Origin of the sequence: Coprococcus sp. OM06-34AC (assembly GCF_003462545.1) — a bacterium.
Lineage (GTDB): Bacteria > Bacillota > Clostridia > Lachnospirales > Lachnospiraceae > Coprococcus > Coprococcus aceti.
This window is the reverse complement of sequence record NZ_QTZF01000002.1, coordinates 519,045-576,715: the sequence shown is the minus strand read 5'-3', so window position 1 is coordinate 576,715 and position 57,671 is coordinate 519,045. Positions and strand designations below refer to the sequence as shown.

41 protein-coding genes and 3 tRNA genes (2 of these 44 cut by a window edge) are annotated in these 57,671 nt (G+C 44.1%); 43 read left to right on the top strand and 1 reads right to left on the bottom strand.

The window, feature by feature from the left end:
- The 27 genes from DXB91_RS05740 to DXB91_RS05610 form a co-directional block, all read left to right on the top strand.
- Nucleotides 1–107: the 3' end of a fumarate hydratase gene (locus tag DXB91_RS05740; RefSeq protein ID WP_055145945.1), read on the top strand. Its footprint begins 736 nt before the window's first position; 107 of the gene's 843 nt are visible here — the last part of the coding sequence; its start codon lies beyond the left edge, outside the window; its stop codon occupies nt 105–107.
- An 18-nt stretch (nt 108–125) separates the two neighbouring features.
- On the top strand, nt 126–722 hold the full coding sequence (locus DXB91_RS05735) for a Fe-S-containing hydro-lyase (protein ID WP_118017032.1): 597 nt from the start codon (nt 126–128) through the stop codon (nt 720–722).
- A 192-nt stretch (nt 723–914) separates the two neighbouring features.
- The gene (locus DXB91_RS05730) at nt 915–2,183 is read left to right on the top strand and encodes a fibronectin type III domain-containing protein (protein ID WP_118017031.1); all 1,269 of its coding nucleotides are present in this window, start codon (nt 915–917) and stop codon (nt 2,181–2,183) included.
- 174 nt (nt 2,184–2,357) lie between these two features.
- A tRNA-Ser gene (locus tag DXB91_RS05725) sits at nt 2,358–2,445 on the top strand.
- Nucleotides 2,446–2,476: 31 nt separating this feature from the next.
- Nucleotides 2,477–2,548, top strand: a tRNA-Asn gene (locus tag DXB91_RS05720).
- 17 nt (nt 2,549–2,565) lie between these two features.
- Nucleotides 2,566–2,636 (top strand) — tRNA-Cys (locus DXB91_RS05715).
- 116 nt (nt 2,637–2,752) lie between these two features.
- A complete protein-coding gene (locus DXB91_RS05710; protein ID WP_243003527.1) occupies nt 2,753–4,222 on the top strand; it encodes an FHA domain-containing protein in 1,470 nt (489 codons plus the stop codon).
- Between the two features lie 140 nt (nt 4,223–4,362).
- A complete protein-coding gene (locus DXB91_RS05705; protein ID WP_055272027.1) occupies nt 4,363–6,054 on the top strand; it encodes a tetratricopeptide repeat protein in 1,692 nt (563 codons plus the stop codon).
- A gap of 18 nt (nt 6,055–6,072) precedes the next feature.
- Nucleotides 6,073–6,396 carry a hypothetical protein gene (locus DXB91_RS05700; protein WP_070098442.1) on the top strand — a complete coding sequence of 108 codons (324 nt, stop codon included), beginning with the start codon at nt 6,073–6,075 and terminating at the stop codon, nt 6,394–6,396.
- Nucleotides 6,377–7,768 carry a hypothetical protein gene (locus DXB91_RS05695; protein ID WP_243003526.1) on the top strand — a complete coding sequence of 464 codons (1,392 nt, stop codon included), beginning with the start codon at nt 6,377–6,379 and terminating at the stop codon, nt 7,766–7,768. The genes DXB91_RS05700 and DXB91_RS05695 overlap by 20 nt, the downstream gene beginning before the upstream one ends.
- A gap of 14 nt (nt 7,769–7,782) precedes the next feature.
- On the top strand, nt 7,783–8,979 hold the full coding sequence (locus DXB91_RS05690; RefSeq protein ID WP_015534440.1) for an FtsW/RodA/SpoVE family cell cycle protein: 1,197 nt from the start codon (nt 7,783–7,785) through the stop codon (nt 8,977–8,979).
- A gap of 30 nt (nt 8,980–9,009) precedes the next feature.
- Nucleotides 9,010–10,431 carry a L,D-transpeptidase family protein gene (locus DXB91_RS05685; protein WP_118017030.1) on the top strand — a complete coding sequence of 474 codons (1,422 nt, stop codon included), beginning with the start codon at nt 9,010–9,012 and terminating at the stop codon, nt 10,429–10,431.
- A gap of 30 nt (nt 10,432–10,461) precedes the next feature.
- Nucleotides 10,462–11,337, top strand: coding sequence for a hypothetical protein (locus DXB91_RS05680; protein WP_015534442.1), 876 nt, complete (start codon nt 10,462–10,464; stop codon nt 11,335–11,337).
- A 247-nt stretch (nt 11,338–11,584) separates the two neighbouring features.
- Nucleotides 11,585–12,244 (top strand): helix-turn-helix domain-containing protein, encoded by a 660-nt coding sequence (locus tag DXB91_RS05675; protein ID WP_118017029.1) that lies wholly within the window; start codon nt 11,585–11,587, stop codon nt 12,242–12,244.
- A 67-nt stretch (nt 12,245–12,311) separates the two neighbouring features.
- Nucleotides 12,312–14,012 (top strand): sensor histidine kinase, encoded by a 1,701-nt coding sequence (locus DXB91_RS05670; protein WP_118017028.1) that lies wholly within the window; start codon nt 12,312–12,314, stop codon nt 14,010–14,012.
- On the top strand, nt 14,005–14,694 hold the full coding sequence (locus tag DXB91_RS05665; protein ID WP_022217373.1) for a response regulator transcription factor: 690 nt from the start codon (nt 14,005–14,007) through the stop codon (nt 14,692–14,694). The genes DXB91_RS05670 and DXB91_RS05665 overlap by 8 nt, the downstream gene beginning before the upstream one ends.
- A gap of 211 nt (nt 14,695–14,905) precedes the next feature.
- Complete coding sequence (locus DXB91_RS05660; RefSeq protein WP_022217372.1) at nt 14,906–15,607, top strand: RluA family pseudouridine synthase; 702 nt, start codon at nt 14,906–14,908, stop codon at nt 15,605–15,607.
- 143 nt (nt 15,608–15,750) lie between these two features.
- Entirely contained in the window at nt 15,751–17,184 is a 1,434-nt protein-coding gene (gene proS / locus DXB91_RS05655; protein ID WP_022217371.1) for a proline--tRNA ligase, read from the top strand.
- Nucleotides 17,185–17,275: 91 nt separating this feature from the next.
- A complete protein-coding gene (locus tag DXB91_RS05650; RefSeq protein WP_117549950.1) occupies nt 17,276–18,607 on the top strand; it encodes a CCA tRNA nucleotidyltransferase in 1,332 nt (443 codons plus the stop codon).
- A 177-nt stretch (nt 18,608–18,784) separates the two neighbouring features.
- On the top strand, nt 18,785–19,777 hold the full coding sequence (locus DXB91_RS05645; protein WP_242992643.1) for a hypothetical protein: 993 nt from the start codon (nt 18,785–18,787) through the stop codon (nt 19,775–19,777).
- A 153-nt stretch (nt 19,778–19,930) separates the two neighbouring features.
- Nucleotides 19,931–21,682, top strand: coding sequence for a phospho-sugar mutase (locus DXB91_RS05640; protein WP_117549954.1), 1,752 nt, complete (start codon nt 19,931–19,933; stop codon nt 21,680–21,682).
- A 154-nt stretch (nt 21,683–21,836) separates the two neighbouring features.
- On the top strand, nt 21,837–23,537 hold the full coding sequence (locus DXB91_RS05635; protein WP_118017027.1) for a hypothetical protein: 1,701 nt from the start codon (nt 21,837–21,839) through the stop codon (nt 23,535–23,537).
- A complete protein-coding gene (locus DXB91_RS05630) occupies nt 23,534–24,484 on the top strand; it encodes a glycosyltransferase family 2 protein (RefSeq protein ID WP_118017026.1) in 951 nt (316 codons plus the stop codon). Before DXB91_RS05635 ends, DXB91_RS05630 begins: the two co-directional genes overlap by 4 nt.
- A gap of 193 nt (nt 24,485–24,677) precedes the next feature.
- A complete protein-coding gene (locus tag DXB91_RS05625) occupies nt 24,678–26,084 on the top strand; it encodes a hypothetical protein (RefSeq protein WP_118017025.1) in 1,407 nt (468 codons plus the stop codon).
- Nucleotides 26,072–26,287 carry a hypothetical protein gene (locus DXB91_RS05620; protein WP_015534452.1) on the top strand — a complete coding sequence of 72 codons (216 nt, stop codon included), beginning with the start codon at nt 26,072–26,074 and terminating at the stop codon, nt 26,285–26,287. The genes DXB91_RS05625 and DXB91_RS05620 overlap by 13 nt, the downstream gene beginning before the upstream one ends.
- 122 nt (nt 26,288–26,409) lie before the next feature.
- Nucleotides 26,410–27,561, top strand: a complete 1,152-nt coding sequence (locus DXB91_RS05615; RefSeq protein WP_055145904.1) for a YIP1 family protein — start codon at nt 26,410–26,412, stop codon at nt 27,559–27,561.
- 141 nt (nt 27,562–27,702) lie between these two features.
- Nucleotides 27,703–28,626 carry an AraC family transcriptional regulator gene (locus DXB91_RS05610; RefSeq protein ID WP_118017024.1) on the top strand — a complete coding sequence of 308 codons (924 nt, stop codon included), beginning with the start codon at nt 27,703–27,705 and terminating at the stop codon, nt 28,624–28,626.
- Nucleotides 28,627–28,721: 95 nt separating this feature from the next.
- Here the strand turns inward: DXB91_RS05610 and DXB91_RS05605 are convergent, their stop codons facing one another.
- A complete protein-coding gene (locus tag DXB91_RS05605) occupies nt 28,722–29,489 on the bottom strand; it encodes a YesL family protein (protein WP_022217363.1) in 768 nt (255 codons plus the stop codon).
- 271 nt (nt 29,490–29,760) lie between these two features.
- On the opposite strand from DXB91_RS05605, the gene DXB91_RS05600 reads away from it, so the two are divergent.
- The 16 genes from DXB91_RS05600 to DXB91_RS05525 form a co-directional block, all read left to right on the top strand.
- Entirely contained in the window at nt 29,761–31,062 is a 1,302-nt protein-coding gene (locus DXB91_RS05600) for an ABC transporter substrate-binding protein (RefSeq protein ID WP_243003525.1), read from the top strand.
- 117 nt (nt 31,063–31,179) lie between these two features.
- Entirely contained in the window at nt 31,180–32,166 is a 987-nt protein-coding gene (locus tag DXB91_RS05595; protein ID WP_015534456.1) for a carbohydrate ABC transporter permease, read from the top strand.
- Nucleotides 32,167–32,181: 15 nt separating this feature from the next.
- Entirely contained in the window at nt 32,182–33,024 is an 843-nt protein-coding gene (locus DXB91_RS05590) for a carbohydrate ABC transporter permease (protein WP_004852646.1), read from the top strand.
- A 248-nt stretch (nt 33,025–33,272) separates the two neighbouring features.
- On the top strand, nt 33,273–33,977 hold the full coding sequence (locus DXB91_RS05585) for a hypothetical protein (protein WP_118017023.1): 705 nt from the start codon (nt 33,273–33,275) through the stop codon (nt 33,975–33,977).
- Between the two features lie 73 nt (nt 33,978–34,050).
- A complete protein-coding gene (locus DXB91_RS05580) occupies nt 34,051–36,243 on the top strand; it encodes an alpha-galactosidase (RefSeq protein WP_118017022.1) in 2,193 nt (730 codons plus the stop codon).
- Nucleotides 36,244–36,396: 153 nt separating this feature from the next.
- A complete protein-coding gene (locus DXB91_RS05575; RefSeq protein WP_118017021.1) occupies nt 36,397–41,697 on the top strand; it encodes a hypothetical protein in 5,301 nt (1,766 codons plus the stop codon).
- A 251-nt stretch (nt 41,698–41,948) separates the two neighbouring features.
- The gene (locus DXB91_RS14270; protein WP_199414256.1) at nt 41,949–43,028 is read left to right on the top strand and encodes a hypothetical protein; all 1,080 of its coding nucleotides are present in this window, start codon (nt 41,949–41,951) and stop codon (nt 43,026–43,028) included.
- A gap of 646 nt (nt 43,029–43,674) precedes the next feature.
- Nucleotides 43,675–46,845, top strand: coding sequence for an isoleucine--tRNA ligase (ileS, locus tag DXB91_RS05565; RefSeq protein ID WP_022058402.1), 3,171 nt, complete (start codon nt 43,675–43,677; stop codon nt 46,843–46,845).
- A 299-nt stretch (nt 46,846–47,144) separates the two neighbouring features.
- Nucleotides 47,145–48,350 (top strand): metallophosphoesterase, encoded by a 1,206-nt coding sequence (locus tag DXB91_RS05560; protein WP_118017020.1) that lies wholly within the window; start codon nt 47,145–47,147, stop codon nt 48,348–48,350.
- A gap of 195 nt (nt 48,351–48,545) precedes the next feature.
- Nucleotides 48,546–50,264 (top strand): alanine/glycine:cation symporter family protein, encoded by a 1,719-nt coding sequence (locus tag DXB91_RS05555; protein ID WP_118017019.1) that lies wholly within the window; start codon nt 48,546–48,548, stop codon nt 50,262–50,264.
- A 204-nt stretch (nt 50,265–50,468) separates the two neighbouring features.
- A complete protein-coding gene (dnaK, locus tag DXB91_RS05550) occupies nt 50,469–52,229 on the top strand; it encodes a molecular chaperone DnaK (protein WP_118017097.1) in 1,761 nt (586 codons plus the stop codon).
- Between the two features lie 25 nt (nt 52,230–52,254).
- A complete protein-coding gene (locus DXB91_RS05545; RefSeq protein WP_015534466.1) occupies nt 52,255–52,650 on the top strand; it encodes a hypothetical protein in 396 nt (131 codons plus the stop codon).
- A 54-nt stretch (nt 52,651–52,704) separates the two neighbouring features.
- Nucleotides 52,705–53,604, top strand: a complete 900-nt coding sequence (locus DXB91_RS05540; protein WP_118017018.1) for a DUF5685 family protein — start codon at nt 52,705–52,707, stop codon at nt 53,602–53,604.
- Nucleotides 53,605–53,607: 3 nt separating this feature from the next.
- Entirely contained in the window at nt 53,608–54,417 is an 810-nt protein-coding gene (locus DXB91_RS14545; protein ID WP_015534468.1) for a J domain-containing protein, read from the top strand.
- Between the two features lie 301 nt (nt 54,418–54,718).
- Nucleotides 54,719–57,160: a glycogen/starch/alpha-glucan phosphorylase gene (locus tag DXB91_RS05530; protein WP_055146369.1), complete on the top strand. Its 2,442-nt coding sequence runs from the start codon at nt 54,719–54,721 to the stop codon at nt 57,158–57,160.
- Nucleotides 57,161–57,314: 154 nt separating this feature from the next.
- Nucleotides 57,315–57,671: the start of a glycoside hydrolase family 5 protein gene (locus DXB91_RS05525; protein ID WP_055145864.1), read on the top strand. 720 nt of this gene lie beyond the right edge of the window; the window shows 357 of its 1,077 coding nt (coding positions 1–357); it begins with the start codon at nt 57,315–57,317; its stop codon lies off the right edge, out of view.

Below are 57,671 nucleotides of genomic sequence, written 5' to 3'. Positions count from 1 at the left end.
CGGCACTGGCTGTGAACATAGAGACATATGCCACTCACATAGCCGGAATGCCATTGGCAGTTAATATGTGCTGTCATGTGAACAGACACGTTACGAGAGTATTATAGGAGGAGGTTAGGTTCATCATGGATAGACATATAAAGGCACCATTTGACAGAGAAGAGGTAAAGACCCTCAAGGCAGGGGATTATGTATATATAGATGGAATAGTGTACAGTGCCAGGGATGCCGCACACAAGAGAATGTATGATGCCATCATGGAATCAGGATGCGTGGACGCCAGTGGAACTGAGTTATACGAGAAGGGCATAGTTCCTATAGACCTTAACGGCAATGTGATATATTATCTCGGACCGACACCGGCAAAGCCTGGACAGGTCATAGGATCGGCGGGACCGACAACCAGCAGCAGAATGGACAAATACACTCCACTCATTCTCAGCAAGGGTCTGTGTGGAATGATAGGAAAGGGAAAGAGAAGCCCGGAGGTTATACAGGCAATAATCGACAACAAGGCTGTGTATCTGGCAGCCGTTGGCGGTGCAGGAGCGCTTCTCTCCAAATGTATCAAGAAATCCGAGGTGATCGCATACGATGATCTCGGAACAGAGGCTATAAGGAAGATGACAGTGGAGAATTTCCCAGCTATTGTGGTTATAGATTCAGAGGGACACAACCTGTATGAAACAGCGGTAAAGGATTATCTTGAGCAGAATAAATAATACAGGAATAAAATAAAAAGTATACAGAATCTCAACAATGAATTAGCAAAAATGCACAAAATAATTGTTGAATATTACAGTCACAATAATGTTGACTAAAATATATTAAACTTGTAAACTTTTAATATGAGTTAGTCTCATATTAAATTAATTGTTGTATTAACAAGGGAAAGAAGAAAAAGGAGAGATTTAATGAAAAGAGAAAAAGTTTTCAACAGATCGTTATTGATCCTTGCAATCATGTCAATCATGCTCTTTGCGATGACAATAACAGCATCGGCTGCAAGTGCAGTTACAGGACTTGAACAGTCAGGTGATAGTAACACAAGTGTAGAAGTAAAATGGAATGCTAATAATTCTATAGGTGAAAGATACAGATTGGCCTATGATACATCAAGAACAGGTAGTTTCAGTAATACTACATACACTACAAGTGATACAAAATTAAGAATTTATGGACTTCAGACTGGTTGTACATACTATGTAAAGGTTCAGACAATGGTGGGTAATAAAGTTGCTGCAGAGACGAGTCCAATTCAGGTAGTTACAAGCCCTAATTATGTTGATTACAAGTCGATAAAGCAGACTTCAGGTACAAAGAACAAGATTGGTTTATCATGGAATAGTGTATCAGGAGTATCAGGATATTTAGTTGCTAAATATGATGGAACTAAATTAAACGAAAAAGCATCATTTACTGTTAAGACTAATAAAGCAACTATATCAGCTCAGGCTGGAAATCATTATAATGGATATAGGATAATTACATATAAAATATCAGAGTCAGGTTATGTTGCATTATCTGATTATTATGCATCAACAGGTACACTCTATGCTGCGGCTGTAAATCCACAGTATCTTGCAGATGCAAAGGCGGGAACACTTGTATGGAAGCCTGCTACGAAAGGAAATGTAATAACAATCGGATGGAAGCCAAATCCAAACTATGATCGTCCATCAGGATATCAGGTTCAGATTTATTCTATCGATGGTAAGAAGAGATTATATACAACAAAGGTTACAACAAAGAGAGAGATAACAATCAACAATGCCAAGCTTCGTAAGGCAATCAACAACAGAGGATTTAAGGTTAGAATTCGTTCATACCAGGAGGCTAATGGCGGTGTAAAGTGCTGGAGTGACTGGTCAGCATTTAAGACAATAGTACCTCAGGCATGTATCAAGACCGGTAAGGCAGTAAGCAATTCAGCCGCAAAGGTTTACTGGAAGAAGGTAGCAAATGCCAAGTACTATGTTGTATACTACAGAAAGAATACAAGATCATCAAAGTGGACAAAGAAGAAAGTAAGCGCTAAGACTACATCATATGTAATAAGAGGTCTTAAGAAGTACCAGACATTCGAGGTATATACAATTCCTGTTGTCAAGGTAGGCGGTAAGACATACAGAGGTTCTCAGTGTGAGCGTTACGCAGCATACATAAGAACAGTATACTATTAAAATATGGTTATATAGTAAGAGAGGGCGGATACAAAAAAGTATCCGCCTTTTTGTCGTTTTTTGGCTTATTATTTTCTTGTAAAAACTCCTTGACATTCACTGCCAGGTTTGGTATTATAAACAAGCGTCAAAAATTAAATACTCTTTGGTAGGAGATTTTTATTTAGGCATTTTGCAGAAGTACTCAAGTGGCTGAAGAGGCGCCCCTGCTAAGGGTGTAGGCCGTTTGCGCGGCGCGAGGGTTCAAATCCCTCCTTCTGCGTTTCCTTTTTGGGAGATGCTTATGACGTTATTCCTCGATAGCTCAATGGTAGAGCACTCGGCTGTTAACCGAGGGGTTGTAGGTTCGAGCCCTACTCGGGGAGCTTTAATTAAATAATATGGTGCGATAGCCAAGTGGTAAGGCCCCGGTCTGCAACACCGTCATCGCCGGTTCAAATCCGGCTCGCACCTCTCAAGCGGAAGATATATGTAATATATATCTTCCTTTTTTTGTAACCTTGAATATGCTTTTTTTGTCTGTTATACTGTAGAGGTATATTGGCTATTGAAATAGTAGGAGGTGGGGTATGACTCAAATTTTAAAAGATTCAATAAAAATTGAATACAAACTTGATCAGGTTACTCCTATTAGCAAATATGAAATGAATGCCTATAATGTGCCTTTTGCAGGCAACACAAGCATGTGCAGGGAAGTGTTTGTTAAGGGGGAAAGAAAACTTGAATTCTCAATAGATGGGGATATGAGTCTTAGTCAGATAATGCAGAAACCGGTTTTCAGGGATGAACTGGTGGAATACATATTCAGCATAAGCAAGCAGCTTGTGTCAGTCATACAGAATGGACTAGCACCCGAGAAGGTAGTGTGGGATACGAATTATATGTATGTGAGATTTAGTGACTTCTCCATACAGCTTCTGTATCTTCCATTTGAAAGCAAATTTGACAAGAAGGACATTGGGGAGTTCGTGAAGAGCATCTTGTCAGGATTTGTCTATGCACACACACCAGCCATAGAATGTGCTAACCAGATAGTTGATTATTTCAACGATCACAGGGAGTTTGATGCATTTCATTTCAATGAATTCGTGTCAGATCTCAGAGCATCAAGTCAGCTCCTTATAATACAGGGTGAAAAGGGCAAGAGTAAGGTACTCACTTCAAATGACAATAATAAAGAGTTTGCAATCCACAAAGCCGAGGAGGCAGCCAGAAAGGCTGAAGAGGCAAGAATGCAGGCCGAGAATGAGGTAAAGAGACAGATAGAGGAAGCAAAGTATCAGGCGGAAGTTGCCAGACAGGCAGAGGAGACCCGTATGAAGGCCGAGGCGGCAAGGGTCGAAGCCGAGATATGGAGACAGAAGGTCACTGCTGAGGCAAAGGATTATGAGCAGACAGCGGTACTCACAGCTCAGGATATGTACTCATATCAGGGCAATTCCGATGACAGTGAGAGGCTTAAGGCTGAAGAAATGTTCAGGAATGCCGAGGAGGAGCGAATCAGGGCAGAGAAGGTTTCATCGCAGTATGCAGATGAGATAAGACGTGCCAGAGAGCAGGAGATGCATGCTGAGGAGGCTAGAATGCAGGCAGAATTTGCAGCCCGCAAGAATGCTGAGGAGGCTAAGAGACAGGCAGACCTTGCAAAGCTCAAGGCGGAGGAAGCCAAGAGACTCAGCGAGCAGCCGGATGAGGAGCCACCTACAACACTGTTCAGCAACAGAACACTTGTCACAGGCAGCAAGCCGACCCTCACCAGAAAGACTACGGGTGAGAGCGTTCAGATTAATAAACAGGTATTCTGTATTGGCAAGGCTGATCAGGGTGTTGACTATAAGGTAACAGGAAACAAGTCTATAAGTAGAAGACATGCCTATATCACCAGTATCAATGGAACACATTATCTGAGAGATAACAACTCAACAAACCATACATTCCTGAACGGAACTCAGGTGTACAGCAATGTTGATGTGGCTATCCCTGATAACAGTGTGATAAGGCTTTCAAATGAGGAGTTCATATTCAGGATAAATTCTTAAATATGAAGTTCGATAAATGTAATAAATCAGGTTGATCCGTAAGGGATGTGTCAAGTTTTCTATGAAAACTTGACATGTAGCTCCAGCCATTTGCCGAAGGCAAATTTTGCATGGCTGGAGTTCAAGATGGAGGAAGAGATATGTATTGTGATAATTGTGGTTGTGAATTGGGGGAGAACGTAAGAAAGTGTCCTGTCTGTGGAAAAGAATTTCCTTTGATAGAGCCGGAAGTTGACGACAGCACAACTGTGCTTACAAGTGAGCCGGACGTCGATGAGGACGATGACAGCACAACTGTCCTGACAGGCGGAACACAGGGCATGCCTCAGATGATGCAGCAGCCACAGGGTAATCCTGTGCCACCGCAGCAGCCTCAGATGGGAATGCCACAACCTCAGATAATGCCACAGGAAGGCGCCGATATAATGATAAAGAAAAAGGGCGAGAAGAAGGGTATGAGCAAGGGTGCAAAGGCCGCACTCATAGCTATACCAGTGGCTATCGTCATCGCTATAGGCGTCTTTGCATTTATATTTGTTCCAAAGTTTAGAAAGTATAACGAGGCCAACGACCTCATGGACCAGGGAAAGGTTGAAGAGGCCGTGACACTGTATAAGGATCTTGGAAAATTCAAGGATTCCTATACAAAGGCAAACGGAGACGCTTATTATGAGTATGCCGAGGGTCTTGAAAAAGAAGGCAAGAACCTTGAGGCGGCTGAATATTATAAGAAGTCAGGCAACAGCAGAAAGGCTGCAGAGAACTACAGCAAGTCATCTGACGGTGACGAGGAGAGTTTCAGCAGCGATGACGCATTTGATAAGGCTTATCAGTGTTATTACAATGCGGGAATGGATCAGATGAATGCGGCATCCTACGATGCAGCCATAGATGCGTTCAACAATGCAGGCTCATACAAGGATGCATCGGACAAGGTTATCGAGTGTACATATAAGAAAGCGGAGGCACTTATAACAGCCAAGAAGTACGATGACGCCATCAGTATTCTGTCAACCATAGAGGAGTACAGCGATTCCCAGACTCTTCTTGCAAAGTGCTATTACAACAAGGCATCAGAGCTGCTCGACAGCGGCAAATATGACGATGCGTATGATATGTACATGAAGTCAGAATTTGATGACTACAAGAACAAGGCCAGTGAGTGTACATACAAGAAGGCAGAGCAGTATTACAAGAACAAGGATTACGAGAATGCTATCAAGAGCTATGATAAGGTGGACAAGGATTACAAGGACTGTGTAGCTGAGAAAGACAAGTGTTATCAGGCACTTGGAGCCCAGGCATACAAGGACAAGGAATACAAGAAGTCAGTTGATTACTATGAGAAGGTAGTCAAGACTGATGTGTCCAAGAAGATAGCAAACGGAAAGCTTGCATTTGCAAATGCAAATAAGAACGCAGCCAATGAGACTACAATGACGTATCTCGGAGAACTCAGATACGACGGCAACGAGAAGGCTCAGAAGCTGTATTCAGAGCTTGTGAAGTGGAATATAGAATCATTTGTAAACAGCAGTGAAAAAGATCTTGATAAGGGATCTAACAGCATCAAGACAAAGGATGGATCAGATATATATATTCATACGTCATTTGGATTTGACGGTGATGACTCTATGAAGATATCGGGATACGTTGTGTATGCGGATGGAAACAAGTCTGACGTCATAACATTCTCAGATCCTGTGGTTGACGGCTGGTCAACATGGGTCAAGATATCAGGTGACAGCGCACCTAAGGGTGTAACATATCTGTATCTTCAGAACGAGACGACCAAGAAGATCATAGAGGTATATCCGTTCACAATAAAGTAAAGAGACAGGGTGATATATGTGATAAACAGACCTGAATTGCTGGCTCTGGAATTCTACAAGTTGCGGCCTTTTAAGGGCAGTGACAAGGGTATCCGTTACATGATACAGAAGGATGTTGTGGAGATTGAGCCGGAGGGTGAAAAAGATCAGACAGAGGAAGATGCACCGAAGGAGACAAAGACTGTACTCACGGCATTTATATGGCCGGAGCCATTCTGTTTTGAGGTCACACCGGATGAACAGAAGGGATCGAAGCAGTTTGATTTTTCCGAGGAAGGATTGTGTGAGGCCATAGCCTGGTTGAATGAAAATCATGATGCATATGCACAAAAAAAACAATAATAAACTACTTAAAAGAATAATTGGAATAACAGCGACTGTCATCATTCTGGTGGCAGCAGTTGTTGCAATTATTTTTTTTCATCTTATGAGAAAACCTCAGATAAAGCTTGTGGAGGCCATGGTAAATACCATCAATTCTTCCAGAGAGTCGGAGATGAATCAGCAGTATGGCACATTTGACATGGGTATGAACATGATAAATGGCAGTCAGAGCTTTTCATTTGAGGATAATTCTGATCACAGCGTTGACATATCGCTGAAGAGAAGTGCTTCGAATCACAATTTTCTTGCGGAGGCAGGAGTTGATGACAAGACATTCAAGCTCTATGCAAATAAGAGGACTTCTCTCATATATATAGATGATATGGCAATCAGAATACAGTACGCTGACAATCTCATCACGAACATGAGCAATTCTCAGGTGGTATCACTGCTTGGGATAGACAGCGACACAGTGTACTCATTTGGCACTGCCTATGAGAACTGTATGAGGATGGCTGCAAATAATTATGCGGACATCAACGGTGACGATATCCAGACAGATATTATCCAGAAGACACTTAAGTATTTCTTCAATATGGAGGGTACGAGTGAGGGAAAACAGACTGTGGTTACTGGGGATAGTACACAGGACTGCAAGGTGTACTCGGTCATCTTCAATGTGGATGATTTCTATAGTTATCTGGATGAATGTTTTGGCACACATGATATAGATCTTCAGGAAGTGTATGACATGTTTGGCAAATACATACCGGAGATAGATACCATTGACAATACGGCAGAATTGGTACATGATATAAAGCAATTTGTGGATGAAATGTTAGACGGCAGGGATATCACGCTCTATTTTGCTGTGAACAGTAAAAATGAGCTGGTCAAGCTGTATGCGGATCATGTGTCCGACAGGAATATGAGCATGTCGCTGACATTTTACGGAGACAAATATACAGCACAGTCGTATGAGTTCACTGTTACTGACAATTCTGACAACCATCTTGTGATAAAAAAGAGGGATGTGAGCAGTGACGGAGAGACAGGAGTGGTGTTTGATGTGGATATATCGGCAGCCGATCTCATGGATTCCATGAAGCCTGTCAGTATAAGTGCATCGCTGGAGCTTAGATTGTCTGGAAGTGATGCAATTCTTGGTATACAGGTTGGAGATGCCGTGTTCAGAAAAAATGCGGAGATCACCGGATATGATAAGGGTAACAGCATTGATCTTGCGTGGAGCGGGGACAGTGATGGAAGCATGCATATCGGCTGTGATTCAGGAGCGATAGAGAAACCGGAATACAGGGACAGCCTGGATATATTTGACACAGATGTGATAAGTGCGTATAAATTTATAAAAGAGATAATGAACAGATAGATGGAGATTTGTATATGAGTGATACATCAGTTGTGGATAACTCCACGGGCAAAGAAAAAAGCAGATATACATCGGGAACCATATATAAGATGATAATTGCTATAACGTTCCTTCTGGCATTTGGACTGATAATGATATTCAGCGCATCCAGTTACGGCACGGCTGCCAGCAATTTCAGAAGCCAGTTGGTGTTTATCGTTTTCGGAGCATTGGCAATATGGGGATTGGCGTTTTTCCCATACGGTCTGTATAAGAAGCTTACATGGCCTGCATATTTTCTGTCATTGATACTGACATTTTTGCTTCTCACGCCATTGGGAGTAAATGTAAATGGTGCGACGAGATGGATCCAGATCCCTCACATACCATTCAGAATCCAGATCGCTGATATAGTGAAGACTCTCATGATCATATTCATAGCTTCATTTATAAGCAGCAAATGGAGAGAGATGCATAAGTGGCAGACTGTCATAATACTGTGGGTGCTTGTGGGACTCCAGGCGGGACTTTTGCTCGTCATATCCACAAACCTGAGTTCGTGTCTGGTCGTTCTTGGAATATGTTACTGTTCAACATTTATAGCCAGCAAGAACTGGAAACTGCATTTGGGAATATTGCTGATAGCTGTGGTGGTGGCGGTGGTCTATGTGAAGGTAGCCACGAGCTACCTGCCTACGGAGGAAGAACTTCTGTCAAATGACAACTTCCGTGCAAAGCGAATCCTGGGATGGCTGTACACAGAAAAATATGAGAAGAGTGCAGGATATCAGGTCATACAGTCGCTGTATGCCATAGGAAGCGGATCTTTCTTCGGCAAGGGACTTGGAAATGGAACACAGAAGCTTTCGGCTATACCGGAGGCCCAGAATGATATGATCTTCGCGATAATCTGCGAGGAACTTGGTGTGGCAGGAGCAATCATGTTATTTCTTCTGTATGGCTATCTGTTATACCAGATGTATGTTATAGTTAAAGAGTCATCGAACGTATTTGGAAGCATGATGGTCATAGGTGTAATGGTACATCTTGTATGCCAGATAGTGATCAACGTAAGCGTTGCGACAAATGTAATTCCGAATACAGGTGTCACTCTTCCTTTCATAAGCTCGGGAGGTTCCGCACTTCTCATGACCATGGTCGAGTGTGGTATGTGTATAGGAATCAGAAGGCAGCAGACGAGAAGAGTGTATCAGAAGCATTTGAATGAATAAAATCCATGTGAGGAATAAGAGAGGTAGTATATGGTAAAGTTTAGAAAAATTGCGTTTTTGACAATGGCAGCAGTATTGTTGTCAACTTGTGCGACAGGAATCTCAAATCTGTCAGAAAGCAGGGTCGGCGGACAGTACACGGTGTACGCTGCGGAGGCTCAGGCTGATGCCGGAGAGAGTGTTGCGACATTGACGGATGCAACTGCCACTGTGAAGAATAAGAAGGGCTGGTATACCAAGAACGGTAAGACATATTATTACGATGAGAACGGCAAGGCGTTAAAGAGCAAGTTCCTTACATACAAGGGCGACAAATATTATTTTAACAGATATGGCCGCATGGTGAGAGGACTTAACAAGATCCAGAATAATTACTATTACTTCAGAACAAACGGCAAGGCACTGATGAATACATGGAAGAAAATAAAGGGTAAGAAGTATTACTTTGGTTCTGATGGAAAAGCCTATAAGGGTGCACATAAGGTAAAGAATAGCAAGTATTACTATAATTTCTCAAGTAATGGTTATCTTGCGGAGGGTGTCAGAAAGATAAATGGCGTGACATACAGATTTGGTTCCAATGGAAAGCCATATACAGGATGGTATACTACAAAGCTTGGAAACAGACAGTATTACAGCGCTTCAGGTGTTGCATACAAAGGACCTAAGAAGGTAAATGGCAAGTTGTATCTGTTCGACAAGAATGGTGCACTGGTGAAGGGCAGAGGCTGGAAATATTACAACGGCAAGCGTTACTTCGTAAGCGTTAAGGGAACATTACTCACCGGATACAGATATGTGGATGGAGCATACTATTACTTCAGTAAGAGCGGTGCCATGTACAGAAGCAAGTGGGCATATGCGAATGGATATAAGTTCTATTTCAACAGAGGTGGCAAGAGACTCACAGATGTTGATAAGATCCTCGGAAAACAGGATTCCTATGAGATAAAGGTCAACAAGACCACAAATGTTGTGACTGTATATGCAAAGGATGGCAACAAGGGATATATCATTCCGGTAAAGGCATTTGTATGTTCAGGCGGTGACACAACACCTCTTGGAACATTCTGTACCCCGGCAAAGGGAAGATGGTGGACACTGATGGGGCCATGCTATGGACAGTGGGATACACTTATAACAGGTGATATACTTTTCCACTCTGTGTATTACGGAGAGGAGGATCCTACCACATTATCAGTCAGCGCTTATAACATGCTGGGAACGACATGCTCACACGGATGTATAAGACTTAAGGCAGGAGATGCAAAGTGGATATATGACAACTGCGATCTTGGAACAAAGGTAACTATATTCGAGAGCGATAAGAGCGGTCCGTTCCCTAAGCCTACATCAGTTCAGCTTGATTACAGCCATACATGGGATCCTACAGATCCAACCATGGCATACAAGTGTAGAGAGAACGGATGTCATAAGGGAATAGCGTGGTAATATCGTGTTCAATGTGGAGAGAATAGATATATGAAAAAAGCGTCGTGGATGGACATGGGCAGAAAATATATATTATTTATGATTGCGGTCATCTGTTTTGCAGGTATCTGCATGGGATGCGGGAAGGTGGATGACGGTCAGGAGGAGAGTACCGGTATCCAGATAAAGAGCGGTGATGTTGAATCCGCGGAGGATATGACTCAGATAGGAGTGTATCTCGATGTGGATAAGAACAGTTCCGAGATAACGGATGTGAAGTACAAGATATCCGGTGACATAGGTATCGTGAGTTTCAGGTACAGCGGAGTGAAGGTTGAACTCAGAGGCTCCTGCAAATACGAGATGTACGATCTGGCGGGCGTTGAGAACACCAGCAATGGTGACATGATAACCGGCAACATCCAGGGATACAGTGCTACTTATTACACTCTGACTCCCGGACGTATAGCTTTCTGGAGCGATGGAACAATTAACTATTCGCTATATATATACGTCACAGCCAGTGATGAGGTACTCAATGAAGTGCTGTCACATATAGTATTTGAGAACAGATATACGGACAGGGCTGATGTCCAGCAGCAGATAGAGACGGACAGCAGAGCATTTGCTGAGAAGATCGTGAAGGTGTTCAATGATGAAGATCTTGAGACCATGAAGGATATGGTTTTATATCCTCAGGAGACAAGTGGTGGACAGTCCATAGCAAATGAAAATGAGCTGTTGAATGTTGATAAGAAGGCGCTGTTCACTGACATTCTTATGAAGGCTCTGAACGATGAGAATGCACTGGATAATCTGAGAAAAACCAACGACGGCTCCGAATATGTAATTGGAACAAACTATAAAAATGTACATTTCAGACTGAACGACGACGGACAGTTTGTCATCACAAAAATAAATAACTGATATTTACCCCCCTGCACATAAGGGCAACTGATATGTGTAGGGGATTTTTGTGCTTAAAATACTGAAAATGTTCTATTTGCCACGAATAAGTTCAGAATGTGATAAGTATGGTGGAATAAACAGATATAGTGAGAAAATTTAGAGGACGATTCGCGTTGAGACTGTGTATTAAAGTCCTTAGAATTGTATCAGGACAGGAAATAACTTAAGACAGGACCTGATCTGAGACAAGGAGGAGATATACACGATGACAGAGAGAGTTTACAGTATAAGTGAGGCAGCAGCCAAGGTTGAGGTTGAGTCACATGTGCTTAGGTATTGGGAGGAAGAGCTTGAGATCGATATCAAGAGAAATGACATGGGTCACAGGTGCTACAGTGAGAAGGATGTAAAGATACTTCAGAGGGTTAAGACTTTGAAGGATAAGGGGATACAGCTCAAGGCGATAAAGGATATGGTTCACAGAATGTATGAACTTCTTGACGAGGGAGAGAGCACAGAGGAAAAAAATGCGGATGATGCGGTGACGGAGCTTATCGCAGAGAGTGAAAATACAGAGAAGAAGACCATAGAAACCATAAGGGTGAGCAGCGATGTGGGGGATGATTCAAGAATAGTTGATTTCAAGATGGCACAATTCCAGAATATCATGGACAAGATAATCAGCAACTCCATAAAGGACAACCTTAAGGTGATAACACAGTCAGTGTCCGCTGCGGTGTCCGATGACGTGGTAAAACAGATGGATGTGCTGATGAAGGAGAAGGAGGATCAGGAGGAAGCGAGATACAGAAAGCTTGACGCCACCATAAGAGAACTTCAGAAGACCAGACAGGAGGTTGCGGCAACGGAGATAAAGATGAAGAAAAAGGGCATTTTTAGAAGAAAACAGAGAGAGAGTTTATAAAAACTTCACACACTAACAATGGGGATTAATGCTATAATTAGCGCTAGTAAGATGGGAGTTAACACGAATGAAGATTACTAAGAAAGTTAAGATAGCGATAATTTTTATATGGATAGCAGCGATATTGTCCATGGTTATAGGTACGGCTATCATAGGGCGATATTTTATCACTGGAACTTATGGCCGAAATCACTCACTGCAGCTTTTATATTCGGAGGACGATCCGGTCAATGATGTGTACAAATCTCTGTCCACATTGCGTGAGGAAGTTATAAGCAAGGTGAAGAAGAATCCTTCATACTATACAACCCAGGATAATGCAGATGCACTGGATGAAAAGAGCTCGGTATTAAATACTCATATAGCAGTGAAGAAGGATGGAGAGTACATATATAGTTCCGTTGATCCTTTTTCTGAGAGCCTGAAGGAGCAGTTAAAGAGAAATGATAACAGTTCGAATATCAATGCGATAGATGGTGATTCGATTGATACCGGAAATAACAGTGATATAAAGGTTCAGGAATATCTCATAACCCAGCCGTCATTCTATCTGTGCAACCAGGTATCATATGTGCTGGATGGAAGTCAGGTAGATATTTACATGCTCACATACTATGGTAATTATATGGCGAAGTTCAGGGGAACCATCATGGGTTATTCCATACTGATGGTTCTAATGATGATGCTCCTGAGCGGTGTCGTGGCATTCCTTGTATACCAGCAGTTTGTGAATCCTCTTGTCAAGCTCAAGGAGGCAGCAGAGCGTATGGGCTCAGGCAACCTTGACGAGAAGATAGACTTTGGCGATAACAGAGTCGATGAGGTTGGTGAGCTCTGTGAGTCATTTGAGGATATGAGACAGAAACTGTCAGACTTTACCAAGGCGAAGATGAGATATGAGGAAGAGAACAGGCAGCTCATAAGCAATATATCACACGATCTCCGTACTCCTATCACGACCATCAAGGGTTATGTGGAGGGAATCATGGATGGAGTTGCAGATACCCCTGAGAAGCAGGAGAGATATCTGAAGATGATATACAGCAAGGCAAATGAGATGGACAGCCTCATCAATGAGCTTTCACTGTATACGAATATCAACAACAACGCCATACCATATGAGTTCCACAGGGTATCGGTGAAGGATTATTTTGATGACTGTATGGAGGAGGTATATACGACGCTCCTTTCCAAGAACATGACGCTCACATACAAGAACTATTGTGATGACGATGTGAAGGTCATAGTTGATCCTGACCAGCTCAAGAGGGTCATCAACAACATAATTACAAATGCTATCAAGTATACCGATAAGGAATATGGACAGATAGATATCAACATATATGACAATGACGCGGAGGTTAAGGTATCCATAAGCGACAATGGCCGTGGAATAGATTCAGAGAGTCTGCCTCATATATTTGACAGAATGTACAGAGCTGACAGCGCAAGACAGTCAAGAGGCGGAAGTGGTCTTGGACTTGCTATATGCAAGAAGATCGTTGAGGAGCACGGCGGCAACATATATGCCACAAGCCAGCTTGGTGTTGGAACAACGATAGTATTTACCCTGAAGAAGTATATTCCAAAGGTTGAGGAGATCGGGGGTGATACTTCTGACGCCAGCGGTGAACAGCAGGCAAATGTAAAAAAGGATACACAGAAAAAAGATGATCAGAGAAAAGACAATCAGAAAAAGGATGGTCAGAGAAAAGGATCATTGCAGATCATAAATTCACTAAAGAAAAGGAGAGATACAGATGAGTAAGATATTGATCATAGAAGATGAGCTTAGTATTGCAGAGCTTGAGAGAGATTATCTGGAGCTCAATGATTTCGAGGTAGAGATAGAGACAAATGGACTTAAGGGTCTTGAGAAGGCATTGGATGAGGAATATAGTCTTATCCTTCTGGATCTCATGCTCCCTGAGGTGGATGGATTTGAGATATGCCGACAGATAAGGGAGAAGAAGGATATTCCGATCATCATGGTAACAGCCAAGAAGAATGATATAGACAAGATCAGAGGTCTTGGTCTGGGAGTTGACGACTATGTCACAAAGCCATTCAGTCCAAGTGAGCTGGTGGCAAGAGTCAAGGCGCACATATCCAGATACGAGAGACTTGTTGGTTCAACGGCACTCAAGAATGACGTCATCGAGATCAGAGGTCTTAAGATAGACAAGACGGACAGAAGAGTGTATGTTGATAACGAGGAGAAGGTATTTACGAATAAGGAGTTCGATATACTGTGCTTCCTTGCCAGCAACCCAAACAAGGTATTTTCCAAGGATGAGCTGTTCAGCAAGATATGGAATATGGACAGCATAGGAGATATAGCCACGGTTACTGTTCATATCAAGAAGATCAGAGAGAAGATTGAATTTGACACATCGAATCCACAGTACATAGAGACTGTGTGGGGCGTGGGCTATAGATTTAGGATGTGATAAGAAAGCCCCAGACGGCGAACATGCAGCGTTCATGCTTGCATGAAACGCTGCATGTTCATCGGATGGGCAGATATTCATGAGCATGTATGCCGATAGGCAGGAATGCGAATGAATGTGCGATTACGAGAGCCACGAAGTGGCGAAGTAATCGTAAGGCTTTCTTATCACAATTATAATAAGCCCCAGATGGCGAATGAGGAGAAAACAAATGAAATTAAACATTTTACATGAGGATAATGATATAATCGTGGCTGTAAAGCCATGTGGTGTGCCAACTCAGCCAGACAAGACCAATTCAGAGAGCATGGTGAGTATGCTCAAGCTCAGGATATACGAGAAGGAGAACAGAAAAGAGGAGCCATATCTTGTGCCTATACACAGACTGGACAGGCCTGTAGGCGGAGTTATGGTATTTGCCAAGACTCCTGAGGCGGCTGCAAATCTCTCAAAGCAGAGCGAGGATGGTTCTATGATGAAGTATTATCAGGCGATCCTCACTGGTGAGCTTCCAAATGACCAGGGAGTTTTGAAGGATTATCTTCTTCACGATACTAAGGACAATGTGACAAAGGTCGTGGACAAGGACACACCTGGAGCAAAGTATTCCGAGTTGGAATATGAGGTGCTGGATGTCATGGATACGGACGAGGGAGTTCTGTCATATATACTTGTTGAACTCATAACTGGAAGACATCATCAGATCAGGGCTCAGTTTGCGAAGAGAAAGTGCGGAATATGGGGTGACACGAAGTACAACCCTAAGTTCCAGAAGACGAAGAAGAAATATAAAGAAATAGGACTTCACGCGTCCAGATTGGAATTTGACCATCCGACAACAGGGGAACACATGGTGTTCAAGCATGAGCCGGAGGGCGGAGCATTTGCCATTCTGGATCTGGATGAGTTTTAGTTAAAATGGTATTTACAGGGCGGATGTTGGCATGTTTCGTGTTGACATACGTCCTGAAATTTTGTAGATTAAAGAGTGTATGCATTAGGTAGTTCAGCTATGCAGCAGATATAGAATGTTTTAGAATTAAGGAGATAAATAAGATGGCAAACGATAAGAAGATGGTTGAAGCTATTACTTCCATGGATGAAGATTTTGCACAGTGGTATACTGACGTTGTCCTCAAGGCAGGACTTATCGCATATACCAACGTGAAGGGATGTATGGCTATCAAGCCCGCAGGATATGCAATCTGGGAGCTTATACAGAAGCAGCTTGATGAGAGATTCAAGGCTACAGGTGTGGAGAATGTGTACATGCCTATGCTTATTCCAGAGAGCCTTCTTGAGAAGGAGAAGGATCACGTTGAGGGATTTGCACCTGAGGTAGCATGGGTTACTTATGGCGGACTCAATCCACTCACAGAGCGTATGTGTGTAAGACCTACATCAGAGACTCTGTTCTGTGATTTCTACAAGAATGATATCCAGTCATATCGTGATCTGCCAAGGGTATATAATCAGTGGTGTTCAGTTATGCGTTGGGAGAAGGAGACAAGACCATTCCTTCGTTCAAGAGAGTTCCTGTGGCAGGAGGGACACACTGCACATGCAACAGCCGAGGAGGCTGAGGCAAGAACAATACAGATGCTGAATCTGTATGCAGACTTCTGTGAGGATGTACTGGCTATGCCTGTTATCCGTGGACAGAAGACAGAGAAGGAGAAGTTCGCAGGAGCAGAGGCAACATACACAATAGAGGCACTTATGCACGATGGCAAGGCGCTCCAGTCAGGAACAAGCCATAACTTCGGAGACGGATTTGCCAAGGCATTTGGAATACAGTTTACAGACAAGGACAACAAGCTCAAGTATGTTCATCAGACATCATGGGGTATGACAACAAGACTTATCGGAGCCATCATCATGGTTCACGGAGACAATTCAGGTCTTGTACTTCCTCCAAAGGTTGCTCCAACTCAGGTCATGATCATTCCTATCATGCAGAAGAAAGCAGGAGTGCTTGAGAAGGCAGCAGAGCTCCGTGAGAAGCTTGGAGCATTCAGAGTAAAGGTCGATGACAGCGACAAGAGCCCAGGCTGGAAGTTCTCAGAGCAGGAGATGAGAGGTATTCCTATCAGAGTTGAGATCGGACCAAAGGATATCGAGGCCAATCAGGCAGTTCTGGTACGCCGTGACACAAGAGAGAAGATCACAGTATCACTTGATGAGATAGATACAAAGGTTGGAGAGCTTCTTGAGACTATCCAGAAGGATATGTTCGAGAGAGCAAAGGCTCACAGAGATTCACATACACATGCAGCTCTTAACTGGGATGAGTTCAAGAATATCATCGACAACGAGCAGGGCTTTGTAAAGGCTATGTGGTGCGGCGAGACAGCTTGTGAGGAGGCTATCAAGGATGAGACAGGAGCATCCACAAGATGTATGCCATTTGCACAGGAGCATCTTTCAGATGTATGTGTACACTGCGGCAAGCCGGCCAAGAAGATGGTATACTTCGGAAGAGCATACTAAAATATAGATAATAATCATGTATAATAACTTCTTCAGCATTTTGCTGGAGAAGTTATTATTTTACAGATATAAAGATGCGGAGAGAAGATATATGAGAATAGACATTCCAGAGGGAGCAAATAAAGTTATAGAGGGTCTTGAGGCAGCAGGCTATGAGGCCTATATAGTCGGCGGCTGCGTGAGAGACAGCATACTCGGAAGAGAGCCGGGGGACTGGGATATCACCACATCTGCCAGACCTGAGCAGGTCAAGGAGATATTCAGGCGAACCGTAGATACAGGAATAGAGCATGGAACCGTAACAGTCATGATGGGCAAGGAAGGCTATGAGGTCACGACGTACAGGATAGATGGAGAGTACAGTGATCACAGGAGACCGGATCAGGTGGAGTTCACAGCCAGCCTTGAGGAGGATCTGAAGAGAAGAGACTTCACCATAAATGCCATGGCGTACAGCCACAGCAAGGGCATAATAGATATGTTTGGCGGTGTGCAGGATCTGAATGACAAGGTTATAAGGGCTGTCGGTGTGGCAAGGGACAGATTCGATGAGGATGCACTTAGGATACTCAGAGCCATAAGATTTGCGGGACAGCTTGGATTTGACATAGAGAGGGATACCCGAAAGGCCATGATCATCCAGGCACAGTACCTCAAGGATATAAGTGCGGAGAGGATCAGGGTGGAGCTCACAAAGCTCCTTGTATCAGATCACCCGGACAAGCTGCTCGAGGCCTATGTTACAGGGATCACTGCATATATCCTTCCTGAATTTGACAAGATGATGGAGCAGCCACAGAACAACCAGTATCACAGATACAATGTGGGTGTACACTCCATTGAGGCGGTTAAGAATATAAGAGCTGATGTAACCATGAGATGGGCGGCACTTCTCCACGATATAGGCAAGCCATCCACACACACTGTGGACGAGAATGGAACAGATCACTTTTACGACCACCAGATCGCGGGAGTTCCACTGGCGGAGGCGGTTCTCAGAAGACTGAAGTTTGACAACAATACCATCAAGGACGTGTGCAAGCTGGTGAGATGGCATGACTTTGGCATGGGCTGCGTTCCGAAGAAGAATACCATCAGGAAGCTTCTCGGAGAGGTTGGAAAGGATTTCTTCCCATATATAATCGAGATCAAGAAAGCCGATATGGCTGCCCAGAGCGATTACAAGCTGGAGGAGAGACAGAGCCAGCTTGCGGAGCTTGAGAAGAAATATGAAGAGATCGTGGCAGATGCTGACTGCGTCAGGATCAAGGACCTCAAGGTAAATGGCGGAGACCTCATAAAGATGGGAATAAAGCCGGGACCTCAGATGGGCGAGATACTTCAGAAACTGCTGGATATGGTTATAGAAGACCCGGAGAAGAACGACAGGGAATATCTTATTGAACAGGTCAAAATGATGTAAGGAGTATGTATTTCCCATATCATATAAAAAAGAATTATTGGATGATGCGATAACAGTCGTAAAAAAATCCGGTAAAATATAATAACTTAAGAATGAATCTTAACAGCCCCTCATACAATAATTTAGCAGGTTATTATTGCTATAAAGTGAGCGACAGTTGTAGGAGGGGGTTTTTATTTGGCTGAAAAAATGGGTGAAGTGTATGAAGCATACGATATGGAAGTACAGGGAACGGGCAGAGGAAGAGGTGCTGTGATCCTGATGACGGACAAGGGGGTCAGACAGGTGTCATCCCTGAATGGAACTGACGAGAGGCTTCAGCAGGAGAAGGAATTCAAGGATAAGATATATGAAAAGGGCTTCTGTAATATAGACCGGGTCGTGGCCAACAGAGAAGACGAGCTGGTGACCTGCGACAGGTATGGAAATCCATTTGTGTGCAGGGAATATTTCCAAGGGCGGGAGTGTAATGCATCAAGCATAAGGGATCTTGAGAAAGCAGTTATAAATCTGGCGTGGTTTCACAGAGCCGGAAGGGAACTGTACATGGAGGAGAATACGTCATACACAAAAAAAACTCCGGGAAATCTGGATAGAAAGGTAAATGAGCTTCGCAGGATAAGAAATTTTGTCAGCAGGAGAACCCTGAAGAATGACTTTGAGATGATGTACATAAAGACATTTGATTATTTTTACAGCCAGGCAGAGAAGTGCCTGTCGCTGTTTCAGGATAATTTCACATACAACGACAAATGGCTAGGCTATTGTCACGGCTCGTATAATTATCACAGCGTGATGTTCTGTGATGGATACATAGCAACCATAAATTTTGACCGGTTCCATGTGGGATACCAGCTCATGGATCTGTACCAGTTTCTCCGCAAAGCCATGGAGAAGAACAGGTATGATATCACCATGGCGAAGGACATTCTGAGTGCGTACAGTCAGATCAATTATCTTGAACATGAGGATTATGAATTCATATATCTTATGTACAGTTTCCCGGAGAAGTTCTGGAAGATAAGTAACCGGTATATGAACACCAGAAAGAGCTACATATCCCCGGTTTTGATGGAAAAACTCCAAAAAGTTATCGAAGATGACCAAGAAAAGCTCAAAATTTTGAGTGAAATTAACGATACCTATGGACTTCACAAGCTGACAAATTAAGAGTATAATGTTGGGGCGTGGATAATAATTGAGTTAGACACGTGATACTGAATTGTGATGTATTTTACAGATGGTTTTTTCGTGTGTGTGTTTTCCATTTGTAGGATGCTCTATGGGTAACATAAAGCAATAGATTTCACAGGAGGCAAAATGATGAGCGATTATAATTACAAGGACGTGTATGAGCAGTGGGTGAACAATCCTTTGTTTGGTCAGGAAACCAAGGATGAGCTCTTAGCGATCAAGGACGACGAGAAAGAGATAGAAGAAAGATTCTATTGTGATCTTGTATTTGGAACAGCCGGACTTCGAGGCATCATCGGAGCTGGTACTAACAGAATGAACATATATGTAGTGCGCAAGGCTACACAGGGACTTGCAAACTACATCATCAAGGCGGGCAAGCAGGACAAAGGTGTGGCAATAGCTTATGATTCAAGAAGAATGTCACCTGAGTTCTCTATGGAGGCAGCTCTCTGCCTGGCAGCAAATGGTATAAAGGCTTACAGATTCGAGTCACTTAGACCGACACCTGAGCTCTCATTTGCAGTGAGATATCTGGACTGTGTAGCTGGTATCAATGTAACAGCATCACACAACCCACCAGAGTACAATGGATATAAGGTATACTGGGAGGATGGCGCACAGATCACACCACCTCATGACCAGGGAATCATGGCCGAGGTAAAGGCCATCACAGATTTCGCAGATACAAAGACCATGGACATGGTAGAGGCAAAGAAGAAGGGGCTTCTTGTAACTATCGGTTCAGAGGTTGATGACGCATACATGGGCGAGCTCAAGAAGCTCATCCTCAATCAGGATGCAATTGACAAGTATGGCAAGGATATCAAGATCGTGTACACACCACTTCACGGAACAGGCAACATCCCTGTAAGAAGGATTCTCAAGGAGATCGGATTTGAGAATGTGTACGTGGTTCCTGAGCAGGAGCTTCCGGATGGAGATTTCCCAACAGTTGAGTATCCAAACCCAGAGGCAAAGGAAGCATTTGCACTGGCACTCAAGCTGGCAAAGGAGGTCGATGCAGATCTTGTTCTGGCAACAGACCCTGATGCCGACAGACTCGGATGCTACGCCAAGGATTCCAAGACAGGTGAGTACAAGGTATTCACAGGAAACATGTCAGGAAGCTTACTCTGCGAGTATGAGGTAAGCCAGATGAAGGAGAAGAATGGCAGCCTTCCGGCAGACGGAGCAATCATCAAGACTATCGTTACTACCAACATGGTAGATGCTATAGCAAAGTATTATGGAACAGATCTCATCGAGTGTTTCACAGGTTTCAAGAACATTGGCCGTGAGATCCTCAGATTTGAGCAGACAGGCAAGGGAACATACCTCTTCGGATTCGAGGAGAGCTACGGATGCCTGATCGGAACCCACGCAAGAGACAAGGATGCCGTTGTTGCAACTATGGCTCTCTGCGAGGCAGCAGCTTACTACAAGGGTCAGGGCAAGACTCTTTGGGATGCAATGATGGATATGTACGAGAAGTACGGATATTATGTAGATGACATCAAGACCGTAACACTCAAGGGTGTTGAGGGATCTAAGAAGATCGGACACATCATGAATATCCTCCGTGCAAATGTACCTGAGGATGTTGCAGGCTACAAGACAAAGGTAGTTCGTGACTATCGTCTTGAGTATATAAGAAACATCGAGACAGGTGAGGTTAAGCCTACCGGTTTCCCTAATGCAAATGTACTCTACTATGAGCTTGAGAACGATGCATGGCTTGCGGTAAGACCTTCAGGAACTGAGCCAAAGATCAAGTTCTACTACGGAGTAAAGGGTTCATCATACGATGAGGCACAGAAGGAGTCAGCAGCATTTGGTGACAAGGTCATGGATCTTATCTATGATATACTTGAAAAGTAATAAAGAAAAATAATCATAAACAAACGGATTGTTACAGTGACGTATAATATACGGTCACAATGTAGCAGTCCGTTTTTTATTTTAAAATAAATTAAGTATACAAAGGAGGTAAACTGCTCTTATTATATGGGCAAAGACAGTGGGAGAATAGATTATGACAGAGAGTGTAAAGAAAAATAAAGAAATCAGGACAAATCGGTATTTCTGGATCGCATGCATAGTGCTGGTGTTACTGCAGTATGGACTGTGCATCCACTACGGGCTTAAGAGACAGTATCTGTTTTGCGATGAGGTGTACAGCTATGGCCTTGCAAACTCCACGGACAAGACTTTTCTCCATCCGGGAGAGGACAACACGCCACTTGATGAGTGGGTGACGGGGTCATATTTTGAGAACTATATGAATTATAACGATGATTCATTCAACTACAGTGCGGCATACAGAAATCAGGAAAATGATGTCCACCCGCCGGTATATTATATGCTGCTGCATACGGTGTGCTACTTTTTCAAAGGAGCGGGATACAGTGCAGTTCCGGGAATAGTGCTCAACCTCATACTCCTGATATTTGTGGATATTCTTCTGTTGTATGTGGCGGCATATCTGCTTGGAAACAGATGGTATGGACTGATGGCGACAGCTCTGTGGGGCGTATCATCGGTGGGCATAAGCAACTGTATGCTCATACGGATGTATCTTCTTCAGACATTGAATGTATTGCTGCTGACGGCGGTTCATGTATATATACTGAGACATAAAAAGAAGATGACCGTGCCGTATTTTATATTGCTGGCACTGGCGGTCATGTTCGGCGGACTCACACACTATTATTTCTACTTCTATGTTGCCGGACTTGGATTGTGTGTATGTATATACCTGCTGTATATGCGAAAGGTAAAGCAGATGTTTGCGTATGGCTTTAGTCTTGTTGCTGGACTTGGTGCGGCAATAGCGGTATTTCCCGCGACGATAAAGCACATATTTGGTTACAGGGGAAGCTATGCTACCGATAATCTGATAGGACTTTCCGGTCACAAATTCTTATATTATATCAGTTATATAAACAGGTCGTATTTTGCAGGACTGCTTCCGCTGATTGTGCTTGTGGCACTGGTGCTCATCGTGGCAAGGATAGTGCTTTCATTTGTGGATATAAGGATATCCTTGGTCAGGAAAAATGATGGATTATCCTACAGAGTATGTACACACAGGAGAGATATAGATGCGGACAGAACAGGAAGGATAGAGTCACGCTCACTGTTATTGGCGGGGGTTATCGTGGCCGACGCCGTTCTTGCATTTGTGGGAATACAGGGGTCCGAGCTTGTAAATGCAAGATATATCTACTCGGCACTTCCTATAGTGGCTGTGTTTATGATATGGTGTATGATGAAGCTGGTTCCAGTAATAACCAGGAAGAGATGTGCAGTTGTAACCGCTGTCATATGCCTGGCATTATGTGCAGGCAGTATAGCTGTAAAGGGTGTAGACTGGCAGTACAGGGGCTACAGCGACTGGAGCACAGCCTTGGAGGAGATGAAGGGACAGGACTGTATCATACTGTGTCACGGAGATGGCAAATGGAACAACGTGTACGCGGGAATGAACGTATTTTCCAGTATGGGAAGATGCAGGTATGTGTATGAGGATGATATAGACAGCATCGCAGACCTGGTGGAGGACTGTGGCGATGAGATATATGTGGCGGTCATCAATGATCCAAAATTTGAAAAGAAAAAGATACACAAGATGACTGAGAAAATAGCAGAGATAACAAAGTATACAAAGAAATCTATAGAATACAGATTTTCAGGAATACGAATTTATAAATTTAAAGCAGGTGAAACAAAATGAAAAAAGTTAGCTTGATAATTCCATGCTATAACGAAGAGCAGGCTCTTCCGATATTTGCAGGGGAGCTGGACAAGGTGAGACAGGAACTCAGGCAGTATGATTTTGAGGTTCTTATGGTTAATGATGGTTCGTCGGATAAGACTCTTGAGACCATGAAAAAGATCTCAGAGGAATACGATTATTTCAAGTATTTGTCATTTTCCAGAAACTTTGGTAAGGAGGCTGCAATGTATGCGGGCTTCTGCAATGCAGATGGGGATTACGTGGCGGTGATGGATGCCGACATGCAGGATCCGCCAAGTCTGCTCCCGGAGATGCTCGGTATACTTGAGCAGGGAGAATATGACAGTGTGGCGACCAGAAGAGTCACCAGAAAGGGCGAGCCGCCGATAAGATCATGGTTTGCGCGGATGTTCTACAAGATCATCAATAAGATATCCGACTCCGATGTCGTGGATGGCGCCAGGGATTTCAGGCTTATGAAGGCAGAGATGAAGGATGCCATCGTGTCGATGTGCGAGTACAACAGATTCTCCAAGGGAATATTTGGCTGGATCGGGTTCAGGACAAAGTGGCTGGAATACGAGAATGTGGAGAGAGTTGCGGGCGAGACGAAGTGGAACTTCTGGAAGCTTTTCAAATACGCACTGGACGGAATAATCAACTTCTCCGAGGCGCCGATGAGTATAGCTTCAGGATTTGGAATATTTTGTACATTTGTCTCATTTGTCATGATGCTGTTCTTCTTCATAAGAAAGCTGGTGTGGGGAGACCCTGTTGCGGGATGGCCGTCACTTGTGTGCATCATACTGTTTATATCAGGACTCCAGTTCCTGTGCATAGGAATAATGGGTAAATATATCGCCAAGACATATATGGAGACAAAGAGCAGGCCGCATTATATAATATCTGATACCAATAAAGACGACGTGAATAAGATAAATTGATAACATTATGAAGCTGTATTGTGATGGAATGGTTATGATACAGCTTTATTTGGATGATAAGACGTTTTATGTAATATTTACATCCGTTACAGGTACATATAGTTGTAATTTGACTACTTGATAGCTTATAATTTAGATGATACTGTTTTAGTCAAATGGGGCTTATGTTTGGTAGACATGGGGGTAACATGCAATGAATCTTACAGTAAAATGTCCATCCTGCGGCGGTGTTGTGGTACTGAATCCTAAGACGAGGCAGCTGCAGTGTACGCAGTGTGATTCGGTGATCAGCAGAGGCATAGGAGAAGAAAACTCTGCCATGACCAGGAATGAGGATGGAGAGCTTGTAGATAAGAGAAGCTATAAGGCAATTCAGAAGATTGCCAGAATAAAAAGATACATAACTGATGCCACGGATACGATATACACATTGGATGAGATCAATATTGGAAAGGATGATGAATCACCAAGGTATATGGATATGAATCTATATGAATGTACATCCTGTGGTGCAAGACTTATGGTGAAATCCACGGAAACTTCCAGTTTCTGTGCGTATTGTGGGCAGCCGATGATATTGGTTGACAGAGTTAAGGATGAACTGGAGCCGGACCTTATTATTCCATTTGGAATTTCTCAGAAGAGAGCAGAACAGCTTATACGTGACAGGTTCTGTAAGGGGTGGTTTGTTCCGGATGAGATAAAGAAATTTGAGATTGATAAGATACGAGGAATATATATACCATATTGGCTGGCATCTTATCATGTTAGAAAAAAGCTCAAGTATGTATTTCAGGAGAATGAAAAAGGCGAGCGCGTTAGTAATTATGAAAAATGCTTTGGTTCTATAGCAGCAGTTGCACAGAAAACTGCAGACAAAACAGTCACACACAATTGTATGAGAGATTGTGAGTGTACAGTTCCAAGGGTACCTGGTGATGCAACAAGAAGATTGAATGATCACATTTCGGCAAGACTGGAGCCTTATGATTTAGAGAAGGCTTTGACGTTTTCTCCAGAATATCTGTCCGGATTTTACACGGACAGGTACGATGTACCAGCTGCCGAGATCGCAGCCGTTGCAAAGAGAAAGAGCAATGATGCGGTGAAGGAAGAGATGATGAGCGATGTTCCGAAAAACGCCCGGATTACTGAGGAAAAAACGGATATAAAGATGACAGATATCGAGTATGCATTGCTGCCAGCGTGGTTCATGACTTTTCGTTATCAGGGAATACTCTATACCGTGGCGGTGAATGGGCAGACCGGCAAGGTCGTGGGAAATGTCCCATCCAACAGATTTAAGGTTGGGGCATCCATAGCAATACTTATGACAGTGATGGTTGTGCTGTGTACATATGTATCTGTATTTGTTGGGGGACTTATGACGGATCTGTATAGGATAAGTGCAGATGTGGGTGATTCAAGTGGAGCTTTTATGGTATTTTCCGCGTATGTGGCCGGAGTTATATATAGTTTGGTGAGTTTCTGGCGTGCGATCAACAAGCTTCACAGATCTAGAATAGATATTCACAGATTCAGAAGCTATGGCACTATAGAATACGTTAAGGAAAGGCAGGATAAGACATGGGTTCGATAGTATTTTTGTATGTTGCAATAGGTATCGTGTGCGGGATATGCTTAACGGTATCCATAGTGATTTCTGCTCTTGTAAGATCCAACAATATTGGACAGAATGAGGAGAAGAAAGCGGAATACGTTGATTATACTACATTTGTGTATCATGCAAAGTATGACAGCCACAGCCCGATTAACTATTTCGATGGATATTATAAGGATTGAGTCAGATCCTTCGATATCGCACAGAAGTTTATAGAGCAATGATATGATGACAAAACCAGGGGGATTTGGTATCATATTTTTGATATATTTTCACATAGGGAAAGGAATTGGAGGTAACAGGAATGAACGAGAATCAGGATCAGCAGTTTGGTCAGCCACAGGGAGAACAGCAGGTGGCAGATCAGGCACAGACAAATCAGCAGGCGGCGGAGAACAGCCAGCCACAGGCAGATCAGCAGGCAGCGGCTTACAGCCAGCCGCAGATGAGTCAGCAGGGAGTGTACAATCAGCAAGGCTATGGCCAGCAGATGAACCAGCAGGGTGCATACAATCAACAGGGTTACGGCCAGCAGATGAACCAGCAGGGTGCATACAACCAGCAGGGCTACGGTCAGCAGATGAACCAGCAGATGTATAATCAGCAGGGTTATGGCCAGCAGATGAACCAGGGAGCATACAATCAGCAGGGCTACGGTCAGCAGATGAACCAGCAGATGTATGGTCAGCAGGGCTACGGCCAGCCACAGATGAACCAGCAGATGTACGGCCAGCAGGGCTATGCACAGCCACAGCCGAAGAAGCCATCAGCAGCGGGCAATATGATAAATGATCTTCTCAAGAATGTGATAGGTCTTTTCAAGAGCCCTGCAGATACAGCGGGTGAGATGGTTCAGAGTGACAACATGGTTCCTGGCGGAATACTTGCAGGAGTAAATGCCATCCTCTCACTTATATTTGTAACTGTCGGATTCCTCATAATGGGATTTGACTTTGGCGATTCAATAGCAAAGGGCTTCTACATGTTCTTCTTCACTATAATCGCAGCAGTCATCATGACAGCAGCGGTATTTATCGCCGGAGGAATTATATTCAAGGGTGGAATCACATTTGGAAAAGCACTTAACGCCGTTGGTGTATTTGCACTTTATGAGGCAATAGCAATGGTTGCAGGAATCATATTTGAGATCATCTCAGCACTCTTCCACAAGGTTGATTTCCTCAGCGGAATCATCGGAGGCTTTGGATACATACTCTTCCTCGGAATAAGCCTTTGCGGAATCGTGATCGCAGCTCATGCGTTATTCGATAACCTTGAGACAAATGACAACTCAAAGATATTTGCAGTTATCGCTGCTATAGTTATCTCAGTATTCCTCATCACTGTTATAGATAACATCGCAGAAAAGATATTCAGTGACAGCGCAACATGTGCAGAGCAGGTACTCAGCTACTTCAAGAACGCTGCAACAGTATTTGGTTACCGTCACTGGTAAGACATAATTTATAGATATTTTACAGGAAGCAGACAGATCTGAAAATTGACAGGTTTGTCTGCTTTTGTTAAAATATAAAGGTGTTTTGGTGTTAACTTATATAAAAGGGTGGCAAAGATATAGTAAAGGAAAGGACGGGTTATGGTAAGAAAGGTTGGTTTAACTGACAGTGTTGGTTTTGCTTGTCTGGAAGATCTACAGTTGTCGAACTCCTATATGTGGGGTACCGCAATCAGTCTGGACTATTGTGGCAGAGAGGATTGTATAAAAGGCTGGAAGTTTGGTCCATACGTCAGAGAATCATATGTTATCCATATGGTAAAGAAGGGCAAGGGTACATTTACAATTGCGGGGAAGACTTATGAACTGGGACCTGGACAGGCGTTTATCATCAGACCTGGTGAGGAAACTACTTACAGGGCTGACGATGATGATCCATGGAGCTACATGTGGGTTGGATTTCATGGCTACAGAGCTGAAGATTTTATTGAGGCGATGGGGTATGTAAAGGGCTCACCTATCATCAAGATAGAGCAGATGGATATGTGTGCAGAATGTATCAACAAGATGCTCGAATATTCCCAGATCACACGTATAAACGAGGTGAAGAGAATGAGTGCACTGATGCTTCTCTTCGCAACCATTATGGAGGATAATGCCTCCGATGCGCAGGAATCTGATAACATTGAGTATCCAAGTAAGATATATGTAAAGGCTGCTGTCGACTTCATAACAGAGAAGTACATGAACAAGATCAAGATAGATGATATTGCTGATTTCATAGGAATAAGCAGAAGTCATCTGACAGGAAGCTTCAAGAAGGAGATGGGTGTATCACCACAGGAATATCTGATTAATTTCCGATTGGAGAAAGCTGCAAGTCTGCTTAGATCTTCAAAGGAGCAGATCAATATAATCGCATATCAGTGTGGTTATGAGGATTCTCTTTCTTTCTCCAAAGCATTCAAGCAGAAGTTTGGAATGAGTCCTAAGTCATTCAGGAATCTTGAGGTTGAGCTTGAGACGAATGATGCCAAGTTTGGACATGAGGCTTCGAAGCTGTAAGATATAATTGAATCAAAAAATTTGAATTAAGCAAAAGGCGGGTGTGCGATTTGTCGCACATCCGCCTTTGCTGTATTTACGATATACGGTAAAAACTACTGTCTGCCATGATATGAATTGTCAACGATAAGCTTCTTGGTAACCTTTGTGGATTCAGGATTATCCTCATCTGATTCAGATGTCTGGTCATCGCTGTGCATCCATGAAGCAGGATCATCGTCCGTGTACTTCTTTGTAACCTCATCCAGATATGGGGTGAATGCCTTCAAAAACATGAATGATGATACATATGCTATAAGGCCAAAGCCACAGACTATGAACACGAATATACCTACCATAAATACCTGAGTGCTGGATAGCAGAACATATGCAGGCAGAGTGTAGAGAACCATGATCACTATTGTAAATATGAAGTTCTTGGCTGCCAGGTAAATGGACTGCAAGAGAAGGTTCTTCAATGTGTTCTTAAAGGCACTTATGACAGGGAACAGGTAAATTGCGATGAAGCAAGTCAATATCATAAGCACGACACTGGTGTAGTACATGAGCTTGTTCTCCTGTGGACCACCCTTGCCAAAAAGGTTGAAATCCAGAGTGAATATAAATGATATAAGAAGGAATAGCAGCCATGAAATCGTTGACTGTTTGAAATTATCCTTGAAGCCTTTGAAGAATAATTTCACTACACCTCCATTTTCGCCTGTCCTCTGCTTCTTTAACAGAGTGAAATACATTGCGCTCATGGAAGCTCCCATGGTGACTATGGGAATACTACACAATATAAATAGAATGTTCACTATTATAATATCGCCGAGCGTTCCAAAAAATCTGGAAAACCAGCCGTCACTGCTGAAAATGTTCATAAAATTCCTCCTGATGTAAAAGTGATAATATCGTTTGTTTAACTATAGCACAAAAAGGTATGTCAATATATAGCGAATTTTACAAATTACCATATGCATTCTACATTTTACCATAAAATAGCACAAAAACAACCGTTATAAAGCCTAGTTTTTATACATTTTTGCTAAAAAACCATGATATTTTGACATTTTACCATGTAAAAAACTTCACCAAAATTTTATAATTCAACCATAGAAAGCACACAGAACGTTTTTTAAGGAGGAAGGTTTTATGAGAAGAACAATGAAGAAAGCAGTAGCAGTAGGACTTGCAGCAGCAACAGCATTTTCACTGTGCGCATGTGGTGGCGGTGATGGAAGCAAGGGTAGCAGCAAGGATGCACTTGAGGTAGTTATCTGGGATAACAATCAGCAGAAGGGTCTGCAGCAGATATGTGATCTCTTCACAGAAGAGACAGGAATCAAGGTTGATGTACAGGTTAAGGAGTGGGATTCATACTGGACACTTCTTGAGGCCGGTGCATCAGGTGGAGATATGCCGGATGTATTCTGGATGCACTCCAACAACTCACAGATGTACATGAAGAACAACAAGCTCTTAAAGCTCGATGACTACATCGATAAGAGTGATAAGGTTGATATGAGCAACTACATGTCAGAGATCACAGAGCTCTACACATATGATGGCTCATATTACGCAGTACCAAAGGATTACGATACAATAGCTCTCTGGTATAACAAGAAGATGTTCGATGATGCAGGACTTGAGTATCCAAATGAGAACTGGACATGGGATGACCTCTATGATGCAGCTAAGAAGCTTACTAATGGCGATCAGTACGGTTTCTGTATGAACACATCAAACGATCAGGATACTTACTACAACATGGTTTACTCAATGGGCGGTTACATCGTAAATGATGATCACACAAAGTCAGGATACGATGATGCCAACACTATCAAGGCTATGGATTATGTAGGAAAGCTCCTCAAGGATTGCTGTCCACCGGCAACAACAATGTCAGAGACAGGTACAGACGTTATGTTCCAGTCAGGTACAGTAGCAATGATCACACAGGGTTCATGGATGACAGCAGGATTCCTTGACAACGAGTATCTCGTTGAGAACTGTGACGTAGCAATTCTTCCATACGACAAGACAACAGGTATGAGAACTTCTATCTGTAACGGACTTGGATGGGCTGCATCAGCAGACACAAAGAGACCGGATGACTGCTGGAAGCTTATCGAGTGGCTCGGTTCAAAGGAGATGCAGGAGAAGCAGGCAGAGCTCGGCGTGACAATGTCAGCTTACAACAACACATCAGACAAGTGGGTTAACTGCACAGACAAGTTCAACCTCAACGCTTACCTTGATATCACAAAGGAGTCAACAGTTTCAGGCGTAACAAATGAGCTTATACTCAGACCTTACACATACAATTCAACAGTTTGGTCACAGGCTGCACAGACCTTCTTCGCAGATGCATGGGCAGACCCATCAAAGATGGAGCAGTCATGTAAGGACTTCGCAACACAGATGAACGAGTATATCGCAGAGGAAGACAAGTAATCCTACAGAGCATTTATAAGATAACATAACAGTGGGTAGGATGGAGGTCCTACCCACTGCTTACCAGAAACAGGCGGGGTGTTAATTACAATATAAATGAATAAGAGGAGGGATTTTATGTCAGATAACAACAAGAAAGTTGAAGAAAAAGCGGCTGAGATAATTCAGGCTACAGAGACACAGACAGTTAAGCCGGCAGCAGCAGAAGATAAAGAGTTCAAGAAAAAGAAGTCAACAACATGGGAAAGAAACCAGCGCAAATGGGGCTGGGCATTCATCCTCCCAACAATGATAGGAATCATCGTACTTAACTTATGGCCTATAGTACAGACGATATATCAGTCATTCTGTAAGGTTGGATCATTCGGAGATTCATCATTTGCAGGATTTGCAAATTACAAGAAGATGTTTGCTGACCCTGAGGTATGGCAGTCACTTCTCAATACATTCAAGTATGCGATCATTGAGGTTCCATTCTCAATCGCCATCGCACTTATACTTGCGGTATTCCTGAATCGCAAGATGCACGGAAGAACAATATACAGAGCAATATTCTTCCTGCCAATGGTAGTTGCACCTGCAGCTGTAGCCATGGTATGGAGATGGTTATACAATTCACAGTTCGGTCTGTTAAACCACATCCTCGGTACAAAGATCGAGTGGATATCCAATCCAAAGATCGCATGGATCTCAGTTGCAATCATCGGTGTATGGTCGATCATTGGTTACAACATGGTTCTGTTCCTTGCAGGACTTCAGGAGATACCTAAGGATTACTACGAGGCAGCGGATATTGACGGAGCATCAGGAGTAAGAGCATTCTTCAAGATTACTCTTCCACTTCTCTCCCCTACAGTATTCTTCGTACTCGTAACAAGAGTAATCGGAGCACTTCAGGTATTCGACCTTGTATACATGGTAATGGATATTTCCAATCCGGCCCTCAAGAAGACAGAGTCCATCGTATATCTGTTCTACCAGTATTCGTTCCAGAATGGTAACAAGGGTTATGGATCGGCAATAGTAGTTCTTCTTCTCGCAGTCATCATGGTACTCACAGTATTCCAGATGATAGGTCAGAAGAAGTGGGTTCATTATAACTAGGAAGGGGGAATCGATATGACAAGAGGAGTACAGTTTAAGAGAAGAATGCAGAGATTATTGATTCACCTCATTCTGATCATATTCTCAATTATTATGATAGTGCCATTTGTATGGATGACACTCACAGCATTTAAGACAGTAACAGAGGCAACTTCGGTAAGTCCATTCGTAATATTCCCATCACAGTGGCGTACAGACGCGTTCACTACTGTTTGGAATAACATGAACTTCCTTGTTCTCTACAAGAACACATTACTGCTCATATTCTTCAGAGTTGTATGTGCATGTCTCACAGCAACACTTGCAGGATATGCATTTGCAAGACTTAAGTTCAAGGGCAGAGACTTTATGTTCTCTCTGATACTTTTCCAGATGATGATTCCTTCACAGATATTCATCATCCCACAGTTCCTGATGATCAGTAAGATGGGCATGACAAATACAATGTTCGCTCTGGTATTCCCGGGAATTGTAACAGCGTTCGGTACTTTCCTGCTCAAGCAGGCTTACATGGGACTTCCTGGAGATCTCGAGGAGGCAGCGAGACTTGACGGATGTAACATTCCAAAGACATTCGTGTTCGTCATGGCTCCGCTTGCAAGATCATCGATGGTTGCCCTCGGTATATTCACAGCAGTGTTCGCATTCAAGGATCTGATGTGGCCACTGGTTGTAAACAGCAGTGCAAACAAGATGCCGCTCTCAGCAGCTCTTGCAACAATGCAGGGACAGTATCAGTCCAATTATCCACAGCTGATGGCTGCATCTCTTATATCATGTATACCAATGATCGTTATATACCTGATATTCCAGAAGCAGTTCGTAGAAGGTATTGCAACATCAGGTGGAAAGCTCTAAAGAAAGTTAAAGAAGATATTATATATGCTCACAGGGTGACGTCACTTAATGACGCCACCCTTGTGAAATATATCGTAAATACGAAGTATTTACGATGCTGCAGACGCCGCGCGAAGCGCCTCTCATGCGTCTGTTCCAAAATATATCGTAAATACGAAGTATTTACGATGCCGTGGACGCCGCGCGGAGCGCCTCTAATGCGTCCACTCCAAAGTATATCGTAAGTGCGAAACAAAAGGAGGACGTCTATGAAAAAGCCGATAATCACGGAAGAAGAAAAACAGAAGATCAAAGAGATGGACTCCACACGCAAAAAAATAGGATATATCTGGGATTATTACAAGCTTTGGATAATCGGTGCTGTCGTTCTCGTGGGACTTGTAGTGTATTTTGCTGTTGTGTTTGCAACGAGGGAGGACAAGCCGATACTGGATGTCGTCCTTGTGAACAACTACGATGATGTTTCAGAGGACTGCAGGCTGACACAGGGATTTGTGTCGTATGTAGGGGAAGAAAATCTCCCGGGAAGGGTTACATTTGACAACAATGCATTTTTTAATCTGGCAAATAACTCAGATTATAAGAACAGTTACTATATGAAGGTGCTGGCATACCTTGAGGCGGACACTGCTCAGGCAGTCTTGTGCCAGTATGACAATCTCATAGGTCTGGCGAAGAGCGGCAGACTTGCAGACCTGTCGGATGATAAGGTCGGCGATATATATGATAAGTATAAGGATAGGATAATTTATTATGAGGATGAAGAGGGGAAGAAGATACCTGTCGGAATAGATGTATCTGAAGGATACAAGGCGGCAGGACTTACTGAGTACACAGATGGCAAGGCATATATTGGATTGTCAGCATATGCGGCGGATTATGGATATGTGGAGAAATTTGTGGACTACATGGTGGAACTTGGAATACAATCCGGCGGAGCCGGTTGTAGATAAATTATGAGGAAAGACCAGTCAAATGAAATTTGGCTGTAGAGAAACTGGAGATCACGAAAAGGAGGACTTGGGCATGGCAATATTGATAAATGAAGAGAAAAAGCTTTTCACATTGAACACCAAAAATACTACATATCAGATGAAGGTGATTGACTATGGGTATCTGGCTCATCTGTATTATGGCAAGAAAATGGACGGGGATATGTCATATGTCATAACTCATTACGATAGAGGATTCTCAGGCAATCCTTATGAAGCACAGGAGCACAGAGAATTCTCTCTGGACAACATTCCACTGGAATATAGCTGCTACGGCAACGGAGATTTCAGGACTCCGGCATTCAACATAAAGGACATAGAGGGAATACATGGATGTGATCTCAGATATGTTTCATATGAGGTGATGGACAGTAAGTATAGTCTCAAGGGACTTCCTGCTGCTTACACAAATGACGGCGAGAAGGGTGAGACCCTTAAGATTGTTCTTCAGGATCCTCAGGTGGGAGTGGAGGTTGATCTTCTGTATGGAATTATAGAGGATAAGGATCTGATCACAAGATCAGCTATAGTCAGAAATATAAGCGATGCGGATATATTTGTGGCAAAGGCATCAAGTGTGAGCCTGGATTTTGTGACAGGTGATTATGATCTCATCCACTTCCACGGAAGACATGCTATGGAGCGCATGTATGAGAGAGAAGCTATAAATCATGGTGTGAAGAAGATCGGAAGCACAAGGGGTACATCAAGCCATCAGCACAGCCCATTTGTGGTTATAGCAGGCAAGGATGCAAATGAAGATGCGGGCGACTGCTACGGAATCTCATTTCTCTATAGCGGAAGCTTCAACTGTGAGGTTGAGAAGGATCAGACAGATCAGGTGAGACTCAATATGGGTGTTCAGGATGAGATGTTTGAGTATGTGCTCTATCCTGAGAGCGAGTTTGTGGCACCTGAGGTAGTTATGGTTTATTCACCTGATGGATTTGCTGACATGTCACATAAGATGCATGACGTTGTGAGATACAATATCTGTCGCGGCGAGTACAAGACAAAGAGGAGACCTATTCTCATCAACAGTTGGGAGGCAGTATACTTCGATTTCAATGGCGATGATATTGTAAACATAGCAAAACAGGCTTCAGAGCTTGGCGTTGAGATGCTGGTTCTGGATGACGGCTGGTTCGGTGTGAGAAATGATGACAAGTCAGGTCTCGGCGACTGGTTTGTAAATGAGGATAAGATGGGCGGCCCTATGGCTGATGTTGTCAAGAGGGTTAAGGATCTCGGCATGAAGTTCGGTATCTGGATCGAGCCTGAGATGGTATCCGAGAAGAGTAACCTGTTCAAGGAGCATCCGGATTATGCATTTGTGATCCCTGGAAGAAAGCCTGTCATGGGAAGAAGCCAGCTCAATCTGGACTTCTCAAGAAAAGAGGTTGTAAACTGCATATTTGATCAGATGACTGCGGTGCTGGACAAGATTGATGTTGATTATATAAAGATGGATATGAACAGAAGTATCCTCAATGTATACTCCATGACAGAGGGAATCCAGAACAATGGAACTATCCTCTACAAGTATGTTCTCGGTGTATATGATTTCATGGAGAGACTTCAGGCGAGATATCCAAAGATGTTTATTGAGGGCTGCAGCGGCGGAGGCGGAAGATTTGACGCCGGAATGATGTATTACACACCACAGATCTGGTGCAGTGATGATACGGATGCGATCTGCAGACTAGACATACAGTATGGAACTTCATTTGGCTACCCTATATCGGTGGTTGGCTCACACGTATCAGCGGTTCCGAATCACCAGACAGGAAGAACAACTCCTTTCAACACCAGAGCGGTCGTTGCCATGGCGGGAAGCTTTGGCTACGAGCTTGATCTGAACAAGGTCAGTGATGAGGAGAAGGAGGAGGTTAAGGTTCAGGTAGAGAACTACAAGAAATACTGGGATCTCCTTCACAATGGACTTTACTACAGACTGACAGATGCGGACAAGAGCAAGGGTGTGGCTGCATGGTCATTTGTGGCAAGGGATAAGTCAGAGACACTTGTAAATATCGTGACGGTGGAGAGCTTCTGCAATTCACCTGTACCATTTGTCAGAGTCAAGGGACTTGATGTGGATGACACATATGTTGACGAGGAGACCGGCGCAGAGTACAGCGGACAGGGACTTGAACAGATAGGACTTCCTGTACCACTCAAGTTCGGCGAGTACAATGCTTACCAGATCCATCTGGTTAGAAAGTAAAATTGCATAAGTGATATTGTGTTATTTATACATAAATATTAATTATATTGTATTAAATTACAGCTTCATGATAATATGAGGCTGTAATTTTTTGTGCTTATATATTCGGCATAAATGTGCTGAATATGTATGGGAGAAAAAGGGAGGTTACATATGAAATTGAAGGGGATAATGGCTGCGGCTGTAACTGTAGCCATGGTGTCGTCGTGCAGTCCTATGCCGATGACGACTGCACAGGCACAGACTTTACTGTCAAATATGACAGCGTATGCCGTACAGATGAATGAAGCTGAGATATCAGCAGCTACAGAGGATATTTCAGAGCTTGAGGGTGACTATGGGGTTGTGAACATAGTTAATGGCAAGGAGAGTAAAATATCATTTGTCACGGATGAGACAGGATATTATGAGATAATATTGCAGGGAAGCCAGTCACGGCTGATGCTTCAGGAGACCTTGTATAACAGTAAGAGTAAGCGCCTTGCTACAGGTAAAAAGGATGGCAGTGGATGCTGCAGGCTGGTATACAAGTGCACTGCGGGGGAGAAATACATTCTTGGGTCTAAGTATGCCCGTTCTTATACAGTTTCCGAAAGTGCAAATATAAGCGTGAGAAAGCTTCCGGATGTGGCGGCAATAAAAATGGTGCCGGATAATACAACGATACTGGAGGGAACACCAGACTCCATAACATCGGCGTATGCAACGGTAACCTATTCCGGTGGAAAGGTGCGCAGTTCAGGTATCAGCGGCTCAGACTGTAAGATAGATGGAGTTACATACAGTCTGTGGGTGAAGGATTCCAAGGGAAGTTATTATTATGAGGGCGATGAAGGGGATATGGTATCGTATGCGGATGCGGAAAAGCTTCCGGCCGGTACATATACTGTTCAGCTTACAGATAAAATGGATAGTGAGCCGAATCAGTCGACCAAGATATACGATTCGTACACTGCAAAGGTGCAGACTCCTGCTGAATATTTTGTAGGAAAAAGGAATATCAGTGAGACGGATACCTACGCATATGATACCAGGGTGGACGGTTACGAGTATTACAGATTTATACCATCTGCAACTGCTGACTTTGTGTTTGAGGTAGATAAATCATCAACTGCATTTATAGATGTATATGATTCGGACATGGCGGTGGTTGAGACCGATAATGACAGGTATTCATTTGTCAAGGGAAAGACCTATTATGTCAGACTTTCAGGAACAACGGATGATGACAATGAAACATTGAATGAGGTCAGGCTCAAGGCGAAGAAGTATGTGGCACCTTCAGGGGTGACATTGAAGCTGGCAAAGAGCGAATGGGCAGCCGGAACGCCGATAAGCTTCATGAATGGTGCGAGCAGTACAATAAAGTATAATGATAAGTCCACGGAAAGCATAGATCTGACCGGTGGAAGTGGATACAGTAATGGAAACAGATATACAGTATATTATTCGTCATCTGATGATAACTGGAAAGAGTACGAATATGAAAAAGGTGTAACTCTTTCAGAGGGCGAGTACAAAGTAGCTGTGGGATATGATGCGGCTGAGGAAGATCAGGAGCTGCTCGGCACGGCAGTGCTTAAGGTAGTGTCCATAGACAAGCTGAGCGCAGGACAGCTCTCCGAAGGTGACAACAATGTGAGTGTCGGAACGGATGAGTATGACAAGGCCTATTACAGTTTTGTCATGCCATTTGACGGAAGTGTGGTAATAGAAAGCGACAGTCTTTATTGTGTATATGAGTCCGGTGATGAGGGCCCGGTAGAGGTTACAGGAAAACTTACCGGAGGCAGCACTTATTACGTAGGCCTGTATAATGAGTTATCTACTTCCAAGACAAATGTGAGACTCAGTTTTATTCCAAAAGTGACAGACATGATTGCTGTTCCCGAGAACACAGATTTTATCAGAATGGGCAGCTATGATAAGGATATCAGCAGTTATGTAGATGGCACCAGAGTAAAGATCTCATATGCTGACGGAAAAACAGAAGATCTGGTATTTGACGATTCGGACAGTGTGAAAACCTCCAGAGGAGACGAGGTATTTGCAGAGATAGTCACAGATACGGAAAATGAGCGCCCTGTCGGAGAGGCACAGATTAGGATATACACACTGTATAGTGAGGACTCTTATGCATATGACATAGAGATAAAGGATATAGAGGATGTTGCTGCCGGAAGTCTTGCGGAGGGATCTAATCAGGTAAGTCTGTCGGAGAATGGCAGTGTATATTATACGTTTAAGCCTTCGGCATCCGCCAGGTATACATTTGCCCCAGTGGGTGGCATGGAGATCTACAGCAAGATCGACGCTGACGATGAGACAATGTATGATCTGAAGAAACTTAGTGTATCGGATGGCGAGGCTGCACTTGAGAGCGGCAATACATACTATATCTGTCTCGATGGCGGAGTAGAGGACAAGTGGGGAGATACGCAGACCAGTTGGAGCATGAATGTGACAAGGGGAGAAACTTTGTCAAATTCAAAGATCAGTTCATGGAAGCTGAGAGATAACAGAACCTATGAATTCCTTCCAGATATGAAATTATCAGGTATCAAAAACCTTCTGGATAGAGAGACTCTCCAGTTTGTATATGATGATGGCAGTGTAAAAGAGGCCAGTGTCGGTGACAGCGAGGATAATGAGCTGATCACGAGTACATGGTACAGATATAACGAGAAAACTGGAAAGTATGTCGAGATCGCAGGCTTTGGCAGCAGGGTTGATACTGGCAGATACATGGTTGAACTTGCAATCGCTGGTGCGGATGGCATGGATACGGTTGAGATACCATTTGCAGTGAAGACTGCACAGAGCATGAGCCTTGGAACATGGAACAGCTCAAAGACGCTTGATATTTCAGGCGACAGATATGTGCATATATATAAGGTAAGTGCCCAGGCGGGTTCGTATGTGGTATCCGCAGATGAGAAGATCGATGGCATCAGGATTTTGGATGCAAATGGAATAGAGATAACGACTAACAACGTGGCTTATTCATCTGATGGATTTGGCAGTGCGGGATTTGACACAGCAGGCGGGGATCTGTATGTATGTGTGTATCCGGGAAAAAATGTAAATAAATGCGGCGTGACAAAGAAGGAGATCGTCAAGGCTGTAAGCGTAAGCACAACCGTTTCTAAGACTGAATATCTGAGGGAATTTGATGAGCTTAAGGGTAGCATAAAAACCGTTGTCACATATTCTGATGGAAGCACCAGAACATTTGACGCGGATGACGATGATATAAGCTTTACGATCAAGAAAAACGGCAGGGTGAGCAGCTATTTAAGCATCGACACGATAACAGAACAGACCGGATTATATGAGATAATACCTTCCATATGGGGAATGGCTGACGATTGTGAAGTTCAGGGAGCATCATTTGACGTCGTAGATCTGAATGTGGATGAGCTGGAGTACCTGATATCAGGTGAGCCTGCGGTGCTTTCAGGTGTTGAGAACACTGGGGATGTAAAGCTGTACAGATTTGATATTGCGTCAGATGGAGTGGTATCCCTTCAGAGACAGGGCTTTGAGCTTAAGGGTATATATACCATTGAGGATGATGGCAGCTTTTCAGATACATATAGCAGTGGAGATGCTTTCTCTCTGAAAAGGGGAAGCTATATTATAGCACTCTATGCGAGAGAGAAAGATGATCAGATAACATTTACATATCACGATTCGTATGTGACAGGTAATGGAAAAATAACACCGGGTCAGAAGACAACAGCGGATATAAGCTATGACGGAGAGGGCATCGAGTATGAATTTATCCCAACGGAGACCGGAGAGTACAGATTTACGGTGGACTGCGGAGATAATACAGTATACACCAGAATCTATGCTGATGGGGTTCTGGAAAAGACATACTCACGGAACGGCGGACAACTCATTATAGACAGGACATTTGAGGCGAACCGCAGTTATACATTCAGGATCAGCCTTGCGTCGCAGCAGACAGGAAGCGTGACGATCACTCCTGAGAAGGTGGAGGCAGAGGTAGAGAACGAGTACGATATCTCCGCTGTGAGCATATCAGGATGCAAGGTGAAGAAGACAGAGGACGGATACAGTGTAACCGGAGATATAGAGATAACATATGCAAATAATGAGAGCCAGAAGACACCATTTGTCAGCGGAAGATGGACTGATGCATATGGAAATATCATTCAGGGAATCATGTCTGTTGTGGAAAATGACACATACACAGATGTGACTCTGGATCTCAGATATAAGAATACGGGTTCATCAGAATGGGTGTATGCCGAGTCAAAGACCCAGAAGTTTGGGGATGGAGATGACGAGGGATGGATCATAACCAAGATTCCGACATGTACTGAGAACGGAGAGAAGACAAGGTATATTGAGGATGAGGATATATATGAGACCGAGGTGATCCCTGCTACAGGACACAGTTTCACAAAGTATGAGTCAGATGGAAATGCCACATGTTCGCAGAAGGGAACCAAGACGGCAAAATGTGACAATAACTGCGGAGAAAAGGATACTATCATAGACGATGAGACCACAGTTCCTCACGATTATCAGACGGTGTGGACGGTTAAGAAAAAGGCATCACAGACCAGTGACGGATATAAGGCGCATGTGTGCAAAAACTGCAAGTCAGCCAGCAAGGAAACTCAGAGTATATACAGGATAAAGAGTATCAGGCTTGCATACAGCGCTGTTGAGTATGATGGTACAGCTAAGAAGCCTGCGGTAGAGGTAAAAGACTCAAAGGGCAGAAAGGTTGCCGCAGGAAATTACAGCGTTTCATATTCAAATAACAAGAATATCGGCAAGGCCAAAGTTGTCATCAAATTCAAGGGTGACTATGAAGGGGAGAAGACACTCACATTTGACATCAAGATGGGTGTGAGAAAAGTTGAGTCCATTGACAACACAGCAAATGGAATAAAGTTGAGCTGGAAGAAGTATAAAGCGGCATCGGGATATGTTGTTTACAGAGGAGTAAATGGAAAAGCATATACGATAGCAGGTGTTGTTCAGAATCCGGAGACAACATCGTTCGTGGACGTCACAGCTAAAAATGTGGGTGTAAAGTATACATATAAGATAAGAACTTATAAGACATTTGGCGATGTGACATACAATTCGGCATTTGGCGGCGAGAAGACAGGAAGTTATGTACCTGCCGTGAAGCTGAAGAAATTCACAAGTGCATCTGCCGGAACAGCCAAGGTTACATATAATAAGGCAGCCAAGGCCACCGGATATCAGATACAGTATGCAGACAATGCATCGTTTAAATCTGCAAAGACGGCCAATGTAAACGGAGGTTCAGTTACAAGTAAGACCATCAAACGACTTACTAAGGGCAAGAGATATTATGTCAGAGTCCGAAGCTTTAAGAAGATTGATGGTAAGGTTTACTATTCCGCATGGAGTGGAAAGAAATCGGTTGTAATAAAGAAGAGATAATATCAAAAGAAATAGAAGAATCCGCCATGGATACAATCTGTATCCGTGGCGGATTGTTTTTTATTCTGTGTGTTTATCATCATAACGCCTTTTATTACATAATAGCGAAAGAAAACAGGTAATAAAGTGTAAAAATTGAGGTAATGTGATGTTTTTGGTTGGACATGGCAGACATAAAATGCTACCATGATTCTATGGGAACATTATTGTTCCAGAGCAGCAAAAGGGATGAGCAGAATAAGGAGAGAAATATGGACGAGAATAACGTAAATGGATTTAATGATATGGACGACGATGAGGACGAGGGAACTACTGTCCTCACGACTCCGGGAGTGAGCGCATTTTCTCCGGTGCAGAACAGTGCACAAGGGCAGCCGAACCCGGGTCAGCCACAGCAGAATCAGCAGCCGGGTGGATTTGGACAGCCGATGGGCGGACAGTATGGAGGATTTGGACAGCCACAGTATGGTCAGCCGCAGTACGGTCAGGGTCAGCAGTTTGGTGGAAATGTCCAGTCGACAGGTGGACAGTATGGAGGATTTGGACAGCCACAGTATGGTCAGCCGCAGTACGGTCAGGGTCAGCAGTTTGGTGGAAATGTCCAGTCGACAGGTGGACAGTATGGAGGATTTGGACAGCCACAGTATGGTCAGCCGCAGTACGGTCAGGGTCAGCAGTTTGGTGGAAATGTCCAGTCGACAGGTGGACAGTATGGAGGATTTGGGCAGCCACAGTATGGGCAGCCACAGTACAGCCAGCAGCCGGGCATGACTCCGGGTGTTATGGAGCCGGGTAAAAAGGTGAACAAGAAGCTTATAGCAATAATAGGAGGAATCGCAGCGGCAGTCCTGATCGCGATAATAGTCGTTGTTCTGATCCTGGCGGGTGGTTCCGGTGAGAGAAGTGCCAAGAAGGTCGGAGACAAGCTGGTGACAGCCTATGAAAAAGGCGATGCCGATGCCATGGTTGATCTGATGGACAAGGAATATTACAAGCTGTATAACAGAATAAGAAGCTATACAGGCAGTGATGACTATGTCAAGGATACATTCAACGAGCAGGTCAGCGACATGGTAGATGAGGTAGGCAAGGTCAAGAGTATCAAGGTCGAGGACCGATCAGAGAAGGAATATGACGAGGATAAGCTTAAGGATGTAAATGATACATTTGACATGCTGGATGTCGACATGACGGTTGACAAGTGCTACGAGGTGGACCTTGATGTCAAGATAAAAGGATCTACTGACGAATCAGATGGCGAGATCATATACACAGTTATAAAGACTGGCGGTAAGTGGTATCTTGTAGACTATGATCTCTACGTATATTAGAAAATAAATCTCATGGATTGAGGATTGATTTCTCAGTCCATGAGATTTTTGTATATATTAGATAAATGCGAACGTGTTTTGTAGTAAATATGCATAAAAAACAAATTGCATTTGTATATGCATGGTGATAATATAAAAAACGTAAGAAATTTTTATATGTATCTTAATAATGGAGCTGGTGGATATATCGTATACAGAAAGTCCGGCAGAGTGACATACTATTCGGCATGGAGCACAACAAAGAATGTGGTTATAAAGAAGTAGAATAGTAAAGTATTTGCGCATATTGCGATTGACAAACCACAAATACTTGCTATACTAATGAATGGATAGGTTCAGAAATGGCTTATACAGGCGGTTTTCTGGATCATATAAGTTAAAAACGATGACAGAGACAGTACGGAGTCTGCGAGATCAGCAGCGAGCCGGGGGCGGTGCGAGCCCGGTGACAGTAGAGACTTTCGGAATATCACTCTGGAGTTGCAGACCAAAAGAGATTTGCTCAAGTAGGCTCTGACGTATTTCCTGCGTTAAGGGGAGCGCATATGTTAGTATGTAAGTAATAGGTGGTATAACGAACTCAAAGCCCTTCGTCCTGATTACGACGAAGGGCTTTTTTATATTTATCACAGAAAGGAAAGACGACATGTACGACAAGGTTTCGACTAAACTGGAATTCGTAAACAGAGAGCAGAAGGTATTGGACTTCTGGAAAGAAAATCAGGTATTTGAGAAGAGTGTTGAAGAGACAAAGGATCTGCCAACATACACATTCTACGATGGCCCTCCAACAGCAAATGGTAAGCCACATATCGGACACGTTCTCACACGTGTAATCAAGGATATGATCCCTAGATATCAGACAATGAAGGGACATAACGTAGTCAGAAAGGCCGGATGGGATACACACGGTCTGCCTGTTGAGCTCGAGGTTGAAAAGCTCTTGGGAATCGACGGTAAGGAGCAGATAGAGGAGTACGGACTGGAGCCATTTATCCAGAAATGTAAGGAGTCCGTATGGAAATATAAAGGCATGTGGGAAGAGTTCTCAGGCAAGGTAGGTTTCTGGGCTGATATGGACAACCCATATGTAACATACCATGATGACTTCATCGAGTCAGAGTGGTGGGCGCTGAAGAAGATCTGGGATCAGGGACTTCTGTACAAGGGCTTCAAGATCGTGCCTTACTGCCCAAGATGTGGTACACCTCTTTCAAGCCATGAGGTTGCACAGGGATACAAGACAGTCAAGGAGCGTTCAGCAGTAGTAAGATTCAAGGTTATTGGAGAGGATGCATATTTCCTCGCATGGACAACAACACCTTGGACACTTCCTTCAAACGTAGCACTCTGTGTAAATCCAGATGAGACATACGTGAAGGTTAAGGCAGCAGACGGCTACACATATTATCTTGCACAGGCACTTGCAGACAAGGTTCTCGGCGGTCTTGCAAAGGAAGCAGCAGACGATCAGGCAGCAGTTCCTGCATACGAGGTTCTTGAGACATATGTCGGTAAGGATCTTGAGTACAAGGAGTATGAGCCACTCTATGAGTGCGTAAAGCCTGTATGTGAGAAGCAGCACAAGAAGGGCCACTTCATCACATGTGACACTTATGTAACTATGACAGATGGTACCGGTATCGTTCATATCGCACCTGCATTTGGTGAGGACGATGCAAATGTCGGAAGAAACTACGATCTTCCATTTGTACAGTTTGTAGATGGCAAGGGTGACCTCACTGAGGAGACTCCATTTGCCGGAATGTTCGTAAAGGATGCAGACCCTGAGGTACTCAAGGATCTGGACGCAAGGGGACTTCTCTTCGATGCGCCTAAGTTCGAGCATGAGTATCCACACTGCTGGAGATGTGACACACCACTTATCTACTACGCAAGAGATACATGGTTCATCAAGATGACAGCAGTCAGAGACAAGCTGGTTAAGAATAATGACACTGTAAACTGGATCCCGGAGAGCATCGGTAAGGGTCGTTTCGGCGACTGGCTGAAGAATGTTCAGGACTGGGGACTTTCAAGAAATCGTTACTGGGGTACTCCGCTGAACATCTGGGAGTGTGAGTGCGGCTGCAGACATGCCATCGGATCAAAGGAAGAGCTCCGCTCAATGAGTGACAACTGCCCTGAGAACATCGAGCTTCACCGTCCGTTCATCGACGCTGTAACTATCAAGTGTCCTGAGTGTGGCAAGCAGATGCACAGAGTTACAGAGGTTATCGACTGCTGGTTCGATTCAGGATCAATGCCATTTGCACAGTGGCACTATCCATTTGAGAATCAGGATATATTTGAGAAGCACTTCCCTGCTGATTTCATCAGTGAGGCTGTTGACCAGACAAGAGGATGGTTCTACTCACTTATGGCGATCTCAACACTGCTGTTCGACAAGGCTCCGTTCAAGAACGTAATCGTTCTCGGACATGTCCAGGATAAGGACGGACAGAAGATGAGTAAATCCAAGGGAAATGCGGTAGATCCTATGGATGCTCTGAACAAGTACGGTGCAGATGCCATCAGATGGTACTTCTACAGCAATTCAGCACCATGGCTTCCTAACAGATTCCATGAGGATGCGGTTGTTGAGTGTCAGAGAAAGTTCATGGGTACACTGTGGAACACATATGCGTTCTATGTACTCTATGCAAATATAGACAACTTCAATCCACTTGAGCATGAGCTAGAGTACGACAAGCTGTCACTTATGGATAAGTGGCTTCTGTCCAAGCTGAACTCAACAGTCAAGGCAGTTGACGCAAACCTTGGCGCATACAAGATCCCTGAGACAACAAGAGTTCTCGAGGAGTTTGTGGATGACATGAGTAACTGGTATGTCCGTCGTGGCCGTGAGAGATACTGGGCAAAGGGCATGGAGCAGGACAAGGTAAATGCTTACATGACACTTTACACAGCGCTCGTTACTATAGCACAGACAGTAGCTCCTATGCTCCCATTCATGGCAGAGGATATTTACCAGAATCTGGTTAGAAATATAGACAAGGATGCACCTCTCTCAGTTCATCTGTGCTCATTCCCTGAGGTGGATGAGAAGATGATCGATCCAGAGCTCGAGGTAGCTATGGACGAGATCCTGAAGATCGTAGTTCTGGGACGTGCAGCAAGAAATACAGCAAATATCAAGAACAGACAGCCAATCGGCAAGATGTATGTCAAGGCTGACAAGAAGCTTTTCGGTGAGGAGAAGGCTATCATCGAGGATGAGCTGAACGTGAAGAACGTTGAGTTCGATGATGATGTAAGCGCTTACACAACATACAGCTTCAAGCCACAGCTTCGTACAGTCGGACCTAAGTACGGTAAGCACCTTGGTAAGATCAAGGAGCATCTGTCAGCACTGGATGGCAACGCAGCCATGGCAGAGCTCAAGGCAGAGGGCGCTCTGAAGTTTGAGGCAGACGGAGAGGAGATCGTACTCACTGAGGCTGATCTTCTGATCGACATGGCTCAGATGGACGGTTTCGTATCTGAGGCAGACGGCGGTGTGACAGTAGTTATCGACACAAATCTGTCAGAGGAGCTTCTTGAGGAAGGATTTGTCCGTGAGATAGTATCCAAGGTTCAGACTATGAGAAAAGAGGCTGGATTCGAGGTTATGGACAAGATCACTGTATACGCTGACGGAAGCCAGAAGGCAAATGACATCATCGCAGCAAATGCGGATGCCATCATCGGCGACGTTATGGCAACAGAGATCATAACCGGCTCGGTTGACGGATACACCAAAGAGTGGAACATCAACGGTGAGAAGGTAACTCTTGGAGTGAAGAAGAACGACTAAGGGATATAATATTAGGGTTTAAAACAGGCATTTTGGAAAAAATATCCCTGATCAAGAGAATACGGCTCGAAAGGTACAAATCTTAAAGATTTTGTATCTTTCGGGCTATTTTTATGTGATTTAGGAAAATTTTGTACTTTCTTTAAATATATTTGGATATTAGGGGATGACGGTGGAATTACGATTTATTAAGTTTGTGTATGTGTGGTGTTGGGAGTATATTATTGTATGAATAAATCGTACAAAGGACTGCCGTCAATATGTATATTGGCCAGTCAGAAAAACAAAGGAGAAAAAAGATGATAGCAATTTTCATTGCACCTTTTTACATAGCGTTAAATATATATTTGTTCTGGAGAATAAAGGGCTGGGTACAGGCATATTTCCCGAAACTCAAAGGCAAGAAGGGCTGGATAGTCCCGATAGTGCTATATGCATTTCTGGCGTCGGCGCTGGTGATCGCATTCTTCCTGCCACAGGGAAGGTTCAAACGTGGCATGAAGCTGGTGGGAAATTACTGGCTGGGTGTTCTGCTTTATATGATATTCTTCATAGTGATAGCCGAGCTTGGAAGATTCCTACTGCTTCATGTATTCAGAGTGAGCAAAGATAAGATATGTGTGCCGCGGATTCGCAGGATAGTAGGCTGTGCGTGCGCAACACTCATCATGTGTATATCATTCTGGGGAGTGGTAAATGCGAGACTTGTGCGGGTGACGCCTTATGATGTGACCATCAATAAGGAAGCACGGGATGAGAATGGTCAGAAGATGGATTCCATGAAGATAGTGCTGGTTGCAGATCTTCATCTTGGATACAACATAGGCGTCAGGCAGGTTCAAAGAATAGTGAATTCCATAAATAAGCAGGACGCAGATCTGGTGCTGATAGCGGGTGATATATTTGACAACGAATGGGAAGCCGTTGACCAGCCGGAGGAGCTTGAGAAAATACTCCGGGGGATCAAATCAAAGTATGGAGTGTATGCATGCTATGGTAACCACGACATACAGGAGCAGGTGCTTGCCGGATTTACATTTGGCGGACAGAAGGAGAAGACCAGCAGTCCGGAGATGGACGAGTTTATGGAGAAAGCGGGAATCACTCTTCTTCGTGACGAGGGAGTGCTGATAAACGATTCCATATACATCTATGGCCGCCGCGATGCCCACAGACCGGGAAATGGAGTCACAGACAGAGTATCCGCAGACGAGATCACGAAAAATATGGACAAATCAAAACCTATCATAATCCTTGATCATGAGCCAAAGGAGCTGGAGGAGCTGTCGTCGGCAGGTGTGGATATGGACCTGTGTGGACACACCCATGACGGACAAATGTTCCCAGGCAACATCCTTGTGGCGATGATGTGGGAAAATTCCTGCGGTTACCTGAATGTTGACGGCATGCACAACATAGTGACATCAGGAGTCGGCGTGTTTGGCCCAGATATGCGGGTTGGAACCAAGGCGGAGATATGTCCGATAACGGTGAATTTTAAATGACCACCACACCACATAATATTTTGCCAACCGCCCACATAACTTAATTAATAAAGGAAAATAACCATAACACCACAATACTCTGGACTTTGTGGCAAAAATACAGTAAATTTACGGGTATATAAACTGATTCGGGACAAAAATGAGGGGAGTGCCGGGTCGGATGATATGGATAACCTGGAAAGAGGAGGCGGTTGTATGGAAAAGTTAAATGAGATCGTGTCGGCGGTGGATGGATTTGTCTGGGGACCGGTCATGCTGGTGCTTCTGGTTGGAACGGGAATATTTCTGACGATCAGAACAGGGTTTCTTCCCTGGAGGAATCTCGGCTATGCGCTGAAGAGTACACTTAGCAAGGAGGCAAGGACAAAGAGCAGAGGAACCGGAGACGTGTCACCATTTTCGGCACTGACCACCGCGCTTGCTGCAACCATAGGAACGGGAAATATCGTTGGTGTTGCAACGGCCATGGTATCGGGAGGTCCGGGAGCACTGGTGTGGATGTGGATATCCGCAGCATTTGGACTGACATCCAAGTTCTCAGAGTGTATGCTTGCTATCAAGTACCGTGAGGTGAATGCCAAGGGCGAGATGAGCGGCGGTCCTATGTACACTATGAAGAAAGCATTCAAGCATAAGAAGTTCGGCGCAATGCTGGGCTGGCTGTTCGCACTCTTTGCAGTCATCGCCTCATTTGGAATAGGAAATATGACACAGGCCAATTCCATATCTGAATCTCTTAGCAGCACATTCAGCGTGCCTACATATGTGACAGGAATCATACTTACGGTTTTTGCCCTTCTTATAATAGTTGGAGGAATCAAGACTATATCTAAGGTGTCATCAGTTGTTGTTCCTTTGATGGCGATATTCTATGTTGTAGCCGGACTTATTGTAATAATCATCAATATCCAGAATCTTCCGGCAGGAGTTGTTATGATATTCAAGATGGCATTCTCAGTCAAGGCAGTCGGTGGCGGTCTGTGTGGTACGATCACAGCAGCTATGATGAACGCCATGAGATTCGGTGTTGCCAGAGGAGTATTCTCAAATGAAGCCGGAATGGGCTCGGCGGCCATCACAGCGGCAGCTGCCACAACAGACAATCCTGTCCGTCAGGGTTACATCAATATGACAGGTACATTCTGGGATACCATAGTAGTATGTACCATCACAGGTCTCTGTATTGCATCATCGGGTGTGCTTGGAATCACGGAGAACAGCACAAAGGGCAGCTATCAGGTGAGCGGAACGGAGGTTACTGTGGAGGCTGTTGATTCCGACAACAAGACTACCACAACGGATTATACATATGAATTCACAGATGACCAGCTCATTTTGACAGATACAGCCAATTCGTCAAATACCCTGACGCTTTCAGTTCTTCCATCCGACGAACTCAACAAGGATGAGAATACAAAGCTTGCAAGTGAGCTTGCGGTGGAGGAGAGTCAGGCAGCCATAGGAAGTCTTACCGGTACATGGACTGATGCAGCCGGAAACCATTATACATTTGCTGAGGATGGAACATTTGCCTGCTCAACTGTTATAAAAGGTGCAGCTCTCACGATACTGTCATTTGGCTCTGCACTTGGCAAGGTGGGAGGCTGGCTCGTAACTATAGGAATTGTGCTCTTCGCATTCTCCACGATCCTTGGATGGGAGTATCACGGAGAGAAGGCATTTGAGTATCTGTTCAAGTCACACAAGTACAATATGATATACAGGATAGGGTTCTCGCTCGTTGTATACGTAGGCGCGACGATATCACTGGATCTTGTATGGAACTTCTCAGATATAGCGAATGCGCTCATGGCGATTCCGAACCTTATCTGTCTGCTGGCATTAAGCGGAGAGATCGCAAAGGATATGAAGGAATTCCAGGCGGTTATCAAGGCAGAGAAGGCATCAAAGTAGAATATTAAGTCCGGGGACGGAGGGGTCAGGTACCTCCGTCCTCTTTTTTTATACTCTCTTAACCTAACTTTATACTTACTTTATTTTTTGTCCAAATTATGTTCATAAGTGATGGTTATTATATACGATAGATGGGGACGGAGGTGCCTGTCCCCTCCGTCCCCATGAGTGGATCAGAATACCATAACAGAGAGGTTGACATATATGAGCAGAGTAATAGGAATAGACCTGGGAACAACAAACAGCTGTGTGGCAGTGCTTGAGGGCGATCAGCCAACTGTCATACCGAATTCGGAGGGCGGCAGGACCACACCTTCCATAGTAGCCATCACAAAGAATGGAGAGAGACTGGTGGGTGAGGCTGCCAGGAGACAGATGACTGTGAATGTGGACAGAACTATCACATCCATCAAGAGAGCGATGGGAACAACATACAGAAAGAGGATAGACGGCAAGGATTATTCGCCGCAGGAGATATCTGCCATCATACTTGCAAAGCTGAAGAGCGATGCTGAGAGTTATCTGGGCGGACCGGTATCTGATGCAGTCATAACAGTTCCGGCTTACTTTGACGACAGCCAGAGACAGGCCACAAAGGATGCCGGAAGAATAGCGGGACTGAATGTGCTTCGAATCATAAATGAGCCTACATCGGCGGCTCTCGCCTATGGTCTTGACAATGGACAGGCGCAGAAGATACTTGTATACGATCTGGGCGGAGGAACATTTGACGTGTCTGTTATAGAGATAGGGGACAGCGTCATAGAGGTTCTTGCCACCGCGGGAGACAATCATCTAGGCGGAGATGATTTTGATGAGAGGCTGCTGGACTACGTCATCAAGACCTTTAAAAAGGAGACAAAGGTCAATCTGGCGAAGGATATCACGGCATCCCAGAGAGTGAGGGAAGCCTGTGAGAATGCCAAGAAGGAGCTCTCATTTGCGCAGACTGCACACATCAATCTGCCATTTATATCGACAGTGAAGAATCAGCCGGTGCATCTGGATATGACTATAACAAGGGAACAGTTCAACGAGCTAACCTATGATCTGGTGGAGAGAACGGCGGGACCTGTAAACCAGGCATTATCCGATGCGGGCATAACGAGAAATCAGATAGACAAAGTGCTGCTGGTGGGTGGCTCCACCCGTATACCGGCGGTTGTGGATAAGGTACGTGCCATAACCGGCAGGGAACCATCCAAGAATATGAACCCGGACGAGTGCGTTGCCATGGGTGCGGCGGTCCAGGGAAGCAAGCTCAGCGGCGAGCTCACTGTGTCGAACAAGGTGAATGACATTCTCCTCATGGATGTGACACCTCTTTCGTTGTCCATTGAGACCCTTGGAGGCGTGGCAAATGTCATCATTCCGAGAAATTCTGCCATTCCGACCAGGGCATCAAAGATATTTACCACGGCGGGCAATTTCCAGAGGGATGTCGAGATCAAGGTGTACCAGGGCGAGAGACATTTCACAAGGGACAACAAGCTGCTAGGCAACTTCAGGCTCAGCGGTATCAAGAGAGCCATGGCGGGCGTTCCTCAGATCGAGGTCACATTTGACATGGATGCAAATGGTATCCTCAAGGTTTCAGCTAAGGATCTTGGCAGGGGCGTGGAACAGCAGATAGTGATCACATCCAGCACCAACCTTTCGGAGGAGGAGATCCGCAGAGCAAGGGAGGATGCGAAGAAGTACGAGGATGACGTGGCTGGAGCCAGGGAGTTCAAAGACATTATGAACGAGGCCGAGTCGTATGTATATAAGGTAGAGAATCTTCTTGAGACCAGGGGCGCACAGCTTGACAAGAAGGAGATGAAACGGATCAAGAGCGACTGCGAGTATCTGAAGAAGCTTGTGACACGAACTGACATGAATCATGTAGATGATGTGGAGATGGGCAGGATGAAGGAAGCCTACAGGCAGCTTCAGGAATCCGCAGAGAAGCTGGAGACAATGTAAGAATTTGCGAGGAGAATGGTGAATTATGAAAGACAAATTTATAAGATTTATGAGATCCAGGTACGGCAACGATCAGTTGTCATCATTCCTTACCTGGGGCGGATTGATTTTTATGGTGCTGGATGCATTTATCAAGACAGGGATATTTTATTTCCTTGGACTTCTCATGTTCATATATGGATATGTCAGGATCATGTCCAAGAACTATGACAAGCGCGCGGCGCAGAACAGATGGTTCATGGAGCATACCGCGGGCGTGAGGAATATATTCAAGCGCGCGAAGAAACAGAAGGAAGCCGGCAAGGAATACAAGATATTTGTCTGCAGCAAATGCCAGCAGATGATCAGAGTGCCAAGAGGAAAGGGCAAGATAGAGATCAGATGCCCTAAGTGCGGCAACAGATTTGTGAAGAAGTCTTAGTAACAGCGCAGACGGATAAAGTCTTATGTTGGAATATAGTGTGGAGATTGAGAGATGTTTGGATATATAGTGGTGAACCAGCCTGAGCTTAAGATGAAAGAATATGATGAATACCGTAAGTATTATTGCGGCCTGTGCAAATCGCTGAAGGACAGATATGGTGCCAGAGGACAGATAAGTCTCAGCTATGATATGACATTTCTGGTCCTTCTTCTGACGGGACTGTACGAACCGGAGAAGCACTCGGGCAGCAGAAGATGCATCGCACACCCGACATCGAAGCATACTTATGTACAGAACGAGTACACAGATTATGTTGCTGATATGAACGTGATCCTTACCTATTATAAATGTATAGATGACTGGGATGATGAGCATATGCTTACCCGAAAGCTGTATGCGGATGTACTGCTCGCAGGACAAAATGGCAGGAGGCTCAAGGAAGATTATCAACAGAAGATCCAGGTTATTGCGGAGAACCTCAAGGCGATAAGTGAGCTTGAGGAGGTGGGATCCGATGACATGGATGCATTGTCAGGGCATTTCGGCAATATAATGGCAGAGATATGTGCCCCGAAACATGATGAGTGGGAATCATATCTCCGCACCATAGGCTATTATCTGGGCAAATTTGTCTACATAATGGACGCGTATGACGATATAGAGAAGGATATAGGTGCTGGAAATTACAATCCATTCGTGTGCAGGCTTGCGCATGAGCTGGGTGTTGAGGTACAATCAGTGGGGGCAGATAAAACCATAGAACAGGACAAATGGCAGGAGCTTGCAGAGTGGACGAAGGATGTTCTGATGATGATGGTGGCACCACTTGCAAAAGAGTATGAGATGCTTCCTATTATTGAAAATGTAGGTATACTCAGGAACATAATATACTCAGGAATATGGGAAGCATATTATTCGACTACAAATAGAAGATGCGGCGATGAGGAATAAATTATGAAAGATCCTTACGAGGTGCTGGGACTCAAAAGAGGTGCCAGCGAAGAAGAAGTAAAAAAAGCATATAGAAGGCTGAGCCGGAAGTATCATCCGGATGCGAATATCAACAATCCTCACAAGGATGAGGCTGAGGAAAAGTTCAAGGAGATACAGCAGGCTTACAAGTCCATAGTGAGCGGCGAGGCTGACCGTGCAAGTTACGGTGGTGCTGGTGGGTATGGAACTGGAAGCTCGCAGGGCTACGGCGGCGGTTATGGATCTGGCGGTTCATATGGTCCGTATGGTGGAAGTTCTTACGGCGGTTCGTCAGGAGGCTACGGACAGTATGATGATCCATTTGGCGGTTTCGGAGGATTTGGCCCATTTGGTTTCGGTGGCTATCAGAGACAGAATGACTACGATCCGAATGATAAAGATTCCAGATATTTTCAGGCCGCGAAGAACTATATGAACAGCGGAAGCTATGAGGAGGCGAAGAACGTCCTCAATCAGATAGAGAATCACGATGCCAAGTGGCACTATTACAGTGGCGTGTGCAACGCCGGACTTGGCAATCAGATAAGAGCCATGGAGATGCTGAAGCGTGCAATGGAGCTTGAGCCGGGCAATCAGGAATACCGTCAGGCATATGAGTCCATCAAGAGCGGCCGTCAGTGGTACATGGACAGAGGTGCCGGGTATGGAATGGATATGCCGACCGGCGGAAAGTTTTGCAACAACCTTTGTACCATATGTGCTCTCATGTCGTGCTGCATGGGCGGTATGCCTTGCGTGTGCTGCATGCCGAGTGGATACGGACGAAGTTAGATATAAAACCCCTGGGAGTTGCCTCTCCCAGGGGTTTTATATCGTATACGTGGTGCATTTACAATATTCTGGTAATCATTGAAAACGCTAGAACCCCCGATTAATCTCGATATTATCAGACATTTATCGCCTTTTATGTAAAAAAACTGCAAATTCTATTTGACCATAGTCTAATTTTATAGTGTTATTTAACAAATTTTTTCTCATGTATTGTTAAAAAAAAAGGTTGATGATAGAATGAAACAGTGAAAATGGAAAAAATTATATCTATTTATCCAAGGAGGGAATGAATCAGATGAAGATGTTAGCAGATTTCGATAAGGAAGGCTTCAAGAAGGAAGTCATTACTAACGTAAAGACCCTTTTCCGCAAGCCTATCGAGGAGGCTACTCCACAGCAGGTATTCCAGGCAGTCAGCTACGCAGTAAAGGACGACATCATTGACAGATGGATTGCTACACACAAGGAGTATGAGAAGAAGAACGTCAAGACAGTTTATTATCTGTCTATGGAGTTCCTTATGGGTAGAGCACTCGGTAACAATCTTATCAACTTGACTTACTACGATGCAGTTAAGGAAGCACTTGACGAGTTAGGATTTGACCTGAACTTTATAGAGGATCAGGAGCCTGATGCCGCTCTGGGTAATGGCGGTCTCGGACGTCTTGCAGCTTGTTTCCTTGATTCATTGGCAACACTTGGTTATCCTGCATACGGTTGTGGTATCAGATACAAGTATGGTATGTTCAAGCAGGGTATCAAGGATGGATATCAGGTTGAGATGCCGGATGACTGGCTCAAGGATGGCAACCCATTCGAGGTTAAGCGTTCAGAGTACGCTGTTGAAGTTAAGTTCGGTGGATATGTCAGAGTTGAGAACAAGAATGGCAGAAACTACTTTATACAGGATGGATATCAGTCAGTTCGTGCCGTACCTTATGACCTTCCAGTCATCGGTTATGGCAACAACGTTGTAAATACACTTAGAATCTGGGATGCTGAGGCAATCCAGGAGTTCTGCCTTGACTCATTTGACAAGGGTGAGTATGAGAAGGCAGTAGAGCAGCAGAACCTTGCAAAGACTATCGTTGAGGTTCTCTATCCAAATGACAATCACTACGCAGGTAAGGAGCTCAGACTGAGACAGCAGTATTTCTTCATCTCAGCTTCAGTTCAGAGAGCAATCCTCAAGTTCAAGGAGCTCAACAAGGACATCCACAAGCTGCCAGAGAAGGTAACATTCCAGATGAATGATACACATCCAACAGTAGCAGTTGCCGAGCTCATGAGAATCCTCATGGATGAGGAAGGCCTTGAGTGGGATGACGCATGGGATATTACAACAAGAACATGTGCATACACCAACCATACGATCATGGCAGAGGCACTTGAGAAGTGGCCTATCGAGCTGTTCTCAAGACTGCTTCCACGTATCTACCAGATCGTTGAGGAGATCAACAGAAGATTCGTTCTCAAGATCCAGGAGATGTATCCAGGCAACCAGGATAAGGTTAAGAATATGGCAGTTCTGTACGATGGCCAGGTTAAGATGGCTCATCTTGCAATTGCAGGTTCTTACTCAGTAAACGGTGTTGCAGCTCTTCATACCAAGATCCTTGAGGAGAGAGAGCTTAAGGACTTCTATGAGATGAGACCAGAGCAGTTCAACAACAAGACAAATGGTATCACTCAGAGACGTTTCCTGCTTCATGCTAACCCACTTCTTGCAAACTGGATCACAGACAAGATCGGTGACGAGTGGATAACCAATCTTTCACACCTTAAGAAGCTTAAGGTATATGTGAACGATGAGAAGTGCCAGCATGAGTTTATGAACATCAAGTACCAGAACAAGATCCGTCTTGCAAAGTACATCAAGGAGCACAACAATGTGGATGTAGATCCTCGTTCAATCTTCGATGTACAGGTTAAGAGACTTCATGAGTACAAGAGACAGCTTCTGAACATCCTTCATGTTATGCATCTGTATAACAGACTGAAGACAGAGCCAGAATTCGATATGTACCCAAGAACATTCATCTTTGGAGCAAAGGCATCAGCAGGATATAAGAGAGCTAAGCTTATCATCAAGCTCATCAACTCAGTTGCAGATGTTGTCAACAACGATGCTTCAATCGAAGGCAAGATCAAGGTTGTATTTATAGAGAACTACAGAGTATCCAATGCCGAGATCATCTTCGCAGCAGCAGATGTATCAGAGCAGATCTCAACAGCTTCAAGAGAGGCTTCAGGTACAGGTAACATGAAGTTCATGCTGAACGGTGCACCTACACTTGGAACCATGGATGGAGCAAATGTAGAGATCGTTGAGGAAGTTGGCATCGAGAACGCATTTATCTTCGGACTTTCAGCAGAAGAGGTTATGAAGTATGAGCGCGAGGGCGGCTACAACCCAATGGATATCTACAATAACAATCAGGCTGTAAGAAGAGTTCTCACACAGCTTATCGATGGTACTTATGCATCGGATGATCCGGACAGATTCAGAGATCTCTATGATTCTCTCACAAAGGAAGATGTATACTTCATCCTTAAGGACTTCGATTCATATGCAGAGGCTCAGCAGAAGGTTGATAAGGCATACCAGGATGAGAAGGGCTGGGCAAAGATGGCTATGCTCAACACAGCATGTGCTGGAAAGTTCTCATCAGACAGAACTATCGAGGAGTATGCAAAGGAGATCTGGAAGCTTAAGAAGGTTAAGGTTTCCCTTGATAAGTAATTATCAGATAGAATGAAATAACAAAATAAAGGACGGACATCATATGGTAAGGATCGTATGGTGTCCGTTTTTATTTTGTATCTGTTAATACATCCGCGCCTATGTTATGATAGATATATATGTTACGTTGTGATGAAAAGGGGGTTATAAACATATGAAAGGTAGAAAATTGAGACACAGACTCACGGCTCTGCTGCTCGCATTTGCAATGATATTTACAGCGGTTGCAGTACAGCCGAACTGTGATGCATTTGCAGCTACGAAGGTAAAGACGCCGGTGGCGACACATGGAAGACTGTCTGTGAAGGGGGCAGATCTGGTGGATGCCAAAGGCAAGAAATTCCAGCTCAGGGGAATCAGCACACACGGTATCAACTGGGATGTGGGATATCCTTATGTGAACAAGGCGGCGTTCAAGACTCTGAGAGACGACTGGGGAGTTAATGCGGTAAGACTTGCCATGTATACATCTGAATACAACGGCTATTGCGCGGGCGGCAGCAAAGCGGCA

Excerpts from the sequence above, each read along its gene's own strand:
- DXB91_RS05705 (WP_055272027.1), top strand. The coding sequence starts at position 4,363 with ATGTATTGTGATAATTGTGGTTGTGAATTGGGGGAGAACGTAAGAAAG.
- DXB91_RS05640 (WP_117549954.1), top strand. The coding sequence starts at position 19,931 with ATGAGCGATTATAATTACAAGGACGTGTATGAGCAGTGGGTGAACAAT.
- DXB91_RS05590 (WP_004852646.1), top strand. The coding sequence starts at position 32,182 with ATGACAAGAGGAGTACAGTTTAAGAGAAGAATGCAGAGATTATTGATT.
- DXB91_RS05600 (WP_243003525.1), top strand. The coding sequence starts at position 29,761 with ATGAGAAGAACAATGAAGAAAGCAGTAGCAGTAGGACTTGCAGCAGCA.
- DXB91_RS05540 (WP_118017018.1), top strand. The coding sequence starts at position 52,705 with ATGTTTGGATATATAGTGGTGAACCAGCCTGAGCTTAAGATGAAAGAA.
- DXB91_RS05580 (WP_118017022.1), top strand. The coding sequence starts at position 34,051 with ATGGCAATATTGATAAATGAAGAGAAAAAGCTTTTCACATTGAACACC.
- DXB91_RS05680 (WP_015534442.1), top strand. The coding sequence starts at position 10,462 with ATGAAAAAAGCGTCGTGGATGGACATGGGCAGAAAATATATATTATTT.
- DXB91_RS05675 (WP_118017029.1), top strand. The coding sequence starts at position 11,585 with ATGACAGAGAGAGTTTACAGTATAAGTGAGGCAGCAGCCAAGGTTGAG.
- DXB91_RS05595 (WP_015534456.1), top strand. The coding sequence starts at position 31,180 with ATGTCAGATAACAACAAGAAAGTTGAAGAAAAAGCGGCTGAGATAATT.
- proS (WP_022217371.1), top strand. The coding sequence starts at position 15,751 with ATGGCAAACGATAAGAAGATGGTTGAAGCTATTACTTCCATGGATGAA.
- DXB91_RS05650 (WP_117549950.1), top strand. The coding sequence starts at position 17,276 with ATGAGAATAGACATTCCAGAGGGAGCAAATAAAGTTATAGAGGGTCTT.
- DXB91_RS05560 (WP_118017020.1), top strand. The coding sequence starts at position 47,145 with ATGATAGCAATTTTCATTGCACCTTTTTACATAGCGTTAAATATATAT.
- DXB91_RS05735 (WP_118017032.1), top strand. The coding sequence starts at position 126 with ATGGATAGACATATAAAGGCACCATTTGACAGAGAAGAGGTAAAGACC.
- DXB91_RS05625 (WP_118017025.1), top strand. The coding sequence starts at position 24,678 with ATGAATCTTACAGTAAAATGTCCATCCTGCGGCGGTGTTGTGGTACTG.
- DXB91_RS05555 (WP_118017019.1), top strand. The coding sequence starts at position 48,546 with ATGGAAAAGTTAAATGAGATCGTGTCGGCGGTGGATGGATTTGTCTGG.
- DXB91_RS14545 (WP_015534468.1), top strand. The coding sequence starts at position 53,608 with ATGAAAGATCCTTACGAGGTGCTGGGACTCAAAAGAGGTGCCAGCGAA.
- DXB91_RS05685 (WP_118017030.1), top strand. The coding sequence starts at position 9,010 with ATGGTAAAGTTTAGAAAAATTGCGTTTTTGACAATGGCAGCAGTATTG.
- DXB91_RS14270 (WP_199414256.1), top strand. The coding sequence starts at position 41,949 with ATGGACGAGAATAACGTAAATGGATTTAATGATATGGACGACGATGAG.
- DXB91_RS05660 (WP_022217372.1), top strand. The coding sequence starts at position 14,906 with ATGAAATTAAACATTTTACATGAGGATAATGATATAATCGTGGCTGTA.
- DXB91_RS05670 (WP_118017028.1), top strand. The coding sequence starts at position 12,312 with ATGAAGATTACTAAGAAAGTTAAGATAGCGATAATTTTTATATGGATA.
- DXB91_RS05585 (WP_118017023.1), top strand. The coding sequence starts at position 33,273 with ATGAAAAAGCCGATAATCACGGAAGAAGAAAAACAGAAGATCAAAGAG.
- DXB91_RS05635 (WP_118017027.1), top strand. The coding sequence starts at position 21,837 with ATGACAGAGAGTGTAAAGAAAAATAAAGAAATCAGGACAAATCGGTAT.
- DXB91_RS05530 (WP_055146369.1), top strand. The coding sequence starts at position 54,719 with ATGTTAGCAGATTTCGATAAGGAAGGCTTCAAGAAGGAAGTCATTACT.
- DXB91_RS05630 (WP_118017026.1), top strand. The coding sequence starts at position 23,534 with ATGAAAAAAGTTAGCTTGATAATTCCATGCTATAACGAAGAGCAGGCT.
- DXB91_RS05605 (WP_022217363.1), bottom strand. The coding sequence starts at position 29,489 with ATGAACATTTTCAGCAGTGACGGCTGGTTTTCCAGATTTTTTGGAACG.
- DXB91_RS05730 (WP_118017031.1), top strand. The coding sequence starts at position 915 with ATGAAAAGAGAAAAAGTTTTCAACAGATCGTTATTGATCCTTGCAATC.
- DXB91_RS05695 (WP_243003526.1), top strand. The coding sequence starts at position 6,377 with ATGCACAAAAAAAACAATAATAAACTACTTAAAAGAATAATTGGAATA.
- dnaK (WP_118017097.1), top strand. The coding sequence starts at position 50,469 with ATGAGCAGAGTAATAGGAATAGACCTGGGAACAACAAACAGCTGTGTG.
- DXB91_RS05575 (WP_118017021.1), top strand. The coding sequence starts at position 36,397 with ATGAAATTGAAGGGGATAATGGCTGCGGCTGTAACTGTAGCCATGGTG.
- DXB91_RS05665 (WP_022217373.1), top strand. The coding sequence starts at position 14,005 with ATGAGTAAGATATTGATCATAGAAGATGAGCTTAGTATTGCAGAGCTT.
- DXB91_RS05545 (WP_015534466.1), top strand. The coding sequence starts at position 52,255 with ATGAAAGACAAATTTATAAGATTTATGAGATCCAGGTACGGCAACGAT.
- DXB91_RS05710 (WP_243003527.1), top strand. The coding sequence starts at position 2,753 with ATGACTCAAATTTTAAAAGATTCAATAAAAATTGAATACAAACTTGAT.
- DXB91_RS05615 (WP_055145904.1), top strand. The coding sequence starts at position 26,410 with ATGAACGAGAATCAGGATCAGCAGTTTGGTCAGCCACAGGGAGAACAG.
- DXB91_RS05690 (WP_015534440.1), top strand. The coding sequence starts at position 7,783 with ATGAGTGATACATCAGTTGTGGATAACTCCACGGGCAAAGAAAAAAGC.
- DXB91_RS05620 (WP_015534452.1), top strand. The coding sequence starts at position 26,072 with ATGGGTTCGATAGTATTTTTGTATGTTGCAATAGGTATCGTGTGCGGG.
- DXB91_RS05610 (WP_118017024.1), top strand. The coding sequence starts at position 27,703 with ATGGTAAGAAAGGTTGGTTTAACTGACAGTGTTGGTTTTGCTTGTCTG.
- ileS (WP_022058402.1), top strand. The coding sequence starts at position 43,675 with ATGTACGACAAGGTTTCGACTAAACTGGAATTCGTAAACAGAGAGCAG.